A 57,671-nucleotide genomic window follows, 5' to 3' on the forward strand; every position below is an offset into this window, starting at 1 on the left:
GGTGGCGAACTTCGGTTTCGCCTCGCTGTGGCCGCTGGCGAAGCTGGTGCTGCTGGTGCATTTCGCTATCCTGTTCTTCGCGCTGGTGGTGCTGGGCATCGTGGCGCGTATCTGCGGGCTGAGCATCTGGATCCTGATTCGTATCCTGAAAGACGAGCTGATTCTGGCGTACTCCACCGCCAGCTCCGAGAGCGTGCTGCCGCGCATTATCGAGAAGATGGAAGCCTACGGCGCACCGGCTTCTATCACCAGCTTCGTGGTGCCGACCGGTTACTCGTTTAACCTCGATGGTTCCACGCTGTACCAGAGCATCGCGGCTATCTTTATCGCGCAGCTGTACGGTATTGACCTCTCCATCTGGCAGGAAATTGTGCTGGTGCTGACGCTGATGGTGACCTCAAAAGGGATCGCGGGTGTGCCGGGCGTCTCCTTCGTGGTACTGCTGGCGACGCTGGGCAGCGTCGGTATTCCGCTGGAAGGTCTGGCATTTATTGCCGGCGTTGACCGTATTCTCGACATGGCGCGTACCGCGCTGAACGTGGTGGGTAACGCGCTGGCGGTGCTGGTTATCGCCAAGTGGGAGCACAAGTTTGACCGTAAGAAAGCGCTGGCGTATGAGCGCGAGATGCTCGGCAAGTTTGATAAAACTGCCGATCAATAAATAGAACAATAATGCCGGGCTTGCCCGGCATTATTGTTTTTGGGGACGGTGCAGATCCCGGCGGCGCTTCGCTTGGCCGGGCTACAGTAACGTAGCCCGGGCGAGCGCATGCGACCCCGGGAAAAAACTACTCCGCACTCACCTTATCAAACTCTTCGCACCCGGTATCAAACCCTTCCGTACAGCTCAGGTTCAACCACTGCAAGGCTTTCTGTTTGTTCTGCGGGATAAACCCTTTCTCGCCGCTCAGGAACATCATCCCGGCCCAGTACTCGGCATAGCCGGTGCGGGAGAGCGCGGAACTGTTTTTGAAGTAGTCCGTCGCCTTTTCGTCATCTTCCTTCACGCCCACGCCGTTGGCGTAAATCAGCCCCAGCAGCATTTGCGCGTCCACCGCGAAATCGCTCTCGGCGTTCATTGATGCCTGCTGGAGTAGTGTAATCGCCCGCGGGTAGTCGGTTTGTCCGGCCTGGCTGTTGATAAGAATACGCGCCAGGATCACTTCACCGGCTCGGCTGCCCGCCTTGACGGCTTTCTCGGCCAGCGCTTTGGCTTCGGTATAGTCGAGGCTTACCGGGTTAGTGATTTTAATCTGCGCCAGCAGGGCGCAGGCATCCGCATCGCCGCTGTCGGCGGATTTTTGTGCCCAGAATTCAGCTTTACTCAGGTCGCCGGAGCTAAACCAGGTATCGGCCAGATAGTATTGCGCCCGTGCGTCTCCCGCTTCGGCGGCTTTCAGGTATTGGCTGCCCGGCTCGTCGGCGTACGCTGACAGCGCCGTCAGGCATAACCATAATAATGCAAAAAGTCGTGTCATCTTATTATGTAGGTAGTCGAGGAAGGGGGCAGTATAAAGAGATTGGCAGGATAAAAAAACGCCCCCGAATGGGGGCGTTGAAACGAGTCCGCTTAGCCCATTGCGCTTTCGCGCAGTCCGGCCTTCAGCTTCGTATACTCATCAATAACATACTGCTCAGCGGCACGCTGGTCGGCAATCGGCTCAACGTTCACGGCGCAGTACTTATACTCCGGCGTTTTGGTAATCGGGCTTAAGTTCTCGGTTACCAGCTCATTACAGGCCCCAATCCACCACTGGTAGGTCATGTAAATCGCGCCTTTGTTCGGACGATCGCTCACTGCGGCACGGGTGATGACGCGGCCTTTGCGGGAGTTCACCCACACTAGCGTTTCATCTTCAATGCCTAAACGCGCCGCATCAGCGGTGTTGATCTGGGCATAGCCCGGTTCATCCGCCAGTGCTGCCAGCGCCGCACAGTTACCGGTCATCGAACGGCAAGAGTAGTGGCCGACTTCGCGCACCGTCGACAGTACCATCGGATACTCTTCGGTCAGCTTGTCGATTGGCGCTACCCAGTCGCAGGTGAAGAACTGCGCCATACCGTTCGGGGTGTCGAACTTCTCTTTAAAGAGGTAAGACGTCCCCTGATCGGCATCGCCGGTATCACGGCAAGGCCACTGGATATAGCCCAGTTCGCCCATTTTCTCGTAGGTGGCACCGTAGAAATCCGGGCACAGATTACGCAACTCATCCCAGATTTCCTGGGTGTTGTTGTAGTGCATCGGATAGCCCATGCGGGTCGCGATTTCACTGATAATCTGCCAGTCGGTTTTCAGATCCCACTTCGGCTCAACGGCTTTATAGAAGCGCTGGAAACCACGGTCAGCGGCCGAGAAGACGCCTTCATGCTCGCCCCATGACGTAGACGGCAGGATGACGTCTGCGGCAGCAGCGGTTTTGGTCATGAAGATATCCTGGACGATAACCAGTTCCAGATCTTCGAAGCCTTTACGTACCGCGGAGAGCTCTGCGTCGGTCTGTAATGGATCTTCACCCATAATGTACGCGGCGCGAACTTCGCCATGCCCGGCACGGTGCGGCAGTTCGCTGATGCGATAGCCGGTATGTGCTGGCAGGCTTTCCACGCCCCAGGCTTTGGCGAATTTCTCGCGGTTAGCCGGGTTGTTCACGTACTGATAGCCCGGATAGGTATCCGGCAGTGCGCCCATATCGCAGGCACCCTGAACGTTGTTCTGACCGCGAACCGGGTTCACGCCCACGCTTGGCTTACCGAGGTTACCGGTCAGCATGGCGAGGCTGGTCAGCGAACGGACGGTTTCCACGCCCTGATAGAACTGGGTAACACCCATGCCCCACAGGATGGCCGCGCTTTTCGCACCGGCATACATACGCGCACACTGACGAATTTCCTGCGCGCTGACGCCAGTAATCGCTTCGACGGACTCCGGCGTATAGCCTTCGACAATCTTGCTGTACTCTTCAAAACCTTCGGTACGGCTGGCGACGAACGCTTTGTCGTACAGGTTTTCTTCAATAATGACATGACCTATGGCGTTGAGCAGCGCGATATTCGAGCCGTTTTTCAACGCGATATGCATATCGGCAATGCGCGCGGTTTCAATTTTGCGCGGATCGCAGACGATGATTTTCGCCCCTTTACGTTTGGCGTTAATCACGTGATTCGCCACGATAGGGTGGGAATCAGCCGGGTTGTACCCGAAGATAAAGACTAAGTCAGTGTCATCAATTTCGTTGATGGCATTGCTCATTGCGCCGTTACCGACCGATTGGTGCAGACCTGCAACCGAAGGGCCGTGTCAGACGCGTGCGCAGCAGTCGACGTTGTTAGTACCAATCGCCGCACGCGCAAATTTTTGCATGACGTAGTTTGTTTCGTTACCCGTTCCGCGTGAGGAACCGGTAGTCTGAATGGCATCCGGGCCGTATTTCGCTTTGATCGCGTTCAGGCGATCGGCCACGTAATTCAGCGCTTCGTCCCAGGAGACGGATTCCAGCTTGCCGCCACGTTGGCGACGGATCATTGGGGTTTTCAGGCGTGGCGTCAGGATCTGGGTATCGTTAATAAAATCCCAGCCATAATAGCCTTTCAGACACAGGGTACCCTGGTTGGTTTTCCCCTGAGCCGCCTCTGCCCGGACGATTTTTCCGTTATCGACCACCAGGTTGATTTTGCAACCTGATGCGCAATACGGGCAAACCGTGACGACTTTTTTCATCGGTCTCGCTCCAGTTAATCAAATCGCGCATACGCGCTGTCGCCCTCAGTATGCATCTTTTATGCCACTTTTTTATTGTGGGCATTCCCTGATAATACGGCTGATTTTTGGACAAAACGCTGACGAAAAACAGGCTGTCGTCATATTTGACGTGTCGAAGGGAAAAACGGGTGACGTTGTTGGGAGGAGAACCGATCCCGGAGTCGGCGCTGGCGCGCCTCGTCCGGGCTACCTGATATGGGCACTCGTAGCCCGGCCGAGCAGCGCGATGCCGGGGCGGTTCCGGCCTACTTAACCGGCGCGGCCTGATAACCGCCGCCCAGCGTTTTAATCAGCTGAATCCCCTGCACTACGCGCTGGGTGTCGAGCATCAGCAGCGACATCTCTTCCGCCAGCACCGGCAGGCGCGCTTCGGTGGCCTGCAGTCGGCTGCCGAGCCCACGGCTGAAGGCGGCTTCGGCGGCGCTTTGGCTATAGCGGGTGGCATCGACGCGTTCTGCCTGCATTGTGCGCTCATCATTCAGCGTTTGCAGACGTGTACCGCCGATCGCCACGTCGCGAACGGCATTAAGGACCGACTGGTTGTAGCGTTCAATCAGCATATTGCTGCCTGCGCGCGCGTTTTTCAGATTGGCGTTCAATCGCCCGCCGTCGAACAGCGGCAGACGCAGGCCGGGGATGACGTTAATCTGCCGACTGGTGCTCTTGAACAGCTCGTCAATATGGATGGCGTCCAGCCCGAAGAAGACCTTGAGGTCGAAGCTTGGGTAGAACAGCGCCCGTGCGGCCTCCACCTGATCGAGCGAGGCCTGCACGTACCAGCGCATGGCCTGCAAATCTGGGCGGCGCGCGAGCAGATTGTAAGAGAGCATCGGCGGGATACCCACCTGCACCTGCGGCAGCGCCGCTGGTTTTATCTCCGTCAGCTCGTTCGCCTCTGCGCCCATCAGCGCCCGCAGCGATTCGCGAGTCTCTTTGATTTGCCCTTTGACGGCGGCTATCTGCTTATCCACTGCCAGCATCTGCGCGCGCGCGCCGTGATAAGGCACTTTCGCCTCCAGCCCCTGCGCGACTTTGCTCTGGTGCGCTCGCACCGCGTAGTCAATGACGTCGTGGGTTTGCTGCAGCAGGTCGAGCATCTGGTCGTTCGCCTGAATACTGTAATAAAGCTGCGCTACGCCGGTCGACAGCGCCAGTTCTACCGCCGCCGTTTCGGCCAGCGCAGCGTTTTGCGCGCCAATGGCCGCCGAGACGGCAGAGCGGTGTACGCCCCATAGATCGAAATCCAACCCGGCCACCAGGCCGACGGTCGCTTCGGTGTAGTAAGGGCCGTCCATGCCCAGGCGCGGCGCGTCCAGGGCGTAGGGGCCGAGGAAGCCGTTGGCCGACGCGCGCTGACGGTTAACCATTCCCAGCGCCGCCATCTGTAGCCGCGACCCGGCCTCGAGTAAATCGGCCTGCGACTGCGCTTTCTCTTCGCGTAGCCGGGCTTCTGCTAGCGTGTGCGACCCGGTCAGCGTTTTTTCAATCAGCGCCGTGAGCTGTGGGTCATTAAACTGCCGCCACCACTGCGCCTGCGGCCAGCCCTGGCTGGCGAGATGGATATCGTCAGCCAGCGTTATCTGCCCCGGCTGCAGTTGCGCATGGGGGGCGGAATCGCTGCGGATCAGCGCGCAGCCGGAGAGCGTGGCGGTGCTGCTCAACAGGCTACACAGCAGGATGCGAAAAAGGGTTCGGGTCATGATGGGGTGGCTCCTTGCGCCTGTTCCCCGGCGCGTTCGGCCGGGGAGGTCCAATCGGGTAAACGGGCTATTTGCTGCGCGACGCGCTGTGCGTGTTCGCGCTGCTCCGGTGAGAGTGGCGGAGCGGAGGCTGTGCCCTGCGCCAGCGCGTCGGCATACTGCTCCAGCGCTTCGGCAAGCGCCGGTTCCGGTGCCTCAGCACCATCCCAGGCGTAGAGGATCTCGCGGCCCGAACGAATCACGCTCTGACAGTGAGCAAGATGGGTGGCTTGATGGGGTTCCAGCGCCACGCGCTCGCCCATCTCCTCGCAGGCATTAAAGGCCGCGTGGCAGCCAATGCGCAGCTTGAGATAGTCACGCTGCGTTGCCGGGGATTGTTGCGGGAGGCGCAGCAGTTTGCCGAGCATCCCTAACGCACCAGCCAGCTTGTGCCGCAGAGGGACGGCTTCACTTTCCGGCCAGATAAAGGTGTAGATAACGGCGGAGACGGCGGTGCCAATCAGGATCCCGACGGCGCGATCGCGGATCTCCACCAGATCGTAGGCTGGACCATAAACGTTCTCGATCGTGGCGAGCGCGAAGGTGACGATCATCTGGGTGCCGATATAGGACGATCGTTCCGATCCGGTCGCTATCCAGGCACCGAACAGGAAGATAGGCGCCAGTAAGGCGAGCAGTTCAACGATGCCGTCCAGCCACGGCATAATGGCGATCGTCACCAGCAGCGCCAGCAGTGCGCCGGCCAGCGCGCCGCCGAAGCGCAGCGCCATTTTCTGGTAGGAAGAGCCGATGCTGGGATTGGCGACAATAATGCAGGTCAGCATACAGGTGTGAATGCCTTCCCAGTCGACGCCGGAATAGAAGATAAAGCAGATCAGGCAGGCCAGCAGCGTTTTGAGGGCATAACGCAGGTAGGCCGGGTTGGTAAAGGCATCCGCGACGAATGACGGCGCTTTGACGGCGGGCGATGGCGGCGTGTTGGGGTCCATCAGGCCAAGCTGGCGCAGCTGCTCGCAGAGATTCTCCAGCCCGCAGGCCTTTGCCGCTGCGCGTTCCTCGGCGCTGAGCTGCCATGCGCTTTGCCACGGTTTACCTTCGGTGATTGACTGCCGCAGTGAGAGGATTTCCGCCCTCAGCCGTGCGACGAATGCCGGGGCTGGCGCGGCAGTGGCGGCATCGTAGCGGTTCAGCGTGCTGTACAGATAGCTCACGGTATTGACGCCGTTTTGCCACCAGGCGCAGTGTGTTTTCCAGCCAGCATCATCGGCCATACAGAAAACATTCAGCTTTTGCAGCGCCAGAATTTCCCGCTCGACGTCGGTTTCCGCCCGCGGTGCACCTTCGCCTGCCAGTCGCTTGAGAGCGTCATCGAGACGGGCGCAGAGCGCAGCGCGCATCTGGCTTCCGGCACGGCTGGGGAACCACAACACGCCCATCAGCACCATCAGCACCATCAGCAGCGTAGGGTAAAGGCCCACCACGATGCACCACAGCGTCAAGCGCATCACCACTTCGGGATAGTCGAGCATGCCGGGAAAGCTCTGACCGTAAATGGCGACGATAGCCACCGCGAAGAAGACCAGCCCTAGCCGATGCGTGCGCATCATAAACATGCAGCCCAGCAGGATCAGGCTGGCGATGATAAGGCGCACCAGCGGGTAGCCGTAGGCCCATTTGTAGATCAGAAACAGGCTGCCAATCTCCAGCACCGTGGCGACGACAAACAGTATCGCCACGAATTTGGTGTAAAACGCGTTCGATTGAATGCCATAGAACAGCACCGCTAGCGAAACGGCGAGAAACGGGATTTCGAAGGTCATCGAGATAAGCACGACCAGCAGACAGCCAATCCACAGCTGCAGCGTCTGTGACAACCGGCCGGGACGACGCTCGCTCAGCTCCTTATGGAAAAACGCCAGCAGCCTGACCAGCGGCAGCGGCAGGTAATGGAGCGCGTTCATTATTGTGACTCAAGGCTGGCAACCGCCGACGCGCCTATGCGGAACATGTCAGCGTCCGGGTTATCGACCATGATTTTCACCGGGAAGCGCTGGGCCACGCGCACCCAGTTGATGGAGCGGGAGACGCGCGGCAGGCCGCCGAGCACGATGCCGCCGTCGTCTGGCAGCACGCCGAAGCCAATGGAATCTACCTTGCCAGTAAACGTTTTGCCGCTGTCGCTCATCAGGCGCAGGGTGGCGGGGGAACCCGCGTGGATGTTGCTTAACTCGGTTTCACGGAAGTTGGCAATCACGTACCAGTGGCGGGTGTCGATGAGGGTGAAAATAGGGCGCATGGCGGAGGCGAACTGTCCGATGGAGGTTTTCAGCGACACCACGCGGCCGTCGAACGGCGCACGCACGGTGGCCATCTCGAGGTGCAGTTTAGTCAGCGCGATATCCGCTTCTACTGCCACACGCTGGGCGACCAGCGCATCCACGCCGCTGACGGCGCTGGCGGCCTGCTGCGCCTGCAGCAGCACGGCGTTGAGATCGGCTTCGCTGGCGCGCTGCGCGGTGCGCGCACGGTCAACGTCTTCCGCCGAGACAAACCCCTGCGATAGCAGCGGTTCGGTGCGGCGCAGCGTGTCGCTGGCGAGTTTAGCCGCTGCGCGCGCTTTGCCGACGGACGCCTCAACGGAGCCCGCCGCAAATTTTTGCGCATCGACGCTGCGCTGGGTCAGCATGATCTGTTTATCCAGCGCCGCCAGTGAGGCTTCGGCCTTTGCCAGATTGGCCTCATAAGGGCGAGGGTCGATGCGGAAAAGCAGATCGCCCTGCTTGACCTGCTGGTTATCGTGCACCGCCAGTTCAATAATGCGCCCGCTCACTTCCGGGACCACGTCGATAGTGTCGGCAGCGGCATAGGCATCGTTAGTTGAAGGCGCGCTATCAATACGCCAGATAACCCAGATCAGGACAATTAACGCGAGCAGCGTCAGCGCCAGGGCCGGTATTTTGTTGCGAAGAGTTTTATTCTGCGAGCTTTCCATGAGCGCATCTCAATGTGAGTTAGAAAAAGACCAGCCAGACCAGCATGGAGTAAAGAGCAAAGAGGGCGGTATAAATCACGCTGGCCAATGCCAATGAGGGGTATCGATTAAGGATAATTCGCCGTGAAATAAGCGTGAGGATAACGCCGATAATAAGACAGAACAGCCAGCCAGGGTAATAGGCGCCAATGACCGGGATGGCGGGGGATAACGAACACCCCGTCAGCCCTAGCGCAGGCATCAGCCAGGCCATTTTTTCTAGCGCTATCCTAATCCTGGATTTTATGATTTGCATAATAGAATACATCCTGTGTATTTCTAACAATATTTATGATGAATATAAAATAGCCATGGGAAGAGACAGTATGGCTATTTTTTCGCAGGAGAAAAATAGCTTTATTTTCCTATCGCATTCATAACTTATTTATATTTTATATTTCTTGTGGTTGTTATTATATTTATTATGAATTTGAATGCCGGCGGGCTTATTTTAGGCTTGTTTTGGTATCGTCTGCATCTCGCTGTTTGCTGGCTGAATTGAGATTCCTCCGCTACACCGATGGTGCACACTTGCATAACCTACCGCCAGCCCCCTGACGAGACTGGCCCTATGAAACGTTACCTCACCGCCGTATGCTTCTGCGCGCTGTCGCTGACCAGCCAGCTCGCGCATGCCGATATTATTGATGACGCCATTGGCAATATTCAGCAGGCGATCAACGATGCCTACAACCCGGGCAGCAGCGATCGCTCCAGCCGCGATCGGGATGACGACGATCGATCCTATAACGATCGCCGCAGTACGCAGAGCAGCCAGCAATATAACGATCGTCGTCGGCAGCTTGATGACCGCCGACGCCAGCTTGACGATCGCCAGCGCCAGCTCGATCAGGAACGCCGTCAGCTGTCGGACGACGAGCAGCGCCTCGACGACGATTACGACCGTTAATCCAGGCGAATTTCCATACCGTCATAGCCTGCCTCAATGCCGGGCGGCAGCAGGTGGGTCATCATCCATTCATCAAACTGGTGGCTGATATGCGTCAGGATAACGCGCGGGCAGCGGATCTCGTCGTTAAGTACCTGAATCGTCGCCAGATCGCTATGGTTGCGCGGCGTCTGCTCCCGTGGGGCGTGGCTGCAATCAATCACCATCACCTGCGGGCGATTATTGCTTAAAAAGGTTAGCGTTTTCTCCGGCAGCCCGGCGGTGTCCGACAGCCAGGCAACGCGGCTATGCGGCGTTTCCAGCAGGTAGCCAAAGGTGAGCTTCGAGTGTTCGAGCGGCACGGGCGTGACCTGCAATCCCTGCAAATCAAAGACCACGAACGGTTCCACGGTGTGGCTGAAATCCAGCAGGCCGGGATGTTTGAACAGATCGTCACAGCCCTGTTCATCTGGCGGGCCGTAGACCGGAACGGTGTCGCCTACGCCCCAGCGCAGCGGAAACAGTCCCTGCACGTGATCCATATGGTAGTGGGTGAGCAAAAACTGCTGAAAAGATCCGGCGGGCCAGCGATCGGTAAGATCGTGCAGCCCGGCATCGATCAGGGTCACGGCGTCGTTAAAGCGGACGATGCCGCTACAGGCTTTCCGCCGATACTGCGGGGCGCGACGCGCCCGCGTACAGGCCAGGCAGTTGCAGCCCCAGGCGGGCACGCCCTGCGCGCCGCCGGTACCGCTGAGGGTGAGGCTCAAACTCATACAGCATCCTCATAACGCTTTGGTGAAACGAACGTGGCTCGGGGCATAGCCTTCACGCTGATAAAAACGGTGGGCGTCGAGACGTTTGACGCTGGTGGACAGCTCGGTCATCTCCGCGCCCGCGTCACGCGCGGTCTCTTCCGCCCACGCCAGCATCTGGCTGCCAATGCCGGTGCCGCGTACCTGCGGCATCACCACCAGCTCCTGAATTTCGCCTATCCAGTTGGCGTGATGCAGGTGGAACTGCAAATGCAAACTCACCATGCCCACCACCTCGTCGTCGAGCAGCGCCAGCTGATAGTACAGATTTCTATCCTGAAGATTGGCGGCGAAGCCGGTGTAAAAGGCGTCTCTGTCGTATTCGGCCTGTTTCAGCTCGCACATCAGCGCGTAAACGTCCTCGATGTCCTCGAAGGTGGCATGGCGTAGTTCACAGACAAGCATAGCGTGGCTCCTTTCTCCCCATCAGTATGAGGAGGGTCTCTACCGACTGTAGCAGACTGCCGTCATTATTGAGCGTGTGGCACTCCGACGGCGTATAGCGCGCGGCGCGTTCCAGCCGGGCGGCAATCTCCACGCCGTTCTCCCGCCCGCGGGCGTGCAGCCGCTGGCGCAGGATCTCCGGTGAGACCTGCAGACAGACCGGCAGCAGCGCCTCAGTATAGCGGGCTTTCGCCTGGGCGAGGTGCGCACGCGAGCCGTTCACCACCACATCAAACCCGGCGTGCAGCCAGAGGTCAATTTCCACGCCCACGCCGTAGTACAGGCCGTTGGCGTGCCAGCTTAGCGCCAGCAGATTGTGCCCAGCGCGGGTGAAAAACTCCTGTTCACTCAGCGCGATATGGTTTTCACACCCGGCGCTGGCCGGGCGGGTGATATAACGATGTGCCACTAACAGCTGGGAAAGCTCCTGCTGGCGAAGCACTTCCAGCAGGCTGTCCTTCCCGGAGCCGGACGGCCCCATTAACCAGACCAGTTTTCCCTTCATCAGAACACCCTTTTTCCCTGACGCCAGACGTGGTCGATATGAATATGCTCGCCTTTGCGGTGCGCTAGCACCAGGTCGGCTCGTTTTCCTTCGGCAATCACCCCACGGTCGTGCAGATTCAGCGAGCGCGCCGGGTTGCGGGTCACCAGATGGATCGCCTGCGGCAGGGTGAAGGCGTTGTTATCGTCATCGGCGACGCGGAACGCCGCGTCCAGCAGGCTCGCCGGGTAATAGTCGGAGGAGAGAATATCCAGCAGCCCCAGCGCCGCCAGTTTGTGCGCTGCGACGTTGCCAGAGTGCGAGCCGCCGCGCACGATGTTCGGCGCGCCCATCAGCACGTTCATGCCGTGGCGACGTGAGGATTCCGCCGCTTCAAAGGTGGTGGGGAACTCGGCGATCACGCTGCCCAACTGGTGCGATTCAACCACGTGATCGTGGGTGGCATCGTCGTGGCTTGCCAGCGCGATATTGCGCTCGCGGCACATCCCGGCAATCGCCGTACGGTTCGGCTGCGACCAGCGGGCTGCCAGGGCCAGTTGCTCTTCCTCGTACTGACGCATCTGCTCATCGGTCAGCGAGTATTTGCCCTGGTAGTATTCGCGGTACTTCTCGCGGTTGGCGAACTGGCGCTGGCCCGGCGAATGGTCCATCAGGGAGACCAGTGACACCGGCTCGCGGCCGACCAGTTTTTCAAACAGCGGCAGGGTGGTGTGATGCGGCAGTTCGCAGCGCAGATGCAGGCGGTGCTCGGCGCGGTTAACGCCACGCTTTTGCGTCTCCTCGATGGCGTTGATCATCTTTTCGAGATTTTCCAGACGGTCGCCGCCGTCGCGCACATCGCCAATCGCGACTGCATCCAGCACGGTGGTGATACCGCTGGCGACCATCAGCGCGTCGTGGCTGCTCATCGCCGAGTGGGCGGGCCAGTCAACCTTCGGGCGCGGGGTGAAGAATTTATCCAGATTATCGGTATGCAGCTCAATCAGCCCCGGCAGCAGCCAGCCGCCTTCGCCGTCCATCGCTTCGGGCAGGCGGCTCTGGCTTTCGGCAAAGGCGCGAATTTCGCCGTCCTGTACCTCAAGGGAACCGTGAACCACGTCGTTCTCAAGAACCAGCTTTACGTTGTTGATAATCATGCGGGTGTACCCATTGGGTGGAGGCGGTCGGCGACCTGGTTGCGGACGGCTTCGTCATGGAAAATGCCGACGATAGCTGCGCCGCGGGCTTTGGCTTCGGTAATCAGGCTAACCACGGCAGCGCTGTTTTTGGCGTCCAGCGAGGCGGTGGGTTCGTCGAGCAGCAAAATTGGGTAGTCGACGATAAAGCCACGGGCGATATTGACGCGCTGCTGTTCGCCGCCGGAAAAGGTCGACGGCGCGAGGTGCCACAGGCGCTCCGGCACGTTGAGGCGCGTCAGCAACTGAGCGGCTTTCGCGGCGCAGGCTTCACGGGGCACGCCGATGTTGAGCAGTGGCTGCATTACCACCTCCAGCGTGGAGATACGGGGGATCACGCGCAGAAACTGGCTGACCCAGCCGACGGTGGTCTTACGCACTTCCACCACTTTGCGCGCGGGGGCGCTGACCAGATCGACCCATTCGTCGCCGTGTTTAATATGGATATGCCCTTCATCCGGCAGATAGTTGGCATACAACGAGCGCAGCAGGGTAGATTTACCGCTGCCGGAGTGGCCGTGCAGCACCACGCACTCCCCGGCGTTGACGGTGAGCGAGGCTTCGCGCAGCACCGGCAGCTGGACACCGTTTTGCTGGTGCAGAACAAAGGTTTTACTGACGTTTTCGACGCGGATCGCGTTCATTTTTTGCCTCTTTAACATTTGAGCCTCCCCGGCGGCGCTGCGCTTGGCCGGGCTACATATTCGGAGTAGCCCGGCCAAGTGCAGCACTGCCGGGAACGGCACCGAGGGTTAGTTCTGCAACACCGACGACACCAGCAGCTGGGTGTACGGATGGTGTGGATCGTCGAGCACCCGGTCGGTTAGCCCACTTTCCACCACCTGACCCTGCTTCATCACCAGCAGACGGTCGGCGAGCAGGCGCGCAACGCCTAAATCATGGGTGACAATCACCACCGCCAGGTTCAGCTCCACCACCAGGCCGCGCAGCAGGTCGAGCAGGCGCGCCTGCACCGACACGTCCAGCCCGCCGGTAGGCTCATCCATAAACACCAGCTTCGGGTGGGTGACGAGGTTGCGGGCAATCTGCAGGCGCTGCTGCATCCCGCCAGAGAAGGTGGTCGGCAGGTCATCAATGCGCGACGCTGGGATCTCCACTTCCTCCAGCCAGCGCTGGGCGGTGGCGCGGATATCGCCATAGTGGCGCGCGCCGGTTGCCATCAGCCGCTCGCCAATATTGCCGCCCGCCGATACCTGACGACGCAGGCCGTCCATCGGATGCTGATGTACCACGCCCCACTCGGTGCGTAGCAGGCGACGACGGTCGGCCTCGGTCATCGCGTACAGCGAACTATCCTGATAGCGAATTTCCCCTTCCTGCGGCGTCAGACGCGCCGAAATGGATTTCAGCAGCGTGGTTTTACCGGAGCCGGATTCGCCGACGATGCCCAGCACTTCGCCCGGCCACAGGTCAAAGGAGACGTTGCTGAAGCCTTTGCCCGGCGCGTAGAGATGGGTCAGGCGGTCAACGGAGAGTAATGGTTGCGTCATGCGTTTTTCGCCTCGCTCTGTTGGCGGCAGAAATCGGTATCGGAGCAGACAAACATCCGTTTGCCGCTGTCATCGAGTACCACTTCATCGAGATAGCTGTGCTGTGAACCGCAGATGGCGCACGGCTCGTCCCAGCTCTGGATGGTGAATGGATGGTCGTCAAAATCGAGGCTCTCAACGCGGGTGAACGGCGGCACGGCGTAGATGCGTTTTTCGCGCCCGGCACCGAACAGCTGCAGCGCGGGCATCATGTCCATCTTCGGGTTATCGAATTTCGGGATCGGCGACGGGTCCATCACGTAGCGGCCGTTCACCTTCACCGGGTAGGCGTAGGTGGTGGCGATATGGCCGAAGCGGGCGATATCTTCATACAGCTTCACCTGCATCACGCCGTACTCTTCCAGCGCGTGCATGGTGCGGGTCTCGGTTTCGCGCGGTTCGATAAAACGCAGCGGCTCGGGGATCGGCACCTGGAAGATCAGGATCTGATCCTCAACCAGCGGCGTTTCCGGGATCCGATGACGCGTCTGGATCAAGGTGGCGTCTTCGGTGCGTTCGGTGGTGTTCACCCCGGTCACGCGCTGGAAGAACTGACGAATCGACACGGCGTTGGTGGTGTCGTCCGCGCCCTGGTCAATCACCTTGAGCACGTCCGCTTCGCCAATCACGCTGGCGGTCAGCTGAATCCCGCCGGTGCCCCAGCCGTACGGCATCGGCATTTCGCGGCCGCCGAACGGTACCTGATAGCCGGGGATCGCCACCGCTTTGAGGATGGCCCGGCGGATCATGCGCTTGGTCTGTTCATCGAGATAAGCGAAGTTATAGCCGCTGAGATTAGCCATTTTTCTGCTCCCGTTGCAGGCGTTTCAACAGTTCCAGTTCGGCCTGGAAATCGACGTAGTGGGGGAGTTTCAGGTGCGAGACGAAACCGGCGGCTTCAACGTTATCGGCGTGGGCGAGGACAAACTCTTCATCCTGTGCCGGGCCGACGGCGTGCTCGTCATAGTCTGGCGCCTGCAGTGCGCGGTCGACTAGCGCCATCGCCATCGCCTTGCGCTCGCTCATGCCGAACACCAGACCGTAGCCGCGGGTGAAGTGCGGCGGTTCGTCCGCCGGGTCAACGAAGCCGTTGACCATTTCGCATTCGGTCATCAGCAGTTCGCCGACGTTCACCGCAAAACCCAGCTCTTCGGGCACAATTTCGACATCAATATGGCCGCTGCGAATTTCCCCGGCGAACGGGTGGTTGCGCCCGTAGCCGCGCTGGGTGGAGTAGGCCAGCGCCAGCAGGTAGCCTTCGTCGCCGCGCATCAGCTGCTGTAAGCGCGACGAACGCGAGCAGGGGTAAACGGGCGGCGTGCGGGTGATGTCATCCGGCGTGGCGCCGTTATCCTCTTCCGCTTTTGCCAGCCCCTGGTGTGCCAGCAGGCTGAAGACGTGTGGGGCGGCAGAAGGCTCACCGTCGTCGGTTTTCAGGGTTGGCGCTTCGCCGTTCGCCAGCAGCGTAAAGTCCAGCAGGCGATGGGTGTAGTCGTAGGTGGGGCCAAGCAGCTGGCCGCCGGGCACGTCTTTATAAACGGCGGAGATGCGGCGCTCCAGGCGCATACGGCTGGTCTCCAGCGGCTCGCTCACCGCCAGCTTGGCCAGCGTGGTGCGGTAGGCGCGCAGCAGAAAAATCGCTTCAACGTTATCGCCGCTCGCCTGTTTCAGCGCCAGCGCGGCCAGTTCGCGGTCGGCGATGCCGCCTTCGGTCATCACCCGGTCCACCGCCAGGTTAAGCTGCTGTTCAATCTGGGTGACGCTGAGCTCCGGCAGCGCGGTGTCGCCCCGACGTCGATGTTCCTGTAGCGCGTGGGCGGCGGCTATCGCCTTCTCGCCCCCTTTGACGGCAACGTACATATCAGCAAACCTCGACGTGAGTGGTGCGCGGAATGGCCAGCAGACGCTCGCCGCAGGTGAGGATTAAATCCACGCCGAGCGGGAACGGGTGCGGGCGTTCGGTCAGTTCATGCAGAATGCAGTTCGGCAGCTGAGGGGCGATCATCCGTTCTTCGGCAATGCCCGCACCGGTCAAGCGCAGCATGCGGCCGCCGCTGAGGCTCGAGACCTGCACAATCAGCGTGGCGCTGGTTTCCGGCGCTACGGCGCTGCCTTCGCACAGGGCGTTGAGCTGCTCGCTGCTGATGGTGTCGCTCGACACCGCGAAGGTTGCCTGCTGCGGCTGCTCAACCAGCGGCGCGTTGGTGTGAAAGCGCAGGCTCTGGCTGACGATATCGTTATGCAGTGCGTTGGATAGCCACACCGGCGTGTCGTTGTCGGCAAGGGTCAGCAGCACGCTGGTGGTGGCGACGTTCAGCGGCTGCCAGCCGTGCTTGAGCTGGTGCAGCGCGACGATCACGCCCGGCTCGCTCATGGCTTTTAACAGGCGACGAAAGCTGTGCTGGGCATCCTGCACGGGAAGAGTAAAAGCGGTTTCCAGGGTCATGCGTTATCTCCGCGAACCAGCGTAAAGAAGTCGACCCGGCTGGCATTGATTTCAGCCTGACGTGCGGCAATGCGCGCGGTACGGTCGGCTTCCAGCGGGGTAATCAGGGTTTCTAATAAGGTTTGAAAATGGGTTGGCTGCTGCATCAGCGCGTCAATCACCGCGCAGCGCTCGGCGTGGGCTTTATCGCGCCCCAGCACCCAGCTGTAGCCTAGCGTGCCGCCGTTCAGGCGGACGGCGGCGCGGGTCAATGTGGCATCGCCGGCAAAAAAACGTTCTCCGGTGCCGCCCATGCGGCCCTGGAGCTGGACCAGACCGGTTTCCGGGGCGCGGATCGTTTCGTAGTCGGCGGTAATGTTCAGGGCGACCATTTTCTCCGCCAGATTGGCGGGGTCGCTGTGGGACAGCACCGACATCCAGTGCTGACGGGTCGCGGTATCGAGGTGCATTCAGTGCTCCATAATAAATTCGATCATGTCGGCGCGGGTCAGGCTGACGGAGTACTCCATCGCCTGGTCATCGCCTTCACGATGGTTCAGGGTGCGCACGCACAGCAGGGGCGCCATATTGGGAATTTCTAAGCGCTGGCTCTCTTTGGCCTGCGCCCGGCGTGCGCTGATACGGGTCTGGCTGCGTTTGAGCGCAATGCCGGTTTGCTCACGCAGGAAGTCATGCAGCGAACCGCTGCTGAAGTTTTGCAGCGTGGGCCAGAGCTGCAGGTCAGCGAAGTAGTGGTCGATAAGGCACAGCGCTACGCCGTTGACCCGGCGCAGAGTGCGCAGGTGAATCACGTTGTCGCCTTCGGTAATGCCCAGCGCTTCGGCGATATGGCTGGAGGCCGGGCGCAGCACCGACAGCAGCTTTTCGCTGGTGGGGTGGCTGCCCTGGTCGAGCAGATTCTGGCTAAAGCGCGCCTGGGCATTCAGCGGGTAGTCGAACGGGCGCATCAGCACCAGCACGCCAACACCCTGACGACGCTGAACCCAGCCTTTCTCTACCAACTGGTCGATGGCGCGACGCAGGGTGTGACGGTTCACCTCAAAGCGCGCCGCCAGCTGATGCTCGGCGGGCAGGTAGTCGCCACAGCGGTAGTTCTGGCGCAACTCCTGTTCCAGACGAGCCGCAATCTCTTGATAACGCGTCGGATAACTGGTCGGATGTGTAGACAAGTGCATAGCCAACAAGACCTCGCTAATCAGATGAAGTGCTTACGCAAACGCTGAGAGAGGAAATCCAGCAGGCTGACGGTGACGATGATGAGGACCATCAGCGCACAGGTTTGCTGGAACTGGAAACCGCGAATCGCCTCCCACAAGGTCACGCCGATGCCGCCTGCGCCCACCATGCCGACCACCGTAGCGGAGCGGACGTTGGACTCGAAACGATAGAGCGAGTAGGAGATTAAGAGCGGCATGACCTGCGGCAGTACGCCGTAGAGGATCTCTTCAATTTTGTTCGCCCCGGTGGCGCGAATACCTTCAACCGGGCCGGGTTCAATGGCTTCCACCGCTTCGGAAAGCAGCTTGGAGAGGACGCCAGTGGTGTGGATAAACAGCGCCAGTACCCCGGCAAACGGGCCTAAACCGACGGCAACCACGAACAGCATGGCAAAGACCATTTCGTTGATGGCGCGACAGGCGTCCATCAGGCGGCGCATTGGCTGGTAAACCCACCACGGCACCAGGTTTTCGGCGCTCATCAGGCCACAGGGAATGGAGAGCACGACCGCCAGCGCGGTACCCCAGACGGCGATTTGCAGGGTCACGGCCATCTCGCTGAGATAGTCCTGCCACTGGCTAAAGTCCGGCGGGAAGAAGTCGGCGGCGAAGGTCGCCATGTTGCCCGCGTCTTTGAACAGCGTGACCGGGTTCATTTCCGCCCCTTTCCAGGAGACGACTAGCACTGCCAGCAGGATGGCCCAGCTGATCAGCGAGAACCAACTGCGCTTGGGCGGGGGAACGGTGATGGTGTGTTGCATGGTTGAGCTCCGGGTTTCCTGAGTTCCCTCGCCCCTTTGGGGAGAGGGTTAGGGTGAGGGGGTCAGCTCAGTGCCGATTTCCCCTCACCCCGGCCCTCTCCCAGAGGGAGAGGGGGAAAGGGTTACTGCACCGCTTTGGTGACCGACGTCATCGCGCCAATCGCCGCCGTGGTACGGTCAAGGTCGCTCAGACGCGCCTGGATCTCAGCGGTTTTAGTGGCCTTTTCCGCGTCGTTCAGCGTGCCGTTGCCCTTCACGGTCTGCATCTCTTTAAACAGCGTCAGCTGACGAATCGGCAGCAGCTGCAGGTCGCTGGAGGCGCGGAATGGCGCCCAGCCCAGACGTTCCAGCACCGCTTTCTGTTCCGGCGTTTTGCCGTAGTTCATAAAGAAGCTGTACACCTTGTCCTTGGTGGATTCAGACAGGTTTTTACGCCACACAATCGGGTCGCCTGGGATCAGCGGTGACTTCCAGATAACCTTCAGCGCTTTCAGCTTGTCCGGCGCGGAGACCTTCAGCTTGTCGAGGTTTTCGGTGTTGTTGGTGGCGACATCCACCTGCTTGTTGGCGACGGCCAGGGCGTTGGTTTCATGGCTGGCGTTAACCGTGCGCTTGAAGTCGCTGGCGGAAGCGTTGTTCTTGGCGAAGACGTAGTAGCCAGGGACCAGGAAACCGGAGGTGGAGTTCGGGTCACCGTTGCCGAAGGTCAGCTCTTTACGTTTGGCGAGCAGGTCGTTGAGGTTGTTGATTGGGCTGTCTTTGTTGACGATCAGCACGCTCCAGTAGCCTGGGGAGCCGTCGGCGGCCACGGTCTGGGCGAATACCTGACCGTTGGCGCGGTCCACCGCTTCCATGGCGGAGAGGTTGCCGTACCAGGCGATATCGACCTTGTTAAAGCGCATCCCCTGGATGATCCCCGCGTAGTCCGGTGCGAAGAAGGCGTTGACCTTCACGCCCAGCGACTTTTCCATGTCCTTCAGGAACGGTTCCCATTGCGGCTTTAAGTTCTGCTGTGATTCCGTCGAAATAATGCCGAAGTTCAGCGCCTTTTCCTGCTCTTCCGCGTGGGCTGGAGTTAACAGGGTGCTGAGGCTAAACATGCTGGTAAAGGCCAGCGCGGCAACGGCTTTATAACTCATTTCCATTCCTCATTGTGGGGACGTTAAGCAGCCTGCGCGTTCTCTTCGACGCGATTAATGCTGCGGTAGAGATGGTCAAATCGTTCGTTATCAAACTGCTGGCTGCTGCCGTCATAGAACACGTGTCCCTGACGCAGCGCGATGATGCGTTCGCAGTAGCGCAGCGCATAATCGACCTGGTGCAGCGTCACCACGACGGTGATGCCGTCGGTCTGGTTAATGTCGCGCAGCGTGTCCATCACGATGCGCGCGGATTCCGGGTCCAGCGAGGCGATAGGCTCATCGGCGAGAATCACCTTCGCCTGCTGCATCAGCGCTCGGGCAATCGCCACGCGCTGCTGCTGGCCGCCGGAGAGGGTCGAAACGCGCTGGTGGGCCATGTGCGCCATGCCTACGCGGGTTAACGCCTGCAGGGCGCGTTGCTTTTGATCGCGGGTAAACCAGCTAAAGCAGGTGCGCCAGAACGGCGTGCTGCCGAGCGCGCCAATCAGCACGTTCTCCATCACGCTCAGACGGTTAACGAGGTTGAACTGCTGGAAGATGTAGCCGGTGTGGGCGCGGCTTTTGCGGATATCTCGGGCCAGACGGCCCGACTGCTGCACGGTGTTGCCCAGCAGTTCGATGCGGCTGCCCGGCGTTTTATCGCCGACGATAAGGCCGCTCAGATGACGTAAAAGGGTGGATTTACCAGAACCAGATGGGCCAAGCAAAGCCACCATCTCACCAGCGTGGACGTTCAAATCAATGCCGTGGAGCACCTGTTGCTGATTGAACGTTTTGTTGAGCTTTTCAACGCGAATAATCGTTTGCATGCTGAGACCCTCATTTAAGGTGGCCTCATCGTGGCGAATTAATGTGACATTTGGGTTAAGAGATAGTTACTTGAAGATGAATAATTGACCGGGATTTGATGACAGCGCGGGAGGCCGTGGCCTCCCGCGTGGTTAGAGCGTGGGCGCTTGTTGTTTGACCACGTTAATCATCCACGGTACGCCGTAGCGGTCGATGACGCGACCGAAGCCGTGCGCCCAGAAGGTCTCTTGCCAGGCCATTTCAACCTTGCCGTTGGCGGCGAGATTGTCGAACCAGCGTTTACCCTCTTTTACGTCCTGGGTGTCGAGCACCAGCGTAAAGCCAGCGTAGTTAACGGCATCCGGCGAGGTGCCGTCGCTCATCATGATATCGCTGCCCGCGATGTGGACGTTGGCGTGGGCGATGGCGCTATCGGGAAACTTCAGGCCGGACGGGCAACCGCCTTCTTCATCCATGGCGGAGGGCGGCATTTCGCCGAAGGTGATTTTGTAGCGCAGTTCCGCACCCAGCGCCTGCTGATAATAGGCAATGGCATCGGCGCAGTTTCCGGAAAAGGCGAGATAGGGGCTTAACGGCATGATCGTTACCTCAGGTAAGAAGTGCTCATTAAGTGTAGTGCGTGTCGGTTCAGGGGGCGAAGCGGGGCGGGGGGCGTATTGCCGGATAAGCTAGGCGCCATCCGGCAAGACTACGTGTTAACTCAGTTCTTTTTCACAAACTCAGATTTCAGCTTCATCTGGCCGAAACCGTCGATTTTGCAATCGATGTTGTGGTCGCCTTCCACCAGGCGGATGTTCTTCACTTTGGTGCCGATTTTCAGCATTGAAGAGCTACCTTTGACCTTCAGGTCTTTAATCACGGTGACGCTGTCGCCGTCGACCAGCAGGTTGCCGTTGGCATCTTTGACGATCAGTTCGTCGCTGTCGTGTGCCGGTTCAGCATCGTTCCACTCATGCGCGCACTCCGGGCAGATGAACATGCCGTTGTCTTCGTAGGTGTATTCGGAGTTGCATTGTGGGCAGTGGGGTAATGACATGGATATATCCTCAAAAGTGCAGTGCGAAAGGCAAAGGCCTGTAAAACGGCAAATCGCCGAAAATAGCCCTGATTATACAATAAAACCCTGCAATTGTCGGTGGTATCCAGGAATTGGTTGACGAATGGTTAGAAAACGAGGGGTGGGTTTCCCCCTCTCCCTTGTAGGGAGAGGGCCGGGGTGAGGGTACAGCGGGCGCATTTCCCCTCACCCTAACCCTCTCCCCCAGGGGGAGAGGGGACCGATTAGTGGTGCGCGGGCTGTGGTGCCGTTTCTGGTTTATTTTCTGCGGATTGCGGTGCGCCATAACGTTTGGCGTACAGCGCGGTAATAATCGGTACCAGAATCGCGGTGACAATCACGCTGGCGGCGACCAGTGCCGTAGCGGATGCCGCAACCGGGGCAAACGACGGGTTAATCTGCGCGATGATAACCGGGTTCGCCACGGCAGCACCGGCTGCAGAAGAGGCGGCAACGCCTGCGGTACCATTACCACCGCCAATCACGCGGTCAGCAATAATCAGTGGAATACCGGTGATAACGATAACCGCCACGCCCAGCACGATACCCAGCAGGCCGGTGTCGAGGATCACGTTCAGGTTGATGGTGTTACCCAGTGCGAAGCCGAAGAACGGAATCAGAACCGGCGTGGCTTTGCTGAAGAACGCACGTAGGTCGTGGTCCAGGTTGCCGAGGGTGAAGCCAATCAGGAATGGCAGCACGGCGCCGATAAAGTGGTGCGGCTCAAAGGAGGCCAGGCCTGCGGAACCGAGGATTACCATGGTCATCAGCGGGCCGGATTCCAGCGACATCAGCACGAACGCACCAGACTCTTCTTTAGTGCCGTACTGGTTCATCAGGCTGGCGTACAGGCCGCCGTTGGTCATATCCATGGCTGAAACGATCGCCAGCACGGAGAGGCCAGCAAAGAAACCGGTCTGAATACCTGTGTCAGGAATAAAGGATGCCGCAATCATGGCAACGACCCAGGCGACGGCGATTTTGGTCAGCACCAGCGTGCCGGATTTGCGTAATACCGTGCCGGTAGCGCGTAAATCAATGGATGCCCCAATACAGAAGAACCACACCGCCAGAATCGGTACCGTTCCGCCAATCATACCTTTCGTGAAAGAGCCGAAATATTCACCGGTTGTTGGGGCCAGGGTATTTAATACCGCGCCTAACAGTAACGGGATAAGCATCATCCCGCCAGGGATTCGTTCCATTGTTGCTTTGATTTTCATGTGACATCCTCGCTTCGTATCGCCCAGGCGACAGAAGAGGTTAAGTATAATAATTTCAGTGTGTTATATAGCTATCATCTGGTGTTCTTATGTCAGTCAGCTTTCGTGTTAAGGGAAACTTATCGACATATTTAACGCTGTTTCGGAAGTTATAATGCATTTGTAGAAATGATGATTCAATGAAAATAAAACAGCGTTTTATATATATAGATCACATATTTCAAATGTTGACATTAAGCGCACCTAAAAGATAAAAACGGTGTGAAGTGAATGTGAATAATTCTGAAAAAACTCTTTTCGAAATTGAGGTGAAAAAACGGCGCGAAGGATACGGTGGGTCTAGCGTTGAGCGGGAAATGAGCAGGTAAATGTGAGCGGAATATTTCGCTTTGGTAGCATGATTCAATCTTTTGTTAAGTTGATCACAATATTAATCGCTGTTAGGGTAAATAGGATTGTCCCTCAAACGGTCATTTTCCGAGGGGCGGCTTTTTAACTGACTCGCCAGCAGGCCCAACAGGTTTGATTGTCCGCAAACATCGACTCACGCAGACATGCAAACCTGCTACGCTTGGATAAACGGAACCAGCATCTCCACGGTTCCCTTTACGCACCCTCGCAAACACATCGTGTGTTTGTCGCCACTGGGTGTGCGTTCAAGGCGAAATTGAACGAGGAAAACCATGCTTAGAAGGAAAAAAGTAAAACCGATCACGCTACGTGACGTCACCATTATCGACGATGCCAAGCTGCGTAAAGCGATTACCGCGGCTTCACTGGGTAACGCGATGGAGTGGTTTGACTTCGGGGTTTATGGGTTTGTGGCCTATGCGCTGGGTAAAGTCTTCTTCCCGGATGCCGACCCTAGCGTGCAGATGATTGCCGCATTGGGTACCTTCTCCGTTCCCTTCCTGATTCGTCCACTGGGCGGTTTGTTCTTCGGGATGCTGGGGGATAAATACGGTCGCCAGAAGATTCTCTCCATCACCATTATTATTATGTCGCTCAGTACATTCTGTATTGGCCTTATTCCCTCGTACGAGACCATCGGCATTTGGGCACCGATCCTGCTGCTGCTGTGTAAAATGGCGCAGGGCTTCTCGGTCGGTGGTGAATATACCGGGGCGTCTATCTTTGTGGCGGAATACTCTCCTGACCGTAAGCGCGGTTTCATGGGCAGCTGGCTGGACTTCGGTTCGATTGCCGGGTTCGTGATGGGTGCGGGTCTGGTGGTACTGCTCTCCACTGCGGTGGGTGAGGCGAACTTCCTTGAGTGGGGCTGGCGTATTCCGTTCTTCGTTGCGCTGCCGTTAGGGATTATCGGCCTCTATCTGCGTCATGCGTTAGAAGAGACCCCGGCGTTCCAGCAGCACGTCGATAAGCTGGAGCAGGGCGATCGTCAGGGTCTGCAGGATGGACCAAAGGTATCGTTCAAAGAGATTGCCACCAAGCACTGGCGCAGCCTGCTGGCATGTATCGGTCTGGTTATCTCCACCAACGTGACCTACTACATGCTGCTGACCTACATGCCGAGCTACCTGTCGCATAACCTGCACTACTCGGAAGACCACGGCGTGCTGATTATCATCGCCATTATGATCGGTATGCTGTTCGTGCAGCCGGTGATGGGGCTGCTGAGCGACCGTTTTGGCCGTCGTCCGTTTATCGTGGTGGGTAGCGTTGCGCTGCTGGTGTTCTCGATTCCGGCCTTTATGCTGATTAACAGCAACTCGATTGGCCTGATTTTCTCCGGCCTGCTGCTGCTGGCGGTGATCCTGAACTGTTTCACCGGGGTGATGGCGTCGTCGTTACCGGCGATGTTCCCAACCCATATCCGCTACAGCGCGCTGGCGAGTGCCTTTAACATCTCGGTGCTGGTTGCTGGTGTAACGCCGACGCTGGCCGCCTGGCTGGTGGAGTCAACGCAGAACCTGATGATGCCGGCTTACTATCTGATGGTGGTGGCGGTGATCGGTCTGATGACCGGCGTGATGATGAAAGAGACCGCCAACCGACCGCTGAAAGGCGCGACGCCTGCGGCATCGGATATGGCCGAAGCGAAGGAGATCCTCCAGGAGCATCACGACCATATCGAGCATAAGATTGAAGATATCGATGCCGAGATTGCCGCGCTGCAGGAGAAACGCTCGCAGCTGGTGATGCAGCATCCGAAAATTAACGACTAACCATGCCCACCCCCGGGCTACCATCCCGTAGCCCGGCCAAGCGAAGCGCCGCCGGGGTTAGCACCGAAACATACCAATAAAAAACCCGGCTGATGACGCCGGGTTTTTTGTGCTTATCGTTCGCGGAACGCTTCGGCTTTGGCCCTCAGAATCGGCTTCAGCAAATAGGCCAGAATGGTTTTCTTGCCGGTAATAATATCCACCGATGCCACCATCCCCGGAATAATAATCAGCGGTTTTTCATCGCTGCCGAGGTGGTTTTTCTCCGTACGCAGACGAATAACATAGAAGCTCTTGCCGTCTTTGTCCGTCACCGTATCAGGACTGATTTGCTCCAGTTTAGCCTTCAGGCCGCCATAGATGGTGAAGTCGTAGGCGGTGAACTTGACCATCGCTTCCTGTCCAGGGCGCAGGAAAGCGATATCCTGCGGGCGAATTTTGGCTTCAATCAGCAGCGTATCGTCCAGCGGGACAATCTCGACCAGGTCGTTGCCCGGCTGGATAACACCGCCGATGGTGTTGACCATCAGTTGCTGGACGATGCCGCGTACCGGTGAAGTGACCAGCGTACGGTTAACCCGGTCCTCGATGGCCTTGCCGGTGGCGGTGAGCTTACTGAGTTCGGTGCGGGCTTCGTTGAGCTGGGACAGCGCTTCACTGCGATAGCGGCCGCGCGTCTCACCCATTTTACTTTCAATCTCTTTAATCGCCGCCTGGGCTCTTGGCACTGACAGCGTGACCGACTCCAGCTGCCCGCGGGTTTCCACCTCGGAACGGCGTAGGCGCAGTACCTCGACCTTCGAGATGGCCCCTTTGGCAACCAGCGGTTCAGACATGCTGATTTCCTGTTGCAGCAGCCCCAGGCTACGACGGTACTGCTCGCCTTTGGCCTGGTAATCCAGCAGCTCCTGTTTCTTCTGCACCAGTTGCTCATCGAGGCCAGATAACTCGCTCTGAATCCGTTTGTTCACGCTGGCAAAGAGCTCCATTTCGCCGTTAGCGATATCCGGCGACTTCTCCACAATATCCGGCGACAGGGTGAGGGTTTCTTTGCCATCCAGCTGTGCGGTCAGGCGTTGAATACGCGCCTCCAGCGCCAGTCGGTCGGCCTCGGACTCCCCGGCGTTAGAACGAAAGCGGGTATCGTCGAGACGCAACAACGGCGCGCCTGCTTTGACGACTTCCCCTTCGTGCACGAACACTTCAGCGACAATCCCCCCTTCCAGGTTCTGGATTTTTTGTAGGCGTGAGGAGGGAATCGCTTTGCCGTCGCCGCGCGTCACTTCGTCGATTTCGGCCAGCGATGCCCAGGCAATCATGATGATAAAGAAGCCGAGGATCGCCCACAGGGTGATACGCACCACGCGCGGAGAGTCATCGAGTAGCGCTTTGTTCACCTCGTTTGAGGTGAGCGTTGAGGCGTTTCTGTCGCCAAAAAGCCACTTCATCATTCGGTTAACGTTGCGCATGAATTTGCCCCTTCTTCAGTGCGGTCATGACGCTTTCTTTCGGACCATCCGCGATGATTTTGCCGTTATCGAGGATAATCAGGCGATCAACCAGCGTCAGCAGCGAGGCGCGGTGGGTGACCAGCAGCAGCGTTTTATTGCTGACGAGCGGCGTTAGCGCTTTTTTAATCAAATCTTCGCTGGTGTTGTCCATCGAACTGGTGGGTTCGTCCATCAGGAGCACCGGCGGGTCGAGCAGCAGCGCCCGCGCCAGTGCGACGGCCTGACGCTGGCCGCCGGAAAGATTCATCCCGCGTTCCCCAACCTGCATGTTGTAGCCGGAAGGGTGGCGACGGGCGAACTCATGTACGCCAGCCAGCGTGGCCGCGCGCAGCATCGTCTCTTCATCAACGTAGCTGGCACCGCTCAACAGATTATCGCGCAGCGTACCGCTGAACAGGTGAATATCCTGCGGCGCGTAGCCGATGTTATGCCGGACATCGTGGACGTCGAGCTGGCGGGCATCAATGCCGTCAATCAGGATGGTGCCTTCATCTGGCTGGTAGAAACCAACCAGCAGCTTCGCCAGCGAGCTTTTGCCGGAACCGCTACGGCCGATAATCCCCACCTTCTCGCCCGGCTCAATTTTGAGCGAAATGCCGTTTAACGACATGTACTGGTTTTGCGGGTAGTGGAAGGTCACGTCGCGGAACTCGATAGCGCCAGAGAGCGTTTCACGCTTCAGTGGCACTTCGTCCTCCTGCACTTCCTGGTCAAGATCCATCATGCGGTCGATGGTGGCCTTGGTCATTTTGGCGCGCTGGTAGCGGGTTATCAGGCTGCAAAGTTGGCCAATGGGCATCATGGCACGGCGATTGAGCAGGTAGCAGGCGATCAGGCCGCCCATACTGAGGTTACCGGCAATAATGCTGTACACGCCCACAACAATCATCACAACGCCGGCAATTTTCTGGATCCATGCCGTCAGGTTGATTGCAAGATAGGAGAGCGATTTAACCCGCAGCTCCAGCTTGCTCAACTGGCCGATAATTTGTTCCCACTGATACTGGCGTTCGCTTTGCGCGTTGTTGACCTTAATCGCGTCCAGGCCGGTAATCGTCTCAACCAGCATGGCCTGACGTTCAGTGGAGAGGCGATAGGTTTTTTGCACCTGTTCCAGCAGCGGACGTTGGAGCATCCAGTTAATGCCCAGCGCAATCGGATAACAGAGCAGCGGAATCAGGGCAAGCGGGCCGCCAATAATACCGATAACCAATAAAATCAATAAGGTAAACGGGAAGTCGATGAGCGCCGTCAGGGTGAATGACGAGAGGAAATCACGTACCGACTGATACTCCTGGAACTGCTGCGTAAAGCCGCCAACTCGCTGTGGCCGCTCTTTCATCTTCATGCCCAGCAGGCGTTCAAACAGCGCTGCCGAAACGATGAGATCGGTCTTTTTCCCCGCGATATCAAGACAAATACCGCGTAATACCTTCAAAATAAGATCAAACACAAAGGCGATTGAGATGCCGATTGCCAGCACCCAGAGCGTGGCGGTGGCCTGGTTTGGCACCACGCGATCGTAGACGTTCATCACGAACAGCGGCGTAGCAATCGCGATCACGTTGATGATAAAACTGGCGACAACCGAATCCAGGTAAAGGAATTTCGACAGTTTTAACGTGTCTTTAAACCAGGAGCGGGTGCGTGGAATCGTTGCCGTCGGTTGGCGGTCGTATTCGTGTCCTGGCTGGATAAAAATGGTTTTCCCGCTGTAGTTTTCTGCCAGCGCTTCGCGCTCAAGCACTATTTCACCGCCTTCCGTTTCGGTTGTCAGAAGACGGGCGCGCTGCTGGTCGTCCCATTCGATCAGCACGGCGGCCTGATCGTTTTTGAGGAGTACGATAGCGGGTAGCGAAATGGCGGTGATTTTTTCCAGCGGCCGCTGCAGTACGCGTGCTTTTAGCCCCGCGCGTTTCGCCGCGCGTGGGAATGCGCTGAGCGTAAGTCGATGTTCATCCAGCGGCAAACCGCCGGTTAATACGTTGCGACTGGTCACGATGTTGTGCAACTGGCAGACGATCATCAGTGAATCGAGCAGGGGATCGTCATGATGTTGCCGCGGATCGTGCCTGATGGTGTTATCAGCAGAAGCAGTCACTTGCTCAAGTGGATCAGTATAAGACGCCATAGTCAGACCTTATATACCAGCGAATAAAACTCGCACAGGCTGAAGAGTATAAGGGGTTACCTCACCGTAAAGTAAGATAACCCGCAGGCCCAAAATCGATTATTTCAGTTCGGGTAAGTTGTTGTGTGCCGTCTGCTGCTCATCCACCGGCTGTGCGGCCGTTGGTGCCTGAATATTCAGCTGTTTTAGCAGATCGCCAATACGGGCGTTGATGCGGTAGGTGGTGAACATCTCCACAAACTGCATTTCGACGTAGCGGCGCTGGGCGGTGAACACTTCGTTTTCGCTGTCCAGCATATCCAGCAGACTACGTTCGCCGATGCTGAACTGCTCCTGATATGCGGTGCGCACCACGGCACTGCGATCGGCGTAATCTTTGGCGATCGGCACCTGCTGTTTGGCGTTCTGCCAGGCGTTCCAGGACAGACGCAGCTCCTCATCCAGCTGGCGAAGGGCATTGCGTTTGACGTCCTGTGCTTCCTGCATTTTATAGGCATAAGATGACAGCTGTGCTTTATCGCTGCCGCCGTTAAACAGGTTGTAGTTCATGCGAACCATCGCCTGCCACTCCTGATCGTGACCACGCGTACCGTCGGTGTTGTTATCCATGCGGCGGCCGAGGTCGACATCCACGCTCGGGTAGAAGCGGGATTTTGCGGCTTCATACTGCTGACGGGTGGCTTCAACGTCCGCATCGGCCTGCTTGAGCAGCGGGCTGTTTTCCAGCATCTGCTTACGGGCTTCAGCCTGAGAGCCTGGAACTTTGGTCGTCATCGGCATTGACAGGCCGCTGGCTTCTTTACCAACTACGCTGTAGTAGTTGGCCTGGGCATCTTCAAGGTTGGTTTGTTCGGTCAGCAGGTTGTTTTTCGCCTGCGCCAGACGCGCCTGCGCCTGCTCAAAGTCAGCCTTACGGCCTACGCCCTGTTCGGTACGCAGGCGAATTTGATCAAAAACGCGTTCGTGGTTTTTCAGGTTATCCTGCGCCAGTTGCACCATTTTTTGACGCATCAGAACGTCGAGATAGCTTTGAATCGCATTCAGCGCGGTCAATTCACTGGTGTTCATCACCGTGTAGGCCCGGGAGTTCACGGTCGCCTTTTGCCGGGCCACTTCGCTGGTGGTGGCAAAGCCGTTAAATACATTCTGGCGCAGATTGAGGCTGGATTCGCTGCGGTTCAGGTTGCGACGATGATCGTTAGCCGCACGGGTGCTGGCGTTATCGGTCTGCTCCCAGCCGGTACCGGCGGAGAGGTTTAAGGTGGGCAGGTAGCCGCCTTTTGCCGCCCGTAAATCTTCATCGGCAGAATAGCGGCTATTGACCGACGCGCTCACCTGCGGGTGCCAGAGCAAGCTGTCTTTAACGGCCTGTTCGAGCGTGGCCGCACTCACGCTGCTGGCGAACAGCAGCGGCAGAGAGAAGCTGGTGAATACCCGAATGTGTTTGTTCATGATGTCGCCCTTTCCTTACGTTTATTTCCCTGGCTACGGGTTTTGGCCACCAGAGGCAATGTCATTAATATCATTTACTGCTAAGGGTTCATCCAGACCAATAACGGTGGCTATGACGAACTATTAATAAAAAGAGTCGGCGGTAGCCGACCCTAACGCATCAGGCATCCGTATCCGGCTGCGGTATTAAATGATCCAGCTCCGCAATATTATGGGCATTCCAGCTATCCGCCCCCTCACCGCCAGAACTTTCCGCCGGAACATCCTGAACGTGTCCCGCCGTCTCGGTATTTTCCGCTGGCGCTTCTACCTGAATCATTGAGCTGACATCATTGGTGCTGTCATCGTGGATAATCTCGCTGAGGTCGATAGTCTCCACCTGATGCGTATCTGTCGTCGCCGTTGAGGCTGGTTTATCCTCTAATGGCTCGGCGTCCTGGGCGGTATCGGCCTCATGCAGTTGGCTATCAATATCGTCCAGCAGCATGCTCAGCGATGTCTCAGGGCTTTCGTTAGCCACGTTCTGCACCTGGGATGTATCCTGCTCAATCGCGCTGAGATCGATAGTTTCATTGTCGGCCAATAGGCCAGCGGTATCCTGATCTGCTGCGGCATGGTCGTTCGCTGAATCCGTTTCCTCTGCCTGACCTGCGGTGTCGACCGTCTGGTTTTCGGCAAGGTTATCCGCCGGTTCGCTGGTGTCGGTTTCACCGGTATTCGCGGTATCGCCAGGATCGGTTGTTGCCGTATGCGTATCGTTGCCGCTCAACGCCGCCAGATTTGCGGAGTCGCTTTCCGTTGAATGATCGTTTGCTGATACATCATCGGTATGTTCGGTTGAGTCAACGGTGCTGACGTGTGCCAGAGTCGCGTGGTGAACGTCTCCCTCCGTCGATAGCGTATGAGTCGAGTCGTCCGCGTGGTTATCTTCACCGCCAGCGAGGACGATTGAGTGATCGCCGCTGTTGGCATCAATCGGCCCGGAAGACGGCGATGAGTCGTCGACGTCGGTGACAACATCGACTTTGACCGAGCCCAGATCGGTTATCTGCGTCGGTGATGTCAGGGTTAAATGCGCATCCAGATGGGTGCCATCTGGAACATCGATGGTCAGATTCCCATTGTCGTCCGCCGTATAGTTAACGCCCTGATAGTTGACGGTAGCTTTCGGCGCTAACCCACTGAATTTGATTGAGGTAATGTTGTGATCGCTACTTCCCTCAATGTTGGCATCAATATTCAGATCGTACTTCCAGGCCGCATTACTGTCGGGATTTTTGGGATCCAGGCCCTCTTTCCCCGTTCCGGAGATAACTTCAGATATCTGGTTATTGCCGCTAAATGTTTGTTCATTAACGGTAACGTTGATGCTTTCGAAGTAGTTAATGCTTTGGTTGACGTTGCCCGAACCGGCCGTGGAATTCCACACTGAGGAGCCAGGGACAAAGATGTAGTCGTGCGCAGTACTGGTATCGGGCTCCCGGTTACCGGTTACCGCATTCATCGCATGCTGGGTGTTATCTCCCTGCGTGTAGGTACTACCATCGTGCAGAATAAAGATATCGGACTTACCCACGGTGCCATGCGCGTTACCGGAGGTGTATTCCTGGATGTTGGATGAAGGGATATCCTTAGAAACATATTCCCCAACATCGCCTTGAGACACCCACACAACGACATTCGCCCCAACTGCCACAATCATACCGTTGCCGTCGATATCAAAGCCGTTGCCGCTAGGATCCCTGCTGCCGCCGTTAACTTCGGAGATCTTTGTGGGATTAGAGGCCGTAAAGTTGACGTTGAGGGTGATGTCTGAATCGGAGTCTGAGTCTGAGTCTGAGTCTGAATCGGCGTCGGAGTCTGAGTCGGAATCGGAGTCGGAATCGGAGTCTGAATCGGAGTCGGAGTCGGAATCGGAATCGGAGTCGGAGTCGGAATCGGAGTCGGAGTCGGAGTCTGAATCGGAATCGGAGTCTGAATCGGCATCAGCATCAGCGTCTGCATCGGCATCGGCGTCTGCATCGGCATCGGCATCGGCATCGGCGTCCGCATCGGCATCGGCATCAGCATCCGCATCAGCATCAGCATCAGCATCCGCATCCGCGTCCGCATCCGCATCCGCATCCGCGTCCGCATCCGCATCCGCATCCGCGTCCGCATCCGCATCCGCATCAGCGTCCGCATCCGCATCAGCGTCCGCATCCGCATCAGCGTCGGCGTCCGCATCCGCGTCGGCATCCGCATCCGCGTCGGCATCCGCATCCGCGTCGGCATCCGCATCCGCGTCGGCATCCGCATCCGCGTCGGCATCCGCATCCGCGTCGGCATCCGCATCCGCATCGGCATCAGCGTCCGCGTCGGCATCGGCGTCCGCGTCGGCATCGGCGTCCGCGTCCGCATCGGCGTCTGCGTCGGCATCGGCATCCGCATCCGCATCGGCGTCGGCGTCCGCATCAGCATCCGCGTCGGCATCCGCATCCGCGTCGGCATCCGCATCCGCGTCGGCATCCGCATCGGCGTCGGCATCCGCATCGGCGTCGGCATCGGCGTCGGCATCAGCGTCGGCATCGGCATCGGCATCCGCATCCGCGTCGGCATCGGCATCCGCATCGGCATCCGCGTCGGCATCGGCATCCGCATCGGCATCCGCGTCGGCATCCGCATCCGCATCGGCGTCCGCATCGGCGTCCGCATCCGCATCCGCGTCGGCATCCGCGTCCGCATCGGCATCCGCATCCGCGTCGGCATCCGCGTCCGCATCGGCATCCGCATCTGTGTCGGCGTCCGCATCGGCATCGGCATCCGCATCCGCGTCGGCGTCCGCATCGGCATCCGCGTCGGCATCCGCATCCGCATCGGCATCCGCGTCGGCGTCCGCATCGGCATCGGCATCGGCATCCGCATCGGCATCGGCGTCTGCATCAGCATCGGCGTCTGCATCGGCATCGGCATCGGCATCCGCATCGGCATCGGCGTCTGCATCAGCATCGGCGTCTGCATCAGCATCAGCATCGGCGTCTGCATCAGCATCAGCATCGGCGTCTGCATCAGCGTCGGCATCAGCGTCCGCGTCTGCATCAGCGTCGGCATCGGCGTCTGCGTCCGCATCGGCGTCCGCATCGGCATCGGCGTCCGCATCGGCATCCGCGTCGGCGTCCGCATCGGCATCAGCGTCCGCGTCGGCATCAGCGTCGGCATCGGCATCAGCGTCGGCATCGGCATCAGCGTCGGCATCGGCATCAGCGTCCGCGTCGGCATCAGCGTCGGCATCGGCATCAGCGTCCGCGTCGGCATCAGCGTCCGCGTCGGCATCAGCGTCCGCATCCGCGTCGGCATCAGCGTCTGCATCCGCATCGGCGTCGGCATCGGCATCGGCGTCGGCATCGGCATCGGCGTCCGCGTCCGCATCGGCGTCCGCGTCCGCATCGGCGTCCGCGTCCGCATCGGCGTCCGCGTCCGCATCGGCGTCCGCGTCCGCATCGGCATCCGCATCCGCATCCGCGTCCGCATCCGCATCGGCATCCGCATCTGCGTCGGCGTCCGCATCGGCATCCGCATCCGCGTCCGCATCCGCATCGGCATCCGCATCTGCGTCGGCGTCCGCATCGGCATCCGCATCCGCGTCGGCATCCGCATCGGCATCGGCGTCCGCATCGGCATCGGCGTCCGCATCGGCATCGGCGTCCGCATCGGCATCGGCGTCCGCATCGGCATCGGCGTCCGCATCGGCATCGGCATCGGCATCAGCGTCCGCATCGGCATCGGCGTCCGCATCGGCATCAGCGTCGGCATCGGCATCAGCGTCCGCATCGGCATCGGCGTCCGCATCGGCATCAGCGTCGGCATCAGCGTCCGCATCGGCATCAGCGTCGGCATCGGCATCAGCGTCGGCATCGGCATCGGCGTCCGCATCGGCATCAGCGTCCGCATCGGCATCAGCGTCCGCATCGGCATCGGCATCGGCGTCCGCATCGGCATCGGCGTCCGCATCGGCATCGGCATCGGCATCGGCGTCGGCATCTGCGTCGGCATCGGCATCGGCATCGGCATCGGCATCGGCATCAGCATCAGCATCAGCGTCCGCATCGGCATCCGCATCGGCATCTGCGTCGGCATCCGCGTCGGCGTCTGCATCGGCGTCTGCGTCGGCATCCGCGTCTGCATCGGCATCGGCATCGGCATCGGCATCTGCGTCGGCATCTGCGTCGGCATCTGCGTCGGCATCTGCGTCGGCATCCGCGTCCGCGTCTGCGTCGGCATCTGCGTCCGCATCGGCATCTGCGTCCGCATCGGCATCGGCGTCCGCATCGGCATCTGCGTCCGCGTCGGCGTCGGCATCTGCGTCCGCGTCGGCATCTGCGTCCGCGTCGGCATCAGCGTCGGCGTCCGCATCAGCGTCGGCGTCCGCATCAGCGTCGGCGTCCGCATCGGCATCCGCGTCGGCGTCCGCATCGGCATCTGCGTCGGCATCGGCATCGGCATCGGCATCAGCATCGGCGTCCGCATCCGCATCCGCATCCGCATCCGCATCCGCATCCGCATCGGCATCCGCATCGGCATCGGCATCCGCATCGGCATCGGCATCGGCATCCGCGTCGGCGTCTGCATCAGCGTCCGCATCGGCGTCTGCGTCGGCATCCGCGTCTGCATCCGCGTCGGCATCTGCATCGGCATCCGCGTCGGCGTCGGCGTCCGCATCGGCGTCGGCATCAGCGTCGGCATCCGCGTCGGCGTCTGCGTCGGCGTCTGCGTCGGCATCAGCGTCGGCGTCTGCGTCGGCGTCTGCGTCGGCATCAGCGTCGGCGTCAGCGTCGGCGTCTGCGTCGGCGTCTGCGTCGGCATCAGCGTCCGCATCGGCATCAGCGTCTGCGTCCGCATCAGCGTCTGCGTCTGCGTCGGCATCAGCGTCCGCATCGGCATCAGCGTCCGCATCGGCGTCTGCATCGGCGTCGGCATCAGCGTCGGCATCCGCGTCGGCATCGGCATCGGCATCCGCATCCGCGTCGGCGTCGGCGTCCGCATCGGCATCGGCATCGGCATCGGTGTCGGCATCCGCGTCGGCATCCGCATCAGAATCTGTGTCCCCACCTACCGCATCAGATCGATCAAGAACCGTGAGTTCTTCTTCTATTGGCGTATGGGGGAAGTCGATACCTTCAGTAGGGTATCCGGCTGTGGGGTCGACTCTTTCACCGGTCAGATCGAGGATGACGTGCGTGTGCGCGCCACCGGCGCCGGGTTCACCGCTGCCGGAAGGAGATTGCGGGCCAGCGGCGGTCGCTTCAAGTATTTGCGTGGGGTCCTGGCCATCGGCAATGGCTTGCTGTATGGCCGCGATGTCGGTTTGATCGCCCGTCTCTGGGGAAAGTAAGGCATTCTGGGCACTGTCCCAGTGACTGTCGCGGCCGAGATCCAGGCTTTTTCCATTTGGGAGAGCAATGGTAACGGCGCCGGCTGCGCCAGTTTCTATCTGTTCGCCAGTCAGGATTCGATCGCCTTCAGTCAGCAGTCTTCTGCTGCCATCGGGCGAAATGGCAAAAACCTGACCAATGATTGTTTTGATGGTTCCGGCTATACCGTTCATCCGCGCTCTCCTTCATTTCTACGGGTAATTCCTGTACCACGCAAATATTGATTGAATACAAAGACTACTCGCCTTTACGGACCAGACCGTCTGGCTTATATAATTAATATTGCTTATCTTTCATCATCGTAATAACAGTATTACGAATGGTACGCGTTATTCTTATTTGAGAATAAAGTTGGTGGAAAGAATATTCTTTGATTTTAATGTTGTTTCAATGGAAATGTCTTGTAAAGAATTGGTAGGTATAGACAGGATTTTATGATGGTTTTAAGGCTAATTATATTTCAGGCACAAAATCATGTGCCTGAAATAGTGAGGATAAGCGAGCGTTAAATCAGTCTTTCATCGTCATCGCCGATGAGACCTTCCAGCCCGCTCAGCGTTTGACGTGCCTGGGCACGGTTAAGCAGTTTGCTTTGCGCGGCAGGCGGTAGGTCGGTAATGCTGATGATTCCCTTGCTCATCAGCACTTCGATAAGGTCTTCCAGTACGCGGATCATGTTGAGGTCACTCTGCTGCAACTGCTGTATTGTTGCCGCACGAATGCTTTCTACTTTTAGCCATTCGCTGATTTCCGCGGTGGCCACTTCGCTCTGCTCAGTCATTCCGGCGAAGGCAACGGTCTCAACCCGAACGATCCGTCCTTCACCATCACGTTCAATAAAGTGCATGGCTTCTCTCCTGAGAGTTAATGTAATGTGCTGGCATCGCTAAAGTAGCGGCCCATTGCGCCGTACAGGCCGATTTTCTCCAGCACCGCCAGCTCACCTTCCGTTTCAACACGTTCGGCGATGAGCGGCAGATTGATCTGACGTGTCGCCCAGTAAATGGCCTCGATAAATAGTTTTTTATCTTCTTCTTCGTTGATGTGATGGATGTAGCCACCATCAACTTTGATCCAGGCAAGCCCCCACTGCGGCAGGTTGCCAATCAGGTGGAAGCGACCGCCAAAGTGCTGGATGCCCAGACCACAGCCGAGATCCTGCAATTTTTTCACCAGAATGCTGACGCGCTCTGGCTCAGGCAGTTCGTTTTCATCCAGCTCCAGCGTGAGCCGTGGCGCCAGATGACGTGCGGTTTTCAACGGCTGGAGCAGGGCGTTCAAACTGGCGTCGTCTGCCACGCTCTCCCCGCTGATGCTGAGGGCGAACGCATCGGTACTGTGTTCCATCGCGCGCAGGGTCTGTTTGAGCATTACGACGTCCATTCGACGGCCCAGAGCCAAGCGACGCACCCAGGGAATAAAGCGACCCGCAGGGATAATTTCACCCTCTTCATCTTTGATGCGAGCAAGTATTTTTCTATGCAGAACAACGTGTTGGTTGTTGCACTGATACACCGGCTGTGAATAAAGCTCGAAAGATTCTTTATCCAGAATCGCGCTCAGGCGCTTGTGCCAGTCGTGGTGATCTTCATCCGGCTCTTGCTGGGCCACGAGGTCTGGGTCGGCAAAGGTGCGCATATCCGCTTCCGCCGCAACCAGAATCTGATCCGCCTGGCGCAGCAGCGTTTGCGGGGAATCACCGTAGTGGAAAGCTACGGCGGCGAAGTGGGCAACCGGGTTGACGTCGCTCAGCCCGGTTTCATACAGCGCCTTCAGCTGGGTATTGAGTGAGCTGGCGAAGCTGTCCATCTCTTTAGGCAGAACCGGTGCGGTGATAAGGGCGAACTCACCACCGCGCACGCGGGCGACAAAGCCTTCGCTGTGGAAAAAGCGCTGCTGGAGAGCGTCGAGGATCCCGGCGACGGCCTGCAGCAGTTTATCGGTGTTGGCTCCGCCGAGGCGCTGGTTCAGGCCCATCAGGTCCTGAACGCGTAGCACTATCAGGTTGCCGTCGGCACTTTCTTCATCGCTCAGGCGCGTCTGGAATTTAATATCAAACGACCGGCGGTTGTTCAGGCCGGTCAGGCTGTCGTTGTAGGCTTCCTGGCGAAGCGTTTCCGTGCGTTGCGCCTGCTCGCTGAACAGGGCTTTGAGCTGGGTGACCATCATGTTTGTGGCTTCAACCACTCGGCGCAGTTCCGGCGTTTTGGGCAGCGCAGGCAGGCTCAGGAATTCGCGACGGCTGATGGCCATCGCCTGCTCGACGATGTAGTTCAGCGGGCGCAGACGGTTACGCAGCAGGAACATCGCACCGAGAATGCACAGCACGCTACAGCCCGTCAGCCACAGGAAGCTCGCAACCAGCGTGCCCCACAGGCGTGCCAGGGCAAACATGGGGTGGCTGATAACCTCAACGCGTGCGGCCTGCGTCCAGCCGCGCATGACCACGGCTTCGCCCTGGCCTGGATTCAGATGCACCATACGCACAAACCAACCTGGGACATTGGCGCTAGGTGGGACGTTCTGGCGTTCAATAATCGGCTTGCCGGTTTTGATATCCACGACCTGAATGCGGTAGAAGTAGCCGCTATCAAAAATCGAGTTCACCATCAGTTCCGTCATCACCGGGTCGTCAATATGCGCGGTCAGCGAGAGCCCCAGCGCCGTGGCGGCATCCTGAGCATGCGCGCTTAGCTGGTTGTGGTACTGTTCACGCGAACTTTCCAGCGTGGCAAAAAAGTTGCCGCAGAAAATCGTCAACGTAAACAGGCAGATGCCAATCAGTAGCTGTTTATAGAGGGACATGACCGCTTCCTATTCATTAATTACAAACCCTTCTGCACGCATCCTGGTGAGAAGATCCTGCCAACGAGAGAGTCTTGTACTGTCGCCGACGCGCTTGCTGCCGCTTGCCTGTGGTATCCACAAACCCTCGCCGTTAAATGAATAGACGGGGAGCAGGTCGCTACGGGCGGAGGCGGGCAATATGGCGGGTTTGAGGTTATCGAGAACCAGCGGAATTGCATCCGGGCTCGAATACCAGGTGACGACCATATGTGCCTGATTTAATTGTAATGCTTTAACATAGGTAATTCTTAATTGGCTGGCAGGAACGCCTAATTCGCGTAGGGTGAAATATTTCGCCAGCGCGTAGTCTTCACAATCTCCTGCGCCTTTACGCAGGGCTTCTACCGGCGTCGCCCAATAATCTTCCTGGCCCCATACCGTCATATCATCAACAAAGCGGATCCGCGAATTAAAAAACTGGTTTACGCGGTTCAGGGTGGTATGAATATCGCCGGCAGGCGACTGCTTCAATAACATTTCCCAGGCGTCGATATTACGTTGCGCGGTCGGTGTCGCCGGGCCGTAAAGCTGCCGGGTTCGGGAATTAATGGTATTAAAGTCCCAGCCCGCACCAATTTGTAGCGGCACAAACAGAAGCAGCGTCAGGCATAACGATAGCCATCGCTTCCAGTAGAATACGTCAGGGAGCCTCATTTAAGGGACGCTCAGCATCACGAAATTACGCCTTAATGCCATGCTGGCTGCGCCAGCGTTTGCGGTAAGCAACGTAGCCAGAGAGGTAGTGCTCTACGTCGTCGATACGTACCCGGAAGCTGTGGTGACGAATAAAAAAGCTCCCCACAATACGGGATGGTTTTTTGAAGAACATGGCCAGTTCAGGCCAGAAGAAGCCGTTCGCGAGGTAGCGCGCTCGCGTCTCCAGCGCCAGATTAAATTGCTCCATATCGAAGCCCTCGAGCAGTTGCCGGTGCTCGGACTCGGCCAGGCGCGCCAGCATATGCGAGGCTGCCATCATCAATTCCAGCAGCGTGGGGTAGGTGGTGACTCGCTGAAGGACGAAATCCAGGTAATCACGAACGTTGTCCAGGCCGAACTGATAGTAGCGCGCAAGCGGGCGGTACAGCGTGAGTTCGTTTACACAGTAGCTTAGCCAGTGGTCGTGGGCCTGCCAGTGTTTCTGCTCGATAAAGTGATCCATGGCGCGCTCAACGATGGTCAGCCAGCGGGGGGCTTTTGTCAGGCCATACAGACGCATCAATGCGAAGGTGGCTTCGCCATCGTAATAGATGATGCGGTGCTCGGCCTTCAGCGACAGATCGGCGGCGTGCAAAACGTGGTTAAAACCGCCGGTATCCGGTTTTTGCATAAAACCGATACCGTTAGCCAGACGCTGCATCTGCGGGAGATAGCGCTCATCGCCGGTCAGTTCGGTGTACTTGACCATCGCCAGAATACAGACTGCATTACCGCCCAGTTTAATCTCGCCGCCCGTATCTGTCAGGAAGTCAGCTTCGCTGCCGTCCGGGAGCGTGCGGGTGGCAATAAGCTCGGTCGACAGGTCATGCAGCGCGCGCTCAATGGCTGCAAACTGGGTTTTATCCTGTGTCACCTCCCAGCCTTCGAGCAGCGCATAGGTTGAGCTGGCATGGCGCAGGGTGTTATAGGTTGGGATCGCGCGGTCGAAGCACGGGAACCAGCCGTAATGATAGCGGCCCGATTTTTTTACCTGGCGTGCCAGATAGTCGGTGGCAGAGAAAATCATCGGCTCCAGCGCCTCTTCCTGCCAGTGCGACAGTTGGCGATAGCCGGCGTTGCGGCCGTTGGATTCGATGGGGTAGACCTTTTCGCCATCACAGAACAGGCTGCGGGTGTTGAAGCGCCAGATAAGCTGTTCCGGTTTATCCGGCCAGCGCAGCGCGTTACCGAAACGCCAGCGTGCGTAGTGCGCCAGGTTGGCTGCATTGGGCGTCGCTACCCCCTCGCTGCCGTGATACAGCAGCGCGTTGGCGTTAATTTCTTGCTCCAGAATGGGTTGCGTAAAATCAGGTGTGAAGCTCAGGCCAAAACGGAAGTAGTTACGTTTGGTCTTACTGAGCTTATCCTGCAGTTCATCCCAGCGCAGGGTCTGAATTTTGTTGACCAGATCGGCACGCAGCCAGATCGCTGGCCGCGACTGCTGGCTCTCCCAGCGCTGTAAATTGTCTACCGCGCGCAGCCAGGCTTCATCCAGCGAATGACCGCAGGCATAGGCGGTATAGGCACGTTCCTCGCCATTGCTGGCGCTGAGGAAGAGGATGTAGCCTGGAAAGGGGGACGGTTGTGCGGCGGCATGAAATGCGTCGAGTTCAGGGCGCACATACGTAAGTAAACGGCTTAGCGACATTTAAGCTCCTTGTCATGGAATGACGCCCTTGTCTGAGATTAATCGTATCAAAATAACATTACGTATTGCGATTTATGTATTCTACATTTTTACTATATTGCCCTGAAAATAGAAAATAACCCTATTGGGCGCAAATAATTTGATGGCGAATGGCACCGCATTTTCCAGGAGAAAGAATGGATCAGCAAAATGAAAAAGGACTTTTAGACGACGCCTGCTGGACAGCGGAATCCCTGATGCAGGCCGCGCCGGGCCGTTGGCTCACGCCCCCACCTGACGGATGGCGGGCTACGGGAGTGTCGATTTTTGCACCGGCTATGCAACCGGGCAATATGGTCTGCGTGCGCGCGGAAAACGAGGTCGGCGGCATCATCGCAGAGCGACTCGATAAGCTGCCATATCCGCCAGCCGCTCTTATTGTTGATGATGCACAGCGGGCCGGCGTCAGCAATGTACCGGTGTATCTGGTTGACGATCGCAATGAAGCGCTGCTGAGGATGGGGCGATATGCCCGCGATCGGATGCAGGGCAACGTGATTGGTGTGACGGGGAGCGCGGGAAAAACCACCTGTGTCGCCATGCTTACCGCCGCGCTTGCCGAGTGGGGGCCGTCTCTTGGCAGCATGCAAAATGCGAATCTGCCGCGCGGCATCGCGTGGAATATCGCCTCTATGCCCTGGGATACGCCGCAGGTAGTTCTGGAAATGGCGATTGGCCGCATGGATATCAGCGCGCGCATGGTGCGGCCGACCGTGGCAGTGGTGACCAATATTCAGGCGGTTCATCTGAAGGAGAACCAGTCGCTGCATGATATTGCGCGCACTAAGGCCATGATTTTTCTCGGCATGAAGCCTGGCGATATTGCGGTGCTAAATCGTGAGATGCAGGAGTGGGACTGTATTTATGCGGCTGCGGTGAAGCAGGATTTGCGAATCGTGACCTATGGCCAGCAGGAAGGGTGCGACTGCCGCCTGATAGCCTATGACCCGGTTACTCTCAGCGTGACGGCAGAGATTTTTGGCCAGCGCCTCGACTATACGATGCAGGCGGAAGGCCTACATATGGCGCTCAATAGCATCGCCACGCTTGCCGTCGTCTCTTCGCTAGGCTATTCCCCCGAGGCGGCGCTGCCGAGGCTAACCCGCTTCCAGGCGCTGCCGGGTAGAGGCGAAGTCAATCATCTGACGGTGGCGACCCATCCGCTAACGGTTATTGATGATGCCTATAACGCTAATCCTGGCTCCATGATGATGGCGGTTGCACAACTGAGCGAATCAGTCCTGCCGGGAAGAAAAGTGCTGGTGCTGGGCGAAATGGCTGAGTTAGGCGATGAGCACCAACAATATTATCGTGCGTTGATTGCGAATATTAATCACAGCCAGATTGATGCGATTTACCTTATTGGCAATACATATCAGTCCTATGTCAGCATGATGGCTGAAAATAAGCGATATATATTGCTGGATGACGTTGATGCATTTAAAAAAGTTTACCTTAAGGATATTCAGGATAGCGATATTGTTTTATTTAAAGGCTCGCATTCCGCACAGGTATGGAAATTAGTGAGCTGGTTGAAGCTGTTGGCCGCTCGCTAGACCCTGCGCACGTGGGCAGGGTGACTATCCTTCCCGATGCAGTAAATCCGCATAAATCCCGGTTAACACCCCCTGAGGGCCAAACTCCCGTTTGATCCACTGCGTGACCTGGCCGTTGGCCGAGTGCTGGGTCGCCAGCAGCATGCGGGAGTCTTGCCGCGGGTTGTTGATTTTCCGGGTGACCAGCAGCGACTGAGCTTCCGCGTCGCGCACCATATAATCTGGCAGAAAACCAATCCCTTCGCCGAGGATCTGGCACTCGCACTTGGTGTTGAAGTCCGGCACCAGAATGGATTCCTGCCCGTGCAGCAGCCAGCCAACCTTTTTATTAATAGTGTGCGCGGTGTCCTCCACCATGATGTTGGGATAGAGGCGAAGTTGGCTTTCGGCAATGGGTTCCGGCATAAATGCCAGCGGGTGGGACGGGGCGATGGCAAAGGCCCAGCGGATCGCGCCAATTTCGGTGTAATCAATACCGCCGCCGTCGAGCAGGGTATCCGGCGCGCCGATGGCGATGCTGGCCTGATTGTTGATAATCGAATCCCAGACGCCGTTGTAGACCTCGGTGGTGACGGTTATCTGGCAGGTGGGAAACTGTTTTTTCAGCACCTGCAGCAGCCGGGCGGTGTGCTTTGGCGTATAGAGCAGCTGGTTAATGCAGATGCGCACCCGCGCTTCAATGCCCTGGGAAATGGTATCGATGCTGCGCTTGATGGCGTGGAAATCATTGAGCAGGTCACTGGCTTTACGAAAGAAGTAGCGCCCGGATTCGGTCAGTTCAATGCTGCGGGTGCTGCGGGTAAACAGCACCACGTCGAGGCCCGTCTCCATACGCTTGATGGTATAGCTGATGGCGGAGGTAGTGAGGCCAAGCTCCTCCGCCGCCTTACTGAAGCTGCCAAACCGCGCGGCGGTGGTGAACGCCAGCAGATTCTCTTCCGTAAAAATTGAGTTCATTCACCTGCTCCTCGGTTCAGCTATTTATCGGGCCTCTTTAATGAGATGAATGTATTGGTTGAAGTGATTGTTGGGCAACCATTTTTGAATAACTTTTAAAACCCGCCTACGCGGCCTCTTTCGAGGTGGCTTCGCTCAGTTTGCGCCCGGTATATTCGGAGATAATCCCGACGCAGTTTCCCGCCAGAAAGCCCAGCAGCGTGACCCACCAGTTCATTCCGGTGGCGAAAAACAGCGTCATGCCGAGAAAGCCGCCGGGGATAAACGAGGTGAGCCAGAATCGCCCCTGCCAGACCACCACGGCGGAGAACGGCACCGTCATGAGCACGCCCGCCCAGAAGGGCGACAGACCGCTCACTGACGCCAGCCAGCCGGAGGCCGCCGCCGCGAGAAATGCCCAAACGGCGCCGGAGTAATTGACAAAAAGGCTCTTCACAAAACCTGCCTTGCCGCCGCCCGCCGCATAAAAACTGCAGAATGCCACAAAGCCAATCGTACCTAATAATTCCCAGCCTGGGGCCAGCCCAACCTGCGAGGACACCATCTGCCAGAGACCTGCACACACTCCAACGGTAATGCCCGTAGCGGTGAGTCCGTTCATCGTTGTTTCCTCTCATCTAGTGGTTACGCACTGAAACTATATAGAAAGAAAACCCGATTGAGTTAAGGGGCATAGCGGTAAAGAAATAAACGGTGCACTACCGCACAGTCTGTATCGATTATTAAATTAAATTCACTAATCAAGCAGGTTATGGCGAATAAAATTTAAGCGGGTTCTTTTCCGGTTATTTCGTTGCTATTCTCATTTCATCGAAAACAGCCACAAAAAATCAGGGGATTTGACATGACCAACAACAATCTGATTGCTGACTATCTATTGGCTGCGCAACAAGGCGAACTGACGAAATTAAAATCCTGCCTGCATCAGGGTGTCGATATTAATGCCTGTAATCGTCAGGGGCAAACCGCCATTACGCTGGCGAGCCTGAATAAAAAATATGATTGCGTGGTGGCCTTGCTGGATGCCGGTGCGGATATTAATAAACAAGACCAGACCTGTTTAAACCCTTTTTTAATTAGCTGCCTGAATAATGATTTAACGCTGCTGCGTTTACTGTTACCGGCCCGCCCGGATTTAAATCGCTTAACCCGTTTTGGCGGTGTGGGGCTGACGCCCGCCTGCGAAAAAGGGCACCTTGAAATCGTCAAAGAGCTATTGCATCGCACTCACATCAACGTCAACCATACCAACTTTGTCGGCTGGACACCGCTGCTGGAGGCCATCGTGCTCAACGACGGCGGTGAAACTCAGCAGACGATTGTCGGCCTGCTGCTTGAACACGGCGCTAGCCCGCACATGACCGACAAATACGGCAAAACCCCGCTGGAACTGGCGCGGGAGAAGGGTTACGAAGAGATCGCCCAGCTGCTGATAGCCGCCGGAGCGTAACAGAGGAGACGCGCTATCGACACCCCAATACGGCGGTGTGTGCAAGCGCTAACTGCGGACGAGCACTTTCTTTCGCAGCGTGGCTCTGGTCGGGTCGAACAGGTCTTTTCCCGGGCGGTAAACCTTTATCTCCCGGCGCAGCAGCGGTTGCTGACGCTGTTGTGCGACGCGTACGACAACGCCCCGAACAGTTGTAGGTTAGCACTTGCTCACTTTGATGGTTTGTTCCGGCCCGGTGAGACGGTTCAGTTTCACCCAACAGGGATAACGGTTGGCGAGGATAAATGGCTGGACACCGCCTCTTGCCAGCGCTGGCAGCCAACGATACCGCAGCTTAACGCCGAACGATTCCGGCAGATTCCCTGGCTGCGGTGGCACGACGAGATTCATCAACAATTACAGGATAACCAGACGCTGTTTCTCTGGCGCGGGGATAACCCGTTTTATCAGGCTATCTCCGAGGCATTACAGCAGCGACGACAGACATTATTTAATGCGTTATTACAGGGCCGGGAAATCACCTCGGCAGTGGCCAATATGGTAGGGCTAGGTATTGGCCTGACGCCGTCGGCGGATGATTATTTAGTGGGATTAAGCACCGTTTTATTTATCGACGGCCATCCGGCGAATAAATATCGCGACGCGTTTTATTCTGCGCTCGCGGTGGCGCGTGACAATACCACTTTATTAAGCGCTATTACGCTGGAAGCGGCTTTTTCCCAGCGCTATCGCGAAACGATTTTCGGGTTTATTAACGGCATGATTAATGAACCGCAACATATTTCTACCCAGACTATCGCCAGTATTAAAAATATTGGCTCCAGTTCCGGCTGCGACATGCTTTATGGCATGGCGGATGCCTGCGCGCTGAGCCAAGCCTATGGAGGGAGTTATGTCAGTCAAAATAGTGATTAAGAAGAATACGTATTTTGATTCGGTCTCGCTGATGTCGATTTCCACTCGCGCCAATAAGCTCGACGGCGTTGAGCAGGCGTTCGTGGCCATGGCCACCGAGATGAACAAGGGCGTGCTGAAAAATCTCGGGCTGTTAACCACCGAGCTGGATGATGCGAAAAACGGCGACCTGATGATCGTCATCAACGGCAAAGACGGCGCGGACAACGAGCAGACACTGGCGGCCATTGAAGAGTTGTTCACTAAAAAAGCGGAAAGCGGCTCGCACGAAGCGCGCTACGCCACGCTTGCCAGCGCCAAAAAACACGTGGCGGACAGCAACCTGGCGGTGATTTCGGTCAACGGTCTGTTTGCCGCCCGCGAAGCGCGTCAGGCGCTGCAAAACGACCTCAACGTAATGCTGTTCTCCGACAACGTCACTATTGAAGACGAACTGGCGCTAAAACAGCTGGCGCACGAAAAAGGGCTGTTGATGATGGGGCCGGACTGCGGCACCGCGATCATCAACGGCGCGGCGCTGTGCTTTGGCAACGCGGTACGCCGCGGCAACATCGGCATTATTGGCGCCTCCGGTACCGGCAGCCAGGAGCTGAGCGTTCGTATTCATGACTTTGGCGGCGGTATTTCGCAGCTTATCGGTACCGGCGGGCGTGACCTCAGCGAGAAGATTGGCGGGCTGATGATGCTCGACGCCATCGGCATGCTGGAAAACGATCCGCAAACCGAGATTATCGCGCTGGTCTCCAAGCCGCCGGCTTCGGCCGTGGCGCGCAAAGTGCTGGAACGTGCTCGCGCCTGCCGCAAACCGGTGGTGGTCTGCTTCCTCGGCCGCGCTGAGCCACCGGCTGACGAGCAGGGCTTACAGTTCGCTCGCGGCACCAAAGAGGCGGCGCTGAAAGCGGTGCTGCTAAGCGGCGTAAAGCAAGAGTCGTTAGACCTGCATCCGCTGAACGACGCGCTGATTGCTGATGTGCGTTCACGCCTGACTCCGCAGCAGAAGTACATTCGTGGCCTATTCTGCGGCGGTACGCTGTGCGACGAGACCATGTTCGCAGTGATGGAAAAACACGGCGACGTCTACAGTAACATTCAGCCTGACCCGGCCTTCCGCCTGGCGGATATCAACCGCAGCGTGAAGCACACCTTCCTCGACTTCGGCGATGACGACTTCACCAACGGCAAGCCGCACCCGATGATCGACCCGACCAACCGCATCAGCCGCCTGATTCAGGAAGCGCGTGATCCAGAGGTGGGTGTGATCGTGATGGATTTCGTGCTGGGCTTTGGATCCCATGAAGATCCGGTGGGTTCAACGATCGAGGCGATCAACGAGGCGAAAGCGATCGCCTCCGCCGATGGCCGTGAACTGGTGATCCTCGCCTACGTGCTGGGGACCGATCTCGACACGCCGTCGCTGGAAAAACAGCGCCAGATGCTGACCGACGCGGGCGTTGTCCTCGCCAGCAGCAGTACCAATACCGGTTTGCTGGCGCGTGAATTTATCTGCAAAGGGGAGGAAGCCTGATGAGCCAGTCACTGTTTACCCAACCGCTGAACGTCATTAACGTCGGCATCGCCATGTTCAGCGATGACCTGAAAAAGCAGCACGTTGCCGTCACCCAACTCGACTGGACGCCGCCGGGGCAGGGCAATATGCAGGTGGTGAAGGCGCTGGACAGCATCGCCGATTCTCCACTGGCGGAGAAAATCGCCGCCGCCAACCAGCAGGCGCTGGAGCGCATTATTCAGTCTCACCCGGTGCTGATTGGCTTTGACCAGGCCATCAACGTGGTGCCGGGCATGACGCCGAAAACTATCCTCCACGCGGGCCCACCGGTCACCTGGGAGAAAATGTGTGGTGCGATGAAAGGCGCGGTCACCGGGGCGCTGGTGTTTGAAGGGCTGGCGAAGGATATCGACGAAGCGGCAGAACTGGCGGCTTCCGGCGAAATCACCTTCTCGCCGTGCCACGAGCACGACTGCGTCGGTTCGATGGCGGGCGTGACCTCAGCCTCGATGTTTATGCACATCGTTGAGAATAAAACCTACGGCAACATCGCTTATACCAATATGAGCGAGCAGATGGCGAAGATCCTGCGCATGGGTGCTAACGACCAGAGCGTGATCGACCGTCTGAACTGGATGCGCGACGTGCAGGGCCCGATGCTGCGTGATGCAATGAAGATCATCGGCGAGATTGATCTGCGTTTAATGCTGGCGCAGGCGCTGCACATGGGCGACGAGTGCCACAACCGCAACAACGCGGGCACCACGCTGCTGATTCAGGCGCTGACGCCGGGGATTATTCAGGCGGGTTACTCGGTTGAGCAGCAGCGCGAAGTGTTCGAGTTTGTCGCCAGCAGCGACTACTTCTCCGGCCCGACGTGGATGGCGATGTGTAAAGCGGCGATGGACGCCGCGCACGGTATCGAATACAGCACCGTGGTTACCACCATGGCGCGTAACGGCGTTGAGTTCGGCCTGCGGGTCAGCGGCCTGCCGGGGCAGTGGTTCACCGGCCCGGCGCAGCAGGTTATCGGCCCAATGTTCGCCGGTTACAAGCCGGAAGACTCAGGGCTGGATATCGGCGATAGCGCGATTACCGAAACCTATGGCATCGGCGGTTTTGCGATGGCCACGGCCCCGGCAATTGTGGCGCTGGTGGGCGGCACGGTGGAAGAGGCTATCGACTTCTCCCGCCAGATGCGCGAAATCACCCTCGGCGAGAACCCGAACGTCACCATTCCGCTGCTCGGCTTTATGGGCGTGCCAACGGCTATCGACATCACTCGTGTTGGCAGCAGCGGCATTTTGCCGGTGATCAACACCGCCATTGCCCATAAAGATGCGGGCATCGGCATGATTGGCGCCGGGATCGTTCACCCGCCGTTCGCCTGCTTCGAAAAAGCAATTCTGAGCTGGTGCGAACGTTACAACGGATAACGAACGGTCCCCTCTCCCCTCCGGGGAGAGGGTTAGGGTGAGGGGGATAACGGGCACGGAGGCCCAGGTTGCCGTTCAGCGCGCCAACCCTCACCCCGACCCTCTCCCTTTTAAAGGGAGAGGGAGCAAACCCAACAACAATAATCACATCACCTTCTGCACTGGAACCTACACGATGAAAGAACTTGTGGTCGTTGCCATTGGCGGCAACAGCATAATCAAAGACAACGCCAGCCAGTCGATTGAACATCAGGCAGAGGCGGTGAAAGCGGTCGCGGACACGGTGCTGGAGATGCTGGCATCGGATTACAACATCGTACTGACCCACGGCAACGGCCCGCAGGTGGGGCTGGATCTGCGTCGCGCGGAGATTGCCCACGAGCGCGAAGGGCTACCGCTGACCCCGCTCGCCAACTGCGTTGCCGACACCCAGGGCGGTATCGGCTACCTTATTCAGCAGGCGCTGAATAACCGGCTGGTGAAACGCGGCGAACAAAAAGCGGTGACGGTGGTCACTCAGGTGGAGGTCGATAAAAACGATCCCGGCTTCGCCAACCCGACCAAACCCATCGGCGCGTTCTTCAGCGCCGAGCAGCGTGACGAACTGTTAAACGCTAACCCGACCTGGCGCTTTGTCGAAGATGCCGGGCGCGGCTATCGCCGCGTGGTGGCCTCACCGGAGCCGAAACGCATCGTCGAGTCTGAAGCCATTCAGGCGCTGGCGCAAAAAGGCTTTCTGGTGATTGGCGCAGGTGGCGGCGGCATTCCGGTGGTGCTGGGGGAAGAGGGCGATTACCACAGCGTTGATGCGGTGATCGACAAAGATCTCTCCACCGCCTTGCTGGCACGCGAGATCGCCGCCGATATTCTGGTGATCACCACCGGCGTAGAGAAAGTCTGCATTCACTTTGGCAAACCGGAACAGCAGGCGCTGGGGCACGTGGATATCGCCACCATGACTCGCTACCTGCACGAAGGCCACTTCCCGGCGGGCAGCATGCTGCCGAAGATTGTCGCCAGCCTGCAATTTTTACAACACGGCGGTAAACGGGTGATTATCACCACGCCGGAATGTCTGCCTGCCGCCCTGCGCGGCGAAACGGGCACCCATATCGTCCATTGATAAGGAACGACGATGAAAGAGCATAACAGTCGCCGTGCGTTTTTAAGCAATAGCGGCAAAATGGTCACCGCCGCCGCGCTGTTTGGCGCAACCGCGCCAATGGCCTATGCGGCGTCTTCTGGCGCTGCCGTCTGCGAGACGAAGGGAACCATGAACATTACCGACAGCCATTACTATCTGGATAACGTGCTGCTTGAAACGGGCTTTGAGTACGAGGGCGCGGTTGTCGTGCATACCCGTACCGCACTGCAGACCGTGGAAATTCAGGACGGCAAAATCGTGGCCCTGCGCGATAACAAAAGCCATCCGGACGCCACGTTACCGCACTACGACGCGGGTGGCATGCTGATGCTGCCGACTACCCGCGACATGCATATCCACCTTGATAAAACCTTCTACGGTGGCCCGTGGCGCTCGCTTAACCGCCCGGCGGGCACCACGATTCAGGATATGATCAAGCTGGAGCAAAAGCTGCTGCCTGAACTCCAGCCGTACACGCAGGAGCGCGCGGAAAAGCTGATTGACCTGCTGCAATCAAAAGGCACCACCATCGCCCGCAGCCACTGCAATATCGAGCCGGTCTCGGGGCTGAAAAATCTCGAAAATTTACAGGCGGTGCTGGCACGGCGCAAAGCCGGTTTCGACTGCGAAATCGTTGCCTTCCCGCAGCACGGCCTGCTGTTATCGAAATCTGAACCGCTGATGCGCGAAGCGATGCAGGCCGGGGCGCACTACGTCGGCGGGCTGGATCCGACCAACGTCGACGGTGCGATGGAGAAGTCCCTCGACACCATGTTCCAGATTGCCATCGACTACCACAAAGGGGTGGATATTCACCTGCACGAAACCAGCCCAGCGGGCGTGGCGGCGGTGAAATACATGGTGGAAACCGTAGAGAAAACGCCGGAGCTGAAGGGCAAGCTGACTATCAGCCACGCTTTCGCGCTGGCGACGATGAACGAAGGGCAGGTGGATGAAATCGCCACCCGCATGGCCGCGCAGCAGATTTCTATCGCTTCAACGGTGCCTATCGGCACGCTGCATATGCCGTTGAAACAGCTGCGCGACAAAGGTGTAACGCTGATGACCGGTACCGACAGCGTGATCGACCACTGGTCGCCGTACGGCCTTGGCGACATGTTCGAAAAAGCCAACCTTTACGCCCAGCTCTACATCCGCCCGAACGAGCAGAACCTCTCCCGCTCGCTGTTCCTCGCCACCGGTGACGTGCTGCCGCTGAACGACAAAGGCGAGCGCGTGTGGCCGAAGGCGCAGGATGACGCCAGCTTTGTGCTGGTGGACGCGTCGTGCTCGGCGGAAGCCGTGGCGCGGATTTCTCCGCGCGCCGCAACGTTCCATAAAGGACGGCTGGTGTGGGGCGGCGTGGCATAACCCCGTAGCCCGGACGAGGCGCATCGCGCCGACTCCGGGGCCGCTCGATCCCAAAATTTTTTTACCCCGACCGAAACCTTCAGGCCTTAGCGTGCGAACTATTATGTACAGAGCACCTTTATCCCCCTGATGGAGTCGACCATGAATCGTTTGAAAGCCTTATCAGCCGCCGCCGTACTCAGCCTTTCTCTGTTCGCCGTGAATGCGAACGCCGCCCTCGAGCCAGGCGCAAAAGCCCCGGACTTCAGCCTGCAAGGCGCGCTCGGCGGTAAGCCGCTGACCTTCTCCCTGCAACAGGCGTTGCAGAAAGGGCCGGTGGTGCTCTATTTCTTCCCGGCCGCGTTCACCAAAGGCTGTACCCTCGAGGCGCACGCCTTTGCTGAAGCCACCGATGATTTCAAAAAACTCGGCGCAACCGTGGTGGGCGTGACCGCCGGGAACGTTGACCAGGTGGATGAATTCTCAAAACTGGAGTGCCGGGATAAATTTTCCGTGGCGGCAGACCCTGGCGCGAAAGTGGCGGCGGAGTACCAGACGCTGATGCAGATGAACGGCAAAACGCTGTCCGACCGCACCTCGTTTGTGATCGCCCCTGACGGCAAGATTTTGATGAGCTACACCGACCGTAACCCTGATCAGCACATCCAGAAAGCGATGGATGCCGTGAAGCAGTACGCGCAATCGCACTCGTAATTTAGCCGCCGGGGTACGCTATGTTAACTGCCATTCTGGCCGCCTTTGTGGGCGGCATTATCCTCAACCTGATGCCCTGCGTGTTCCCGGTCATTTCACTGAAGGCGCTGGGCATTCTGCGCCATGAGGGCGATGCTAAAAGCGCGCGCACCGAAGGGTTGGGCTTTTTACTCGGCGTGATTTTTACCATGCTGGTGCTGGCGGGCATATTGCTGGCGCTGCGTGCTGGTGGCACCGCCGTTGGCTGGGGATTCCAGCTTCAGTCGCCGATGGTGATTGCCATACTGGCGCTGATTATCCTGGGCGCGGCGCTGAATCTGCTTGGCGTGTTTGAAGTCGGCTTGTCGTTACAGCGAGCCGGGGAGATTTCGGTAGGCAGCGGAGCTTTTGTACGCTCGGCGCTAACCGGTGCGCTGGCGATTGTGGTGGCGACACCCTGCTCGGCACCCTTTATGGCGGGCGCGGTAGGCTACGCGTTGGTGCAGCCGCCGGTGGCCTCGCTGGCGATTTTCCTGTCGCTGGCGATAGGCTTTGCCGCGCCGTTTACCCTGGTCTCGTTATTCCCGGCCATCGCCAAACGTCTACCGCGACCGGGCGCATGGATGGACATTCTCAAGCGCGGCCTGGCGTTCCCGATGCTCGGGGCGTTCGCCTGGCTGGTGTGGGTGCTGACGCAGCAGGCGGGGACGACCGCGCTGTTAGCGATGCTGATTTGCGCCGTGGTGGTGAGCTTTGCCGCGTGGCTGTACGGTATGGCCCAGCGCCGACGCTATATCGGCCAATCCTATAAAGCGCTGCTGGCGGTGACGGTGGTGCTGTTTATCGCTGCGGTCAGCCCGCTACCCGGCGTGATGCACGTCCAGCCGTCGCAGCCGGAACTCGCGCGTGTAGAAAACATCACCCAGGTGAAGTGGTCGCCACAGACGGTCGAAGAGATGCGCGGGCATGGCAAAGCTATCTTTGTCGATTTCACCGCTTCCTGGTGCATTACCTGCCAGGTGAACGAGCGCACCTCGCTCTCTACGACGGCGGTGAAGCAGGCGCTGGTGAGCACGAATACCATCTACATGGTGGCGGACTCCACCAAATTTAACGCCGATATTGATGACGCGATGACCGCGTTCGGGCAGGGTGGTTTGCCGCTCTACGTGGTCTACCCGGCGGACGGCAGCGCGCCGAAAGTGCTGCCGCAGGTGCTGACCCCGACGATAGTGGTCGACGCCCTGAATCAGGCATCCGGTAAAAAAGCATGAGGTAACGGGCATGGCGGAATATGGATAACGGTTTAGCGCCGCGTGAAGCATGGCCTGCGCTGATGGCAAGCGCGCAGGCGGGGGATCGCGATGCCTATACCCAACTGCTGCGGGCCATTGTGCCGGTGATTCGGGCGATAGTCCGCAAGCAGATTGCCGACAGCGTGCTGGTTGACGACGTTATCCAGGACGTCCTGCTGGCTGTCCATCGGGTGCGCCACACCTACGATCCTGCCTGTCCGTTTTTACCCTGGCTGATGGCCATCACCCAGGCCCGCACCGTTGACGCGCTGCGTAAACGTGGCCGCCACTGGCGGCGTGAAGCCGATGAGGAAGAGGCCGTTGAGCCTGCCACTGAACACATCCCGGAAGAGGATGAACGAGAAGAAACGCTGGCGCTGATCCTCGACCAGCTCCCCTCGCGCCAGCGGCAAATTGTGGAGCATATCCACCTGCAGGAGATGAGCCTGGCCGAGGCCGCTGCCCGCCATAATTTAAGCGTTTCGGCGGTGAAATCGCTATTACACAGAGCACTAACCAACCTTCGCCGGATGGGAGCGAACCATGACCGATCATGATCTTCTTATTGCCCAGCTAAGCCGTGATGCCGGGCCGATACGCCGCCCCTGGGCCAGCAACCGGCGGGTCGCCGCGTGGCTGCTGATGGCGCTGCCGTGCGGCTGGCTCAGCAGCCTGGTGTTTCACCGAGTGGCAACCGACTGGACACAGTCCGGCGCGCTGCTGGCGGCGCTGCAGCTGACCATGGCTTTTGTGATGGGCATACTGGCGATACGTAACGCCTTCCTGCTGAGCATCGCTGGGCGCAAACCGCTGGGCTGGCGCTGGTTTGCACCACTGATTGTGCTCTGGCTGGGCGGCGTTATCTTTAGCCTCGGCACGACACACGCGCCGGAAAGTCATCCCGATGAGGTGAACTGCTACGCGTTTATGATGGCGGTGAGCACGCCGATGATGGTCATTATGATGGGCTACCTGCGCCGCACCCGGGCGCTGTATCCGCTGCGCACGCTGGCGACGTCAGGGGTGGGGATCGCCTGTATGGCGCTGACGATGCTGTCGTTTTGCCACCCGGTGGAGGTGCATCCGCTGGATTTCCTGCTGCATATGGCGGCGGGGGTGACGATTGTGCTGGTGATGATGGCGGCCGGGTGGCGGTGGGTGAGGATTGGGTGATAAGCGCCATGTATCGATGCGTTTATCTGACTCGTAGCCCGGCCGAGGCGCAACGCGCCGACGCCGGGGCGGCTCTTTCTAAACCCCTTCAACCTCATCCAACCGCCGCTTCAACGCCGCCAACTGAAACTCGCTAAACACCTCAATCCCATGCTGGCGCAACAGCGCCGCCGCGACTCCTTCGCCCGGCACCTTCACCCCGCTAAACGCGCCGTCATACACGTTCTGGCTGCCGCAGGTTGGGCTACCGTCGGTCAAAATCGCAAACCGACAGCCGTGACTCTGCGCGGTTTTTAACGCCAGCCACGCCGCCAGCACGTACGACTGTGTCACATCGCGCCCGTCGCTTTCCACCACCTGCGCCCGCCCGCTCAACACTTCGATACCCTGACCGTTAACCATCTCCGCCGACAGCCGCGGCGTCTCAAGCCCCGCCGCTAGCTCCGGGCAATGGGTGACCAGACGGCCTTCATCGCGCCACTGTTGCAGCAGGTGGGTGGTACAGGATTTATCGGTGCCGTTGTAGCGCACGGGATGCCCGGCGAGGCAGGCGCTGAGGAGGATTTTGTGTTTGACGGTCATGGGGAACCTTGAGGATGCGTGGCAAGGCGGTTGTCGCGATGCCTGCGGTGATAGGGTAACAGATAATCAGTTGCGGGGGCGGTCAGACCTTCGGGGGGACTAGATAAGTACAAGGATTGATGCACCTTAAAACAGACGTTAACTCTATTTTGCCTTCTTTAAGGTGCGTAAATAATGTTAACCGAACAATCATCCGTGTGGTTTTGCGAGGCGGATTCCAGAATAACCATCGTGTTTTCAGGAAGTCCGGGGGCGGATTGCGGCGCGTTAACGATAGCGGTATTTTCTACACGCACCTGCAAAATCAGGTGTCGGGATTGACCTCTCTGATAGAATGTTACGGGCGACATATGACGTGCCAACGTTTTAAAATATGTCGTACGCACGGCTACACCTCAATGGTGGGCCAGGCGGGGGCGTCGTAAGACGCGCCGGTTCCCTGTAACGCCGGTAAGGTCAACCCCGTCTGGTTCCGCCACCCGTGAGATTGACCTCTCCTGCGGCGGACGTTTAACCCGTTACAGGAGGATGCCCACATGGCAACGATCCCTACCCAGACTCAAGCTAAATCTAAAAAACCGGCGAAAACTGAACGTCATTACACCGTGAGCTACGTACCCAACCGGGGCGATACCAGCACGCCCGCGCTGAATTTAAGCGGGAAGTGGTTGAGGGAAGCGGGGTTTGATACCGGGACGAGTGTCACCGTGAAGATTGCGGGGGATTGTATTGTGTTGATTCCTGAGACGGGGGCGGTGCGGGAATTGAGGGGCTGTTGGAGAGGATGAAGAAGCCCGCTAAATAATTAATTGCAGAGATGTAATCTGTGGGATGGATTACATCTCTGTAGATCAATATAATCTAATTGATATTTATAGTTAATATATCAATTTGTTAATTAAAAATTAATGTCATTAGCTTAAACTAATTACCATTTGTCGAACATAGCTTCCCCAGTCTTTGTAGCAACGTATAGACGCAGATTTTATAACTGGAGCATCTTTAGTAAGATCTAATTTACCCTTTAAAAGCCACATCGAATTAGAAATATTCTGAATTGTAGGATATTTATCATAGTTAGGAACTATGTTGGAATCAATGAACCCTCGTTGTATGAGGCCTTGTCCACGTTTATTATTATCTATCCAGTATTTTTTTTCATTGTCATTTTTAGGTTCTACTAACCCAGCCTCAAATTGATACGACCAATTATTGAAATCATTTTTTACTCTGTCAAATAATGAGTGAGAAATCACAAAAAGATCTAAATCTGAATGTTCTCCAAAAGTTTTACCGACCTTGTGTGGTGCCATGGATTGTCCGATTCGAGCGCTACCCGTTAAATTAATTTCTTTTGGATCAACGTCAAGTCGTGTCCCCAGCCAAGCTCTTACTACATCGTATAACGCAGGAGTATTTCGAAAGGCAAACGGAATGCCTTCAGATAACCATAGGCGTGCGATAGCTGCTTTAGAGTGCTCGCCTCCATGTGTTGCAGCTTCAACAAGTAGTTTCGCTTCTGGATAACTATTCAGCAATGTTGCTAAATGGGGGGATACTTTAAAAGGTTCCATTGGTATCACCTTTTGATGAATTAGCCGTAGTGTATAAGACAGATTGTAATAGTATGTATTTTGCCCTGTTTTGGATTTTTTTTATGCGAATATGATCATATTTTTGTGGTTCTGGGTATTTCAGTCTAGCAATAATGCCCGCTGCTTCCATGTCTGTGATTTTTAAAAGGTCTATTTTTAATCTGTTCGATAGTTGAGTGATTCCATTCATCCTCCATCCAAAATAAGCAACAAATAAGTAAAGTTTGGGAAGATCTGATTTATTTATGTGTTTTGTTAGCTTAGTGGCTAAATACATTTCCTGAATTTTTCTTTTTAATGTTCTTTCATAGCGACCGGTTAATACTCTAACAAGTTGCATTGCAATTGTAGATGCACCTTCCGTTCTTCTACAGAAGATTGTTCTCCACGTAGCCCTTAAAATAGAGACTAAATCCACTCCGCAATGTTTTTCAAATCTATGATCCTCAGCAATAATCAGCATGGTTATCAGTCTAGGTGATATAGTTAATTTATCAGATTCGTTTTTAATACTAACTATTTTTCTTTTTATTAGTAGCCAATCTTCAGATGTTTTCATCTATATTCCAAATTAATAATGTATATTGTTTCTTGTTGTCGTTATAGTGAGTATGGTTGTTTTTCATTTGAATAAGTTATGTGATTAGAGTATACATTACCGAAAGTAAATATTATTCACAATATTTTTTTGCTATTTACCATGGCATATAATTTCGCCAGATTATTATTTTTAGGTAATTAATCACCCATCACAGGTTAATCACAACCTTAATGCCTGTATTCGGGACTTTTAGTTTTAATTACAAATTTTTAGTCTTAGTAATAAATTGCAACTTTAGCATTTTGCAGTGTTTTATGTGGGGAAATTGAATCTTATATCTGAATATCTATGGGAAAGCAGTAACCACTGGTGGGGTGTGGAAGAGTTAGTTAGACAATGTGGTGTCCGGCCAGAAAGCAAAAACCCAGCCATAGGCTGGGTTTTCTGAAGAAGTGGTGCCCGGACTCGGAATCGAACCAAGGACACGGGGATTTTCAATCCCCTGCTCTACCGACTGAGCTATCCGGGCAACGAGGCGCATTAAACCGTAGTCGCTCCCTCACGTCAACCAAATTCACCGAAAAGCTGTTCAACTGCTTACTATTGCGGCAATCTACGCGTTTGCGCCGGGTGATTGCACAAATCTTCCAGACATCGGCGCGGCAATCGGGCAATGCTGGCGGTGAGAGGGGGGCGGTATGGCAACGAAAGACTGGCTAGAGCTGCGACAGCATGCCGATACGGGCATTGAGACAATCAAAGCGCACTTTGAAGGGTACGCGTTCGACCCGCACTGGCATGATAGCTATCTGGTGGGGATCACGCTGTCTGGCACTCAGCAGTTTCACTGCCGTCGCGAGCGTCACCATAGCGTGCCGGGCGATGCCTTTCTGCTGGAGCCGGGTGAGATTCACGACGGTGAATCGCCGGTGGCCGGTGGCTTTACCTATCTCACCTTTTACCTCGACGAACGCTGGCTGACCAACACCCTGCGCGGGCTGTATGATGCCACGCCGGACAGCTATTCGCTG

At 57.5% G+C, this 57,671-nt stretch carries 51 protein-coding genes, 1 tRNA gene and 1 pseudogene (2 of these 53 only partly in view); 16 read left to right on the top strand and 37 right to left on the bottom strand.

The features are described 5' to 3' along the window. On the top strand, window positions 1-661 hold the 3' portion of the coding sequence (gene gltP / locus AB2B48_RS19720; RefSeq protein ID WP_185668475.1) for a glutamate/aspartate:proton symporter GltP. 653 nt of this gene lie to the left of the window's left edge; only the last 661 of its 1,314 coding nucleotides appear in the window; its start codon lies beyond the left edge, outside the window; its stop codon occupies window positions 659-661. A gap of 127 nt (window positions 662-788) precedes the next feature. Here the strand turns inward: gltP and AB2B48_RS19725 are convergent, their stop codons facing one another. The 6 genes from AB2B48_RS19725 to AB2B48_RS19750 form a co-directional block, all read right to left on the bottom strand. Continuing rightward, a complete protein-coding gene (locus tag AB2B48_RS19725; protein ID WP_185668476.1) occupies window positions 789-1,478 on the bottom strand; it encodes a tetratricopeptide repeat protein in 690 nt (229 codons plus the stop codon). Window positions 1,479-1,570: 92 nt separating this feature from the next. Next, window positions 1,571-3,718: a formate dehydrogenase subunit alpha gene (fdhF, locus tag AB2B48_RS19730; RefSeq protein WP_368299923.1), complete on the bottom strand. Its 2,148-nt coding sequence runs from the start codon at window positions 3,716-3,718 to the stop codon at window positions 1,571-1,573. 287 nt (window positions 3,719-4,005) lie between these two features. Further along, window positions 4,006-5,463 carry an MdtP family multidrug efflux transporter outer membrane subunit gene (locus tag AB2B48_RS19735; protein ID WP_368301987.1) on the bottom strand — a complete coding sequence of 486 codons (1,458 nt, stop codon included), beginning with the start codon at window positions 5,461-5,463 and terminating at the stop codon, window positions 4,006-4,008. After that, window positions 5,457-7,421: a multidrug efflux transporter permease subunit MdtO gene (gene mdtO / locus AB2B48_RS19740; RefSeq protein WP_368299924.1), complete on the bottom strand. Its 1,965-nt coding sequence runs from the start codon at window positions 7,419-7,421 to the stop codon at window positions 5,457-5,459. The genes AB2B48_RS19735 and mdtO overlap by 7 nt, the downstream gene beginning before the upstream one ends. Next, the gene (gene mdtN, locus AB2B48_RS19745; RefSeq protein ID WP_185668479.1) at window positions 7,421-8,452 is read right to left on the bottom strand and encodes a multidrug transporter subunit MdtN; all 1,032 of its coding nucleotides are present in this window, start codon (window positions 8,450-8,452) and stop codon (window positions 7,421-7,423) included. The genes mdtO and mdtN overlap by 1 nt, the downstream gene beginning before the upstream one ends. Window positions 8,453-8,471: 19 nt before the next feature. Beyond that, on the bottom strand, window positions 8,472-8,747 hold the full coding sequence (locus tag AB2B48_RS19750) for a YtcA family lipoprotein (RefSeq protein ID WP_185668480.1): 276 nt from the start codon (window positions 8,745-8,747) through the stop codon (window positions 8,472-8,474). 315 nt (window positions 8,748-9,062) lie between these two features. Here AB2B48_RS19750 and yjdP point away from each other — a divergent pair, with 315 nt between their 5' ends. Then, window positions 9,063-9,401 carry a DDRRRQL repeat protein YjdP gene (gene yjdP / locus AB2B48_RS19755; RefSeq protein ID WP_333012356.1) on the top strand — a complete coding sequence of 113 codons (339 nt, stop codon included), beginning with the start codon at window positions 9,063-9,065 and terminating at the stop codon, window positions 9,399-9,401. Here the strand turns inward: yjdP and phnP are convergent. The 17 genes from phnP to kdgT form a co-directional block, all read right to left on the bottom strand. Beyond that, window positions 9,398-10,156, bottom strand: a complete 759-nt coding sequence (phnP, locus tag AB2B48_RS19760; RefSeq protein WP_368299925.1) for a phosphonate metabolism protein PhnP — start codon at window positions 10,154-10,156, stop codon at window positions 9,398-9,400. The genes yjdP and phnP overlap by 4 nt on opposite strands. A gap of 9 nt (window positions 10,157-10,165) precedes the next feature. Continuing rightward, window positions 10,166-10,600 (bottom strand): aminoalkylphosphonate N-acetyltransferase, encoded by a 435-nt coding sequence (gene phnO / locus AB2B48_RS19765; RefSeq protein ID WP_368299926.1) that lies wholly within the window; start codon window positions 10,598-10,600, stop codon window positions 10,166-10,168. Next, complete coding sequence (phnN, locus tag AB2B48_RS19770; protein ID WP_368299927.1) at window positions 10,587-11,144, bottom strand: ribose 1,5-bisphosphokinase; 558 nt, start codon at window positions 11,142-11,144, stop codon at window positions 10,587-10,589. The genes phnO and phnN overlap by 14 nt, the downstream gene beginning before the upstream one ends. Next, the gene (phnM, locus tag AB2B48_RS19775; protein WP_333012361.1) at window positions 11,144-12,280 is read right to left on the bottom strand and encodes an alpha-D-ribose 1-methylphosphonate 5-triphosphate diphosphatase; all 1,137 of its coding nucleotides are present in this window, start codon (window positions 12,278-12,280) and stop codon (window positions 11,144-11,146) included. The genes phnN and phnM overlap by 1 nt, the downstream gene beginning before the upstream one ends. Continuing rightward, window positions 12,277-12,963, bottom strand: a complete 687-nt coding sequence (gene phnL, locus AB2B48_RS19780; RefSeq protein WP_220439002.1) for a phosphonate C-P lyase system protein PhnL — start codon at window positions 12,961-12,963, stop codon at window positions 12,277-12,279. The genes phnM and phnL overlap by 4 nt, the downstream gene beginning before the upstream one ends. Window positions 12,964-13,071: 108 nt before the next feature. After that, window positions 13,072-13,830, bottom strand: a complete 759-nt coding sequence (phnK, locus tag AB2B48_RS19785) for a phosphonate C-P lyase system protein PhnK (RefSeq protein ID WP_185668486.1) — start codon at window positions 13,828-13,830, stop codon at window positions 13,072-13,074. Next, window positions 13,827-14,672, bottom strand: coding sequence for an alpha-D-ribose 1-methylphosphonate 5-phosphate C-P-lyase PhnJ (gene phnJ / locus AB2B48_RS19790; RefSeq protein WP_220438968.1), 846 nt, complete (start codon window positions 14,670-14,672; stop codon window positions 13,827-13,829). Before phnJ ends, phnK begins: the two co-directional genes overlap by 4 nt. After that, window positions 14,665-15,729, bottom strand: coding sequence for a carbon-phosphorus lyase complex subunit PhnI (locus AB2B48_RS19795; RefSeq protein WP_368299928.1), 1,065 nt, complete (start codon window positions 15,727-15,729; stop codon window positions 14,665-14,667). Before AB2B48_RS19795 ends, phnJ begins: the two co-directional genes overlap by 8 nt. 1 nt (window position 15,730) lies before the next feature. Beyond that, window positions 15,731-16,315 (bottom strand): phosphonate C-P lyase system protein PhnH, encoded by a 585-nt coding sequence (phnH, locus tag AB2B48_RS19800; RefSeq protein ID WP_065356600.1) that lies wholly within the window; start codon window positions 16,313-16,315, stop codon window positions 15,731-15,733. Then, the gene (phnG, locus tag AB2B48_RS19805) at window positions 16,312-16,764 is read right to left on the bottom strand and encodes a phosphonate C-P lyase system protein PhnG (protein WP_368299930.1); all 453 of its coding nucleotides are present in this window, start codon (window positions 16,762-16,764) and stop codon (window positions 16,312-16,314) included. Before phnG ends, phnH begins: the two co-directional genes overlap by 4 nt. After that, complete coding sequence (gene phnF / locus AB2B48_RS19810) at window positions 16,765-17,490, bottom strand: phosphonate metabolism transcriptional regulator PhnF (RefSeq protein ID WP_333012368.1); 726 nt, start codon at window positions 17,488-17,490, stop codon at window positions 16,765-16,767. Between the two features lie 20 nt (window positions 17,491-17,510). Beyond that, complete coding sequence (gene phnE, locus AB2B48_RS19815; protein ID WP_185668492.1) at window positions 17,511-18,293, bottom strand: phosphonate ABC transporter, permease protein PhnE; 783 nt, start codon at window positions 18,291-18,293, stop codon at window positions 17,511-17,513. Between the two features lie 122 nt (window positions 18,294-18,415). Then, a complete protein-coding gene (phnD, locus tag AB2B48_RS19820; RefSeq protein ID WP_185668493.1) occupies window positions 18,416-19,432 on the bottom strand; it encodes a phosphonate ABC transporter substrate-binding protein in 1,017 nt (338 codons plus the stop codon). Window positions 19,433-19,455: 23 nt separating this feature from the next. Then, entirely contained in the window at window positions 19,456-20,244 is a 789-nt protein-coding gene (phnC, locus tag AB2B48_RS19825) for a phosphonate ABC transporter ATP-binding protein (RefSeq protein WP_368299932.1), read from the bottom strand. A gap of 132 nt (window positions 20,245-20,376) precedes the next feature. After that, complete coding sequence (gene yjdN, locus AB2B48_RS19830) at window positions 20,377-20,823, bottom strand: VOC family metalloprotein YjdN (RefSeq protein WP_185668495.1); 447 nt, start codon at window positions 20,821-20,823, stop codon at window positions 20,377-20,379. Window positions 20,824-20,945: 122 nt separating this feature from the next. After that, window positions 20,946-21,281: a zinc ribbon domain-containing protein YjdM gene (locus AB2B48_RS19835; RefSeq protein ID WP_333500044.1), complete on the bottom strand. Its 336-nt coding sequence runs from the start codon at window positions 21,279-21,281 to the stop codon at window positions 20,946-20,948. Window positions 21,282-21,526: 245 nt separating this feature from the next. Then, entirely contained in the window at window positions 21,527-22,525 is a 999-nt protein-coding gene (gene kdgT, locus AB2B48_RS19840) for a 2-keto-3-deoxygluconate transporter (protein ID WP_368299934.1), read from the bottom strand. 683 nt (window positions 22,526-23,208) lie between these two features. Between kdgT and proP the strand changes: the two genes are divergently transcribed. Further along, window positions 23,209-24,711, top strand: coding sequence for a glycine betaine/L-proline transporter ProP (gene proP, locus AB2B48_RS19845; protein ID WP_368299935.1), 1,503 nt, complete (start codon window positions 23,209-23,211; stop codon window positions 24,709-24,711). A gap of 113 nt (window positions 24,712-24,824) precedes the next feature. Here proP and AB2B48_RS19850 read toward each other — a convergent pair whose 3' ends face one another. The 8 genes and pseudogenes from AB2B48_RS19850 to AB2B48_RS19885 form a co-directional block, all read right to left on the bottom strand. After that, entirely contained in the window at window positions 24,825-26,162 is a 1,338-nt protein-coding gene (locus AB2B48_RS19850; protein ID WP_255581142.1) for an HlyD family type I secretion periplasmic adaptor subunit, read from the bottom strand. Window positions 26,163-26,166: 4 nt separating this feature from the next. Continuing rightward, window positions 26,167-28,353, bottom strand: a complete 2,187-nt coding sequence (locus tag AB2B48_RS19855; RefSeq protein WP_368299937.1) for a type I secretion system permease/ATPase — start codon at window positions 28,351-28,353, stop codon at window positions 26,167-26,169. A gap of 99 nt (window positions 28,354-28,452) precedes the next feature. Next, window positions 28,453-29,805, bottom strand: coding sequence for a TolC family outer membrane protein (locus tag AB2B48_RS19860; RefSeq protein ID WP_220438957.1), 1,353 nt, complete (start codon window positions 29,803-29,805; stop codon window positions 28,453-28,455). 160 nt (window positions 29,806-29,965) lie between these two features. Next, complete coding sequence (locus AB2B48_RS19865; RefSeq protein WP_368299940.1) at window positions 29,966-35,389, bottom strand: hypothetical protein; 5,424 nt, start codon at window positions 35,387-35,389, stop codon at window positions 29,966-29,968. Window positions 35,390-35,721: 332 nt separating this feature from the next. Continuing rightward, on the bottom strand, window positions 35,722-36,063 hold the full coding sequence (locus tag AB2B48_RS19870; protein ID WP_185669265.1) for a tryptophan synthase subunit beta: 342 nt from the start codon (window positions 36,061-36,063) through the stop codon (window positions 35,722-35,724). A gap of 17 nt (window positions 36,064-36,080) precedes the next feature. Beyond that, window positions 36,081-38,021 carry a cyclic di-GMP receptor LapD gene (gene lapD / locus AB2B48_RS19875; protein WP_368299941.1) on the bottom strand — a complete coding sequence of 647 codons (1,941 nt, stop codon included), beginning with the start codon at window positions 38,019-38,021 and terminating at the stop codon, window positions 36,081-36,083. A 9-nt stretch (window positions 38,022-38,030) separates the two neighbouring features. Further along, a complete protein-coding gene (gene lapG / locus AB2B48_RS19880; protein ID WP_368299943.1) occupies window positions 38,031-38,651 on the bottom strand; it encodes a cysteine protease LapG in 621 nt (206 codons plus the stop codon). 124 nt (window positions 38,652-38,775) lie between these two features. Then, window positions 38,776-40,407: pseudogene (locus AB2B48_RS19885) on the bottom strand (Mur ligase); the annotation flags it as partial. 176 nt (window positions 40,408-40,583) lie between these two features. Here AB2B48_RS19885 and murF point away from each other — a divergent pair. Continuing rightward, a complete protein-coding gene (murF, locus tag AB2B48_RS19890; protein WP_368299945.1) occupies window positions 40,584-42,002 on the top strand; it encodes a UDP-N-acetylmuramoyl-tripeptide--D-alanyl-D-alanine ligase in 1,419 nt (472 codons plus the stop codon). 24 nt (window positions 42,003-42,026) lie between these two features. On the opposite strand, the gene AB2B48_RS19895 is transcribed toward murF, so the two are convergent. Next, the gene (locus AB2B48_RS19895; protein ID WP_185669270.1) at window positions 42,027-42,959 is read right to left on the bottom strand and encodes a LysR substrate-binding domain-containing protein; all 933 of its coding nucleotides are present in this window, start codon (window positions 42,957-42,959) and stop codon (window positions 42,027-42,029) included. A 106-nt stretch (window positions 42,960-43,065) separates the two neighbouring features. Further along, window positions 43,066-43,560, bottom strand: coding sequence for a DUF1097 domain-containing protein (locus AB2B48_RS19900; protein ID WP_368299947.1), 495 nt, complete (start codon window positions 43,558-43,560; stop codon window positions 43,066-43,068). Between the two features lie 243 nt (window positions 43,561-43,803). On the opposite strand from AB2B48_RS19900, the gene AB2B48_RS19905 reads away from it, so the two are divergent. The 10 genes from AB2B48_RS19905 (at window position 43,804) to AB2B48_RS19950 (ending at window position 53,922) form a co-directional block, all read left to right on the top strand. Further along, window positions 43,804-44,409: an ankyrin repeat domain-containing protein gene (locus tag AB2B48_RS19905; RefSeq protein ID WP_035891897.1), complete on the top strand. Its 606-nt coding sequence runs from the start codon at window positions 43,804-43,806 to the stop codon at window positions 44,407-44,409. Window positions 44,410-44,448: 39 nt separating this feature from the next. Further along, window positions 44,449-45,324: a DUF2877 domain-containing protein gene (locus AB2B48_RS19910; RefSeq protein ID WP_368299949.1), complete on the top strand. Its 876-nt coding sequence runs from the start codon at window positions 44,449-44,451 to the stop codon at window positions 45,322-45,324. Next, window positions 45,302-46,849 (top strand): acyl-CoA synthetase FdrA, encoded by a 1,548-nt coding sequence (gene fdrA / locus AB2B48_RS19915; RefSeq protein ID WP_368299951.1) that lies wholly within the window; start codon window positions 45,302-45,304, stop codon window positions 46,847-46,849. The genes AB2B48_RS19910 and fdrA overlap by 23 nt, the downstream gene beginning before the upstream one ends. Further along, the gene (locus tag AB2B48_RS19920; protein ID WP_368299952.1) at window positions 46,849-48,267 is read left to right on the top strand and encodes a DUF1116 domain-containing protein; all 1,419 of its coding nucleotides are present in this window, start codon (window positions 46,849-46,851) and stop codon (window positions 48,265-48,267) included. The genes fdrA and AB2B48_RS19920 overlap by 1 nt, the downstream gene beginning before the upstream one ends. Before the next feature lie 175 nt (window positions 48,268-48,442). After that, window positions 48,443-49,390, top strand: coding sequence for a carbamate kinase family protein (locus AB2B48_RS19925; RefSeq protein WP_368299953.1), 948 nt, complete (start codon window positions 48,443-48,445; stop codon window positions 49,388-49,390). 12 nt (window positions 49,391-49,402) lie between these two features. After that, window positions 49,403-50,782, top strand: coding sequence for an amidohydrolase family protein (locus tag AB2B48_RS19930; RefSeq protein ID WP_368299955.1), 1,380 nt, complete (start codon window positions 49,403-49,405; stop codon window positions 50,780-50,782). Between the two features lie 141 nt (window positions 50,783-50,923). After that, window positions 50,924-51,475, top strand: coding sequence for a peroxiredoxin (locus tag AB2B48_RS19935; RefSeq protein WP_368299956.1), 552 nt, complete (start codon window positions 50,924-50,926; stop codon window positions 51,473-51,475). 20 nt (window positions 51,476-51,495) lie between these two features. After that, a complete protein-coding gene (locus AB2B48_RS19940) occupies window positions 51,496-52,728 on the top strand; it encodes a protein-disulfide reductase DsbD family protein (protein ID WP_368299957.1) in 1,233 nt (410 codons plus the stop codon). Between the two features lie 20 nt (window positions 52,729-52,748). Beyond that, window positions 52,749-53,306: a sigma-70 family RNA polymerase sigma factor gene (locus tag AB2B48_RS19945; protein WP_368299958.1), complete on the top strand. Its 558-nt coding sequence runs from the start codon at window positions 52,749-52,751 to the stop codon at window positions 53,304-53,306. Further along, window positions 53,293-53,922, top strand: coding sequence for a DUF1109 domain-containing protein (locus AB2B48_RS19950; protein ID WP_368299959.1), 630 nt, complete (start codon window positions 53,293-53,295; stop codon window positions 53,920-53,922). The genes AB2B48_RS19945 and AB2B48_RS19950 overlap by 14 nt, the downstream gene beginning before the upstream one ends. 78 nt (window positions 53,923-54,000) lie before the next feature. Here the strand turns inward: AB2B48_RS19950 and AB2B48_RS19955 are convergent, their stop codons facing one another. Next, the gene (locus AB2B48_RS19955; protein WP_368299960.1) at window positions 54,001-54,504 is read right to left on the bottom strand and encodes a DUF523 domain-containing protein; all 504 of its coding nucleotides are present in this window, start codon (window positions 54,502-54,504) and stop codon (window positions 54,001-54,003) included. Between the two features lie 536 nt (window positions 54,505-55,040). Here AB2B48_RS19955 and AB2B48_RS19960 point away from each other — a divergent pair. Continuing rightward, the gene (locus AB2B48_RS19960; RefSeq protein ID WP_368299962.1) at window positions 55,041-55,292 is read left to right on the top strand and encodes a SymE family type I addiction module toxin; all 252 of its coding nucleotides are present in this window, start codon (window positions 55,041-55,043) and stop codon (window positions 55,290-55,292) included. A gap of 126 nt (window positions 55,293-55,418) precedes the next feature. Here AB2B48_RS19960 and AB2B48_RS19965 read toward each other — a convergent pair whose 3' ends face one another. The 3 genes from AB2B48_RS19965 to AB2B48_RS19975 form a co-directional block, all read right to left on the bottom strand. Then, window positions 55,419-56,078 (bottom strand): hypothetical protein, encoded by a 660-nt coding sequence (locus AB2B48_RS19965; protein ID WP_368299963.1) that lies wholly within the window; start codon window positions 56,076-56,078, stop codon window positions 55,419-55,421. Continuing rightward, window positions 56,065-56,658 carry a biosynthetic peptidoglycan transglycosylase gene (locus tag AB2B48_RS19970; protein WP_368299964.1) on the bottom strand — a complete coding sequence of 198 codons (594 nt, stop codon included), beginning with the start codon at window positions 56,656-56,658 and terminating at the stop codon, window positions 56,065-56,067. The genes AB2B48_RS19965 and AB2B48_RS19970 overlap by 14 nt, the downstream gene beginning before the upstream one ends. A 435-nt stretch (window positions 56,659-57,093) precedes the next feature. Then, window positions 57,094-57,169 (bottom strand) — tRNA-Phe (locus tag AB2B48_RS19975). A gap of 169 nt (window positions 57,170-57,338) precedes the next feature. Here AB2B48_RS19975 and AB2B48_RS19980 point away from each other — a divergent pair. Further along, window positions 57,339-57,671 carry the 5' portion of an AraC family transcriptional regulator gene (locus tag AB2B48_RS19980; protein ID WP_368299966.1) on the top strand. 516 nt of this gene lie beyond the right edge of the window, so the window shows 333 of its 849 coding nt (coding positions 1-333); the start codon lies at window positions 57,339-57,341; the stop codon falls past the right edge of the window.

Origin of the sequence: Kluyvera sichuanensis (genome assembly GCF_040930405.1) — a bacterium.
Classification (GTDB): domain Bacteria; phylum Pseudomonadota; class Gammaproteobacteria; order Enterobacterales; family Enterobacteriaceae; genus Kluyvera; species Kluyvera sichuanensis.

Excerpts from the sequence above, each read along its gene's own strand:
- phnE (WP_185668492.1), bottom strand. The coding sequence starts at position 18,293 with ATGCAACACACCATCACCGTTCCCCCGCCCAAGCGCAGTTGGTTCTCG.
- AB2B48_RS19835 (WP_333500044.1), bottom strand. The coding sequence starts at position 21,281 with ATGTCATTACCCCACTGCCCACAATGCAACTCCGAATACACCTACGAA.
- AB2B48_RS19865 (WP_368299940.1), bottom strand. The coding sequence starts at position 35,389 with ATGAACGGTATAGCCGGAACCATCAAAACAATCATTGGTCAGGTTTTT.
- fdrA (WP_368299951.1), top strand. The coding sequence starts at position 45,302 with ATGTCAGTCAAAATAGTGATTAAGAAGAATACGTATTTTGATTCGGTC.
- murF (WP_368299945.1), top strand. The coding sequence starts at position 40,584 with ATGGATCAGCAAAATGAAAAAGGACTTTTAGACGACGCCTGCTGGACA.
- AB2B48_RS19925 (WP_368299953.1), top strand. The coding sequence starts at position 48,443 with ATGAAAGAACTTGTGGTCGTTGCCATTGGCGGCAACAGCATAATCAAA.
- AB2B48_RS19725 (WP_185668476.1), bottom strand. The coding sequence starts at position 1,478 with ATGACACGACTTTTTGCATTATTATGGTTATGCCTGACGGCGCTGTCA.
- phnL (WP_220439002.1), bottom strand. The coding sequence starts at position 12,963 with ATGAACGCGATCCGCGTCGAAAACGTCAGTAAAACCTTTGTTCTGCAC.
- AB2B48_RS19795 (WP_368299928.1), bottom strand. The coding sequence starts at position 15,729 with ATGTACGTTGCCGTCAAAGGGGGCGAGAAGGCGATAGCCGCCGCCCAC.
- AB2B48_RS19930 (WP_368299955.1), top strand. The coding sequence starts at position 49,403 with ATGAAAGAGCATAACAGTCGCCGTGCGTTTTTAAGCAATAGCGGCAAA.
- mdtO (WP_368299924.1), bottom strand. The coding sequence starts at position 7,421 with ATGAACGCGCTCCATTACCTGCCGCTGCCGCTGGTCAGGCTGCTGGCG.
- phnM (WP_333012361.1), bottom strand. The coding sequence starts at position 12,280 with ATGATTATCAACAACGTAAAGCTGGTTCTTGAGAACGACGTGGTTCAC.
- proP (WP_368299935.1), top strand. The coding sequence starts at position 23,209 with ATGCTTAGAAGGAAAAAAGTAAAACCGATCACGCTACGTGACGTCACC.
- phnH (WP_065356600.1), bottom strand. The coding sequence starts at position 16,315 with ATGACCCTGGAAACCGCTTTTACTCTTCCCGTGCAGGATGCCCAGCAC.
- lapD (WP_368299941.1), bottom strand. The coding sequence starts at position 38,021 with ATGTCCCTCTATAAACAGCTACTGATTGGCATCTGCCTGTTTACGTTG.
- phnK (WP_185668486.1), bottom strand. The coding sequence starts at position 13,830 with ATGACGCAACCATTACTCTCCGTTGACCGCCTGACCCATCTCTACGCG.
- AB2B48_RS19935 (WP_368299956.1), top strand. The coding sequence starts at position 50,924 with ATGAATCGTTTGAAAGCCTTATCAGCCGCCGCCGTACTCAGCCTTTCT.
- yjdP (WP_333012356.1), top strand. The coding sequence starts at position 9,063 with ATGAAACGTTACCTCACCGCCGTATGCTTCTGCGCGCTGTCGCTGACC.
- AB2B48_RS19920 (WP_368299952.1), top strand. The coding sequence starts at position 46,849 with ATGAGCCAGTCACTGTTTACCCAACCGCTGAACGTCATTAACGTCGGC.
- phnJ (WP_220438968.1), bottom strand. The coding sequence starts at position 14,672 with ATGGCTAATCTCAGCGGCTATAACTTCGCTTATCTCGATGAACAGACC.
- AB2B48_RS19870 (WP_185669265.1), bottom strand. The coding sequence starts at position 36,063 with ATGCACTTTATTGAACGTGATGGTGAAGGACGGATCGTTCGGGTTGAG.
- phnC (WP_368299932.1), bottom strand. The coding sequence starts at position 20,244 with ATGCAAACGATTATTCGCGTTGAAAAGCTCAACAAAACGTTCAATCAG.
- AB2B48_RS19900 (WP_368299947.1), bottom strand. The coding sequence starts at position 43,560 with ATGAACGGACTCACCGCTACGGGCATTACCGTTGGAGTGTGTGCAGGT.
- phnN (WP_368299927.1), bottom strand. The coding sequence starts at position 11,144 with ATGAAGGGAAAACTGGTCTGGTTAATGGGGCCGTCCGGCTCCGGGAAG.
- AB2B48_RS19950 (WP_368299959.1), top strand. The coding sequence starts at position 53,293 with ATGACCGATCATGATCTTCTTATTGCCCAGCTAAGCCGTGATGCCGGG.
- AB2B48_RS19860 (WP_220438957.1), bottom strand. The coding sequence starts at position 29,805 with ATGAACAAACACATTCGGGTATTCACCAGCTTCTCTCTGCCGCTGCTG.
- phnD (WP_185668493.1), bottom strand. The coding sequence starts at position 19,432 with ATGAGTTATAAAGCCGTTGCCGCGCTGGCCTTTACCAGCATGTTTAGC.
- phnP (WP_368299925.1), bottom strand. The coding sequence starts at position 10,156 with ATGAGTTTGAGCCTCACCCTCAGCGGTACCGGCGGCGCGCAGGGCGTG.
- AB2B48_RS19955 (WP_368299960.1), bottom strand. The coding sequence starts at position 54,504 with ATGACCGTCAAACACAAAATCCTCCTCAGCGCCTGCCTCGCCGGGCAT.
- AB2B48_RS19945 (WP_368299958.1), top strand. The coding sequence starts at position 52,749 with ATGGATAACGGTTTAGCGCCGCGTGAAGCATGGCCTGCGCTGATGGCA.
- AB2B48_RS19905 (WP_035891897.1), top strand. The coding sequence starts at position 43,804 with ATGACCAACAACAATCTGATTGCTGACTATCTATTGGCTGCGCAACAA.
- AB2B48_RS19970 (WP_368299964.1), bottom strand. The coding sequence starts at position 56,658 with ATGAAAACATCTGAAGATTGGCTACTAATAAAAAGAAAAATAGTTAGT.
- phnG (WP_368299930.1), bottom strand. The coding sequence starts at position 16,764 with ATGCACCTCGATACCGCGACCCGTCAGCACTGGATGTCGGTGCTGTCC.
- AB2B48_RS19965 (WP_368299963.1), bottom strand. The coding sequence starts at position 56,078 with ATGGAACCTTTTAAAGTATCCCCCCATTTAGCAACATTGCTGAATAGT.
- AB2B48_RS19750 (WP_185668480.1), bottom strand. The coding sequence starts at position 8,747 with ATGCAAATCATAAAATCCAGGATTAGGATAGCGCTAGAAAAAATGGCC.
- AB2B48_RS19850 (WP_255581142.1), bottom strand. The coding sequence starts at position 26,162 with ATGATGAAGTGGCTTTTTGGCGACAGAAACGCCTCAACGCTCACCTCA.
- AB2B48_RS19960 (WP_368299962.1), top strand. The coding sequence starts at position 55,041 with ATGGCAACGATCCCTACCCAGACTCAAGCTAAATCTAAAAAACCGGCG.
- phnF (WP_333012368.1), bottom strand. The coding sequence starts at position 17,490 with ATGCACTTGTCTACACATCCGACCAGTTATCCGACGCGTTATCAAGAG.
- phnO (WP_368299926.1), bottom strand. The coding sequence starts at position 10,600 with ATGCTTGTCTGTGAACTACGCCATGCCACCTTCGAGGACATCGAGGAC.
- AB2B48_RS19940 (WP_368299957.1), top strand. The coding sequence starts at position 51,496 with ATGTTAACTGCCATTCTGGCCGCCTTTGTGGGCGGCATTATCCTCAAC.
- AB2B48_RS19895 (WP_185669270.1), bottom strand. The coding sequence starts at position 42,959 with ATGAACTCAATTTTTACGGAAGAGAATCTGCTGGCGTTCACCACCGCC.
- yjdN (WP_185668495.1), bottom strand. The coding sequence starts at position 20,823 with ATGCCGTTAAGCCCCTATCTCGCCTTTTCCGGAAACTGCGCCGATGCC.
- mdtN (WP_185668479.1), bottom strand. The coding sequence starts at position 8,452 with ATGGAAAGCTCGCAGAATAAAACTCTTCGCAACAAAATACCGGCCCTG.
- AB2B48_RS19855 (WP_368299937.1), bottom strand. The coding sequence starts at position 28,353 with ATGGCGTCTTATACTGATCCACTTGAGCAAGTGACTGCTTCTGCTGAT.
- kdgT (WP_368299934.1), bottom strand. The coding sequence starts at position 22,525 with ATGAAAATCAAAGCAACAATGGAACGAATCCCTGGCGGGATGATGCTT.